This is a genomic window from Pseudomonas sp. MEJ086 (assembly GCF_030209025.1).
GTDB classification, from domain to species: domain Bacteria; phylum Pseudomonadota; class Gammaproteobacteria; order Pseudomonadales; family Pseudomonadaceae; genus Aquipseudomonas; species Aquipseudomonas fulva_A.
Map to the genome: position 1 here is coordinate 57,401 of NZ_JARVSV010000030.1, position 57,671 is coordinate 115,071.

Annotated in this window: 40 protein-coding genes (2 of these 40 running past the window's edge); 13 read left to right on the forward strand and 27 right to left on the reverse strand. The window is 63.8% G+C overall.

All coding sequences use genetic code 11. The annotated features are described in order from the left end of the window. A protein-coding gene (locus tag QRN22_RS19565) for a type II and III secretion system protein family protein (RefSeq protein ID WP_042555859.1) crosses the window boundary here: on the reverse strand, positions 1-626 show its 5' portion. Its footprint begins 622 nt before the window's first position; only the first 626 of its 1,248 coding nucleotides appear in the window; it begins with the start codon at positions 624-626; its stop codon lies beyond the left edge, outside the window. A gap of 18 nt (positions 627-644) precedes the next feature. Beyond that, the gene (gene cpaB, locus QRN22_RS19570; RefSeq protein ID WP_042555858.1) at positions 645-1,595 is read right to left on the reverse strand and encodes a Flp pilus assembly protein CpaB; all 951 of its coding nucleotides are present in this window, start codon (positions 1,593-1,595) and stop codon (positions 645-647) included. 394 nt (positions 1,596-1,989) lie between these two features. Between cpaB and QRN22_RS19575 the strand changes: the two genes are divergently transcribed. Both QRN22_RS19575 and QRN22_RS19580 read left to right on the forward strand, forming a co-directional pair. Next, a complete protein-coding gene (locus QRN22_RS19575) occupies positions 1,990-2,223 on the forward strand; it encodes a Flp family type IVb pilin (RefSeq protein ID WP_042555857.1) in 234 nt (77 codons plus the stop codon). 28 nt (positions 2,224-2,251) lie between these two features. Next, positions 2,252-2,641 carry a response regulator gene (locus tag QRN22_RS19580; RefSeq protein ID WP_042555856.1) on the forward strand — a complete coding sequence of 130 codons (390 nt, stop codon included), beginning with the start codon at positions 2,252-2,254 and terminating at the stop codon, positions 2,639-2,641. Between the two features lie 68 nt (positions 2,642-2,709). Here QRN22_RS19580 and QRN22_RS19585 read toward each other — a convergent pair whose 3' ends face one another. The 3 genes from QRN22_RS19585 to QRN22_RS19595 are packed head-to-tail and all read right to left on the reverse strand — an operon-like array spanning position 2,710 to position 8,290. Then, entirely contained in the window at positions 2,710-4,074 is a 1,365-nt protein-coding gene (locus tag QRN22_RS19585) for a TolC family protein (protein WP_042555855.1), read from the reverse strand. Next, positions 4,071-7,154 carry an efflux RND transporter permease subunit gene (locus QRN22_RS19590; RefSeq protein ID WP_042555854.1) on the reverse strand — a complete coding sequence of 1,028 codons (3,084 nt, stop codon included), beginning with the start codon at positions 7,152-7,154 and terminating at the stop codon, positions 4,071-4,073. The genes QRN22_RS19585 and QRN22_RS19590 overlap by 4 nt, the downstream gene beginning before the upstream one ends. Further along, positions 7,154-8,290: an efflux RND transporter periplasmic adaptor subunit gene (locus tag QRN22_RS19595; protein WP_156152773.1), complete on the reverse strand. Its 1,137-nt coding sequence runs from the start codon at positions 8,288-8,290 to the stop codon at positions 7,154-7,156. Before QRN22_RS19595 ends, QRN22_RS19590 begins: the two co-directional genes overlap by 1 nt. A 211-nt stretch (positions 8,291-8,501) precedes the next feature. Here QRN22_RS19595 and QRN22_RS19600 point away from each other — a divergent pair, with 211 nt between their 5' ends. Beyond that, entirely contained in the window at positions 8,502-11,216 is a 2,715-nt protein-coding gene (locus QRN22_RS19600) for a DEAD/DEAH box helicase (RefSeq protein WP_042555853.1), read from the forward strand. 6 nt (positions 11,217-11,222) lie between these two features. Here the strand turns inward: QRN22_RS19600 and QRN22_RS19605 are convergent, their stop codons facing one another. From QRN22_RS19605 to hexR, 3 genes are all read right to left on the reverse strand, one after another. Then, complete coding sequence (locus QRN22_RS19605; protein WP_042555852.1) at positions 11,223-13,409, reverse strand: patatin-like phospholipase family protein; 2,187 nt, start codon at positions 13,407-13,409, stop codon at positions 11,223-11,225. Between the two features lie 95 nt (positions 13,410-13,504). Further along, a complete protein-coding gene (locus tag QRN22_RS19610; RefSeq protein ID WP_042555851.1) occupies positions 13,505-13,693 on the reverse strand; it encodes a PA3496 family putative envelope integrity protein in 189 nt (62 codons plus the stop codon). Between the two features lie 86 nt (positions 13,694-13,779). Beyond that, positions 13,780-14,652, reverse strand: coding sequence for a transcriptional regulator HexR (gene hexR, locus QRN22_RS19615; protein WP_179539417.1), 873 nt, complete (start codon positions 14,650-14,652; stop codon positions 13,780-13,782). Positions 14,653-14,806: 154 nt separating this feature from the next. Here hexR and zwf point away from each other — a divergent pair, with 154 nt between their 5' ends. From zwf to QRN22_RS19655, 8 genes are all read left to right on the forward strand, one after another. Further along, on the forward strand, positions 14,807-16,252 hold the full coding sequence (zwf, locus tag QRN22_RS19620) for a glucose-6-phosphate dehydrogenase (RefSeq protein ID WP_197077025.1): 1,446 nt from the start codon (positions 14,807-14,809) through the stop codon (positions 16,250-16,252). 501 nt (positions 16,253-16,753) lie between these two features. Then, positions 16,754-28,831: an Ig-like domain-containing protein gene (locus QRN22_RS19625; protein ID WP_042554490.1), complete on the forward strand. Its 12,078-nt coding sequence runs from the start codon at positions 16,754-16,756 to the stop codon at positions 28,829-28,831. Between the two features lie 20 nt (positions 28,832-28,851). Continuing rightward, positions 28,852-30,102 (forward strand): TolC family protein, encoded by a 1,251-nt coding sequence (locus QRN22_RS19630; protein WP_042554489.1) that lies wholly within the window; start codon positions 28,852-28,854, stop codon positions 30,100-30,102. Next, positions 30,092-32,254 carry a type I secretion system permease/ATPase gene (locus QRN22_RS19635; protein ID WP_042554488.1) on the forward strand — a complete coding sequence of 721 codons (2,163 nt, stop codon included), beginning with the start codon at positions 30,092-30,094 and terminating at the stop codon, positions 32,252-32,254. The genes QRN22_RS19630 and QRN22_RS19635 overlap by 11 nt, the downstream gene beginning before the upstream one ends. After that, on the forward strand, positions 32,241-33,419 hold the full coding sequence (locus QRN22_RS19640; RefSeq protein WP_042554487.1) for a beta-barrel domain-containing protein: 1,179 nt from the start codon (positions 32,241-32,243) through the stop codon (positions 33,417-33,419). The genes QRN22_RS19635 and QRN22_RS19640 overlap by 14 nt, the downstream gene beginning before the upstream one ends. Before the next feature lie 292 nt (positions 33,420-33,711). After that, entirely contained in the window at positions 33,712-34,179 is a 468-nt protein-coding gene (locus QRN22_RS19645) for a TadE/TadG family type IV pilus assembly protein (protein ID WP_042554493.1), read from the forward strand. 2 nt (positions 34,180-34,181) lie between these two features. After that, entirely contained in the window at positions 34,182-36,254 is a 2,073-nt protein-coding gene (locus QRN22_RS19650) for a pilus assembly protein TadG-related protein (protein WP_042554486.1), read from the forward strand. 44 nt (positions 36,255-36,298) lie between these two features. Then, positions 36,299-36,811, forward strand: a complete 513-nt coding sequence (locus QRN22_RS19655; RefSeq protein ID WP_231570180.1) for a TadE/TadG family type IV pilus assembly protein — start codon at positions 36,299-36,301, stop codon at positions 36,809-36,811. 27 nt (positions 36,812-36,838) lie between these two features. Here the strand turns inward: QRN22_RS19655 and QRN22_RS19660 are convergent, their stop codons facing one another. The 5 genes from QRN22_RS19660 to QRN22_RS19680 form a co-directional block, all read right to left on the reverse strand. Then, a complete protein-coding gene (locus QRN22_RS19660) occupies positions 36,839-38,731 on the reverse strand; it encodes a PhoX family protein (protein ID WP_042554484.1) in 1,893 nt (630 codons plus the stop codon). 363 nt (positions 38,732-39,094) lie between these two features. Beyond that, positions 39,095-39,940 carry an alpha/beta hydrolase gene (locus QRN22_RS19665; protein ID WP_231570179.1) on the reverse strand — a complete coding sequence of 282 codons (846 nt, stop codon included), beginning with the start codon at positions 39,938-39,940 and terminating at the stop codon, positions 39,095-39,097. Further along, positions 39,937-42,300, reverse strand: a complete 2,364-nt coding sequence (locus QRN22_RS19670; RefSeq protein WP_231570178.1) for a TonB-dependent siderophore receptor — start codon at positions 42,298-42,300, stop codon at positions 39,937-39,939. The genes QRN22_RS19665 and QRN22_RS19670 overlap by 4 nt, the downstream gene beginning before the upstream one ends. Positions 42,301-42,537: 237 nt before the next feature. Continuing rightward, entirely contained in the window at positions 42,538-43,467 is a 930-nt protein-coding gene (locus tag QRN22_RS19675) for a DUF4880 domain-containing protein (protein WP_042554482.1), read from the reverse strand. Then, positions 43,464-43,982 carry a sigma-70 family RNA polymerase sigma factor gene (locus QRN22_RS19680; protein ID WP_042554481.1) on the reverse strand — a complete coding sequence of 173 codons (519 nt, stop codon included), beginning with the start codon at positions 43,980-43,982 and terminating at the stop codon, positions 43,464-43,466. The genes QRN22_RS19675 and QRN22_RS19680 overlap by 4 nt, the downstream gene beginning before the upstream one ends. Positions 43,983-44,188: 206 nt before the next feature. Between QRN22_RS19680 and QRN22_RS19685 the strand changes: the two genes are divergently transcribed. Further along, positions 44,189-44,401, forward strand: coding sequence for a ParD-like family protein (locus tag QRN22_RS19685; protein ID WP_042554480.1), 213 nt, complete (start codon positions 44,189-44,191; stop codon positions 44,399-44,401). After that, on the forward strand, positions 44,398-45,165 hold the full coding sequence (gene map / locus QRN22_RS19690) for a type I methionyl aminopeptidase (protein ID WP_042554479.1): 768 nt from the start codon (positions 44,398-44,400) through the stop codon (positions 45,163-45,165). Before QRN22_RS19685 ends, map begins: the two co-directional genes overlap by 4 nt. A 24-nt stretch (positions 45,166-45,189) precedes the next feature. Here the strand turns inward: map and yczE are convergent, their stop codons facing one another. From yczE to QRN22_RS19760, 14 genes are all read right to left on the reverse strand, one after another. Continuing rightward, a complete protein-coding gene (yczE, locus tag QRN22_RS19695; RefSeq protein WP_042554478.1) occupies positions 45,190-45,843 on the reverse strand; it encodes a membrane protein YczE in 654 nt (217 codons plus the stop codon). Next, positions 45,843-47,681, reverse strand: a complete 1,839-nt coding sequence (gene glmS / locus QRN22_RS19700) for a glutamine--fructose-6-phosphate transaminase (isomerizing) (RefSeq protein ID WP_042554477.1) — start codon at positions 47,679-47,681, stop codon at positions 45,843-45,845. Before glmS ends, yczE begins: the two co-directional genes overlap by 1 nt. A gap of 10 nt (positions 47,682-47,691) precedes the next feature. Then, complete coding sequence (locus tag QRN22_RS19705) at positions 47,692-48,465, reverse strand: DeoR/GlpR family DNA-binding transcription regulator (protein ID WP_042554476.1); 774 nt, start codon at positions 48,463-48,465, stop codon at positions 47,692-47,694. Positions 48,466-48,601: 136 nt separating this feature from the next. Beyond that, on the reverse strand, positions 48,602-49,966 hold the full coding sequence (gene glmU, locus QRN22_RS19710; protein ID WP_042554475.1) for a bifunctional UDP-N-acetylglucosamine diphosphorylase/glucosamine-1-phosphate N-acetyltransferase GlmU: 1,365 nt from the start codon (positions 49,964-49,966) through the stop codon (positions 48,602-48,604). A 118-nt stretch (positions 49,967-50,084) separates the two neighbouring features. Continuing rightward, positions 50,085-50,513 (reverse strand): F0F1 ATP synthase subunit epsilon, encoded by a 429-nt coding sequence (locus QRN22_RS19715; RefSeq protein WP_042554474.1) that lies wholly within the window; start codon positions 50,511-50,513, stop codon positions 50,085-50,087. Positions 50,514-50,555: 42 nt separating this feature from the next. Then, on the reverse strand, positions 50,556-51,932 hold the full coding sequence (gene atpD / locus QRN22_RS19720) for a F0F1 ATP synthase subunit beta (protein WP_073263617.1): 1,377 nt from the start codon (positions 51,930-51,932) through the stop codon (positions 50,556-50,558). Between the two features lie 27 nt (positions 51,933-51,959). Continuing rightward, positions 51,960-52,820, reverse strand: coding sequence for a F0F1 ATP synthase subunit gamma (atpG, locus tag QRN22_RS19725; protein ID WP_042556077.1), 861 nt, complete (start codon positions 52,818-52,820; stop codon positions 51,960-51,962). Between the two features lie 50 nt (positions 52,821-52,870). Then, the gene (atpA, locus tag QRN22_RS19730; protein WP_042556076.1) at positions 52,871-54,415 is read right to left on the reverse strand and encodes a F0F1 ATP synthase subunit alpha; all 1,545 of its coding nucleotides are present in this window, start codon (positions 54,413-54,415) and stop codon (positions 52,871-52,873) included. A gap of 21 nt (positions 54,416-54,436) precedes the next feature. Continuing rightward, positions 54,437-54,973, reverse strand: a complete 537-nt coding sequence (locus QRN22_RS19735; RefSeq protein WP_042556075.1) for a F0F1 ATP synthase subunit delta — start codon at positions 54,971-54,973, stop codon at positions 54,437-54,439. A 14-nt stretch (positions 54,974-54,987) separates the two neighbouring features. Next, positions 54,988-55,458 (reverse strand): F0F1 ATP synthase subunit B, encoded by a 471-nt coding sequence (locus QRN22_RS19740; RefSeq protein WP_042556074.1) that lies wholly within the window; start codon positions 55,456-55,458, stop codon positions 54,988-54,990. Between the two features lie 57 nt (positions 55,459-55,515). Beyond that, positions 55,516-55,773 (reverse strand): F0F1 ATP synthase subunit C, encoded by a 258-nt coding sequence (atpE, locus tag QRN22_RS19745; RefSeq protein ID WP_003097235.1) that lies wholly within the window; start codon positions 55,771-55,773, stop codon positions 55,516-55,518. Between the two features lie 163 nt (positions 55,774-55,936). Next, positions 55,937-56,806 (reverse strand): F0F1 ATP synthase subunit A, encoded by an 870-nt coding sequence (gene atpB / locus QRN22_RS19750; protein ID WP_042556073.1) that lies wholly within the window; start codon positions 56,804-56,806, stop codon positions 55,937-55,939. 31 nt (positions 56,807-56,837) lie between these two features. Then, entirely contained in the window at positions 56,838-57,230 is a 393-nt protein-coding gene (locus QRN22_RS19755) for a F0F1 ATP synthase subunit I (protein ID WP_042556072.1), read from the reverse strand. A gap of 158 nt (positions 57,231-57,388) precedes the next feature. Further along, positions 57,389-57,671, reverse strand: partial view of a ParB/RepB/Spo0J family partition protein gene (locus tag QRN22_RS19760; protein ID WP_042556071.1) — the end only. 590 nt of this gene lie beyond the right edge of the window; only the last 283 of its 873 coding nucleotides appear in the window; its start codon lies beyond the right edge, outside the window; the stop codon is at positions 57,389-57,391.

Consider the following 57,671-nt stretch of genomic DNA (forward strand, 5'->3'; position numbering starts at 1 on the left):
AGCCCCAGCAGAAATTTGCTGCTGCCACCGCCCCAAACGATATTGAAACCATCGCGCGAGAGCGGGAAAGCAGCCCCAGGCCCCACTCCACCAACCCCACCTACGGGCACCGTCGCCGGCCCGGTACCGGGGGCGCCGATCAGAAAGTTGTTCGAGGCCGTGCCGAAGATACGCAGCCCGACTTCACGCAGCTTGCTGCGCCTGACCTCGACGAAGCGGATATCGGTCTGCACCTGGCTCGGCACCATGTCCTCATCGTAACGCACAACCGGCTCGGCGACCGCAGCGGTCGCCGCACCCTGCACGGCCACCATGCTCTGCCTGGGTTCGAGGTCGCAACGTGTCCATACCATCAGGCTGGTAGTGCCGCCACGCTTACCCAGTAGCAGAAAGCTGTCCTTGCCATTGAGGCTCACATCGGCGACCTCCGGATCGGCGATGGCCAGGCGCGTGATCGGGACCGCAAAGCGCAGCTCGCGCTGCATGCCCTGTGTCACCTCGAGCACCGCCGGCACCGGCTCGAGGCCCGCACAGGAAGCGAATGCCCCGGATGGCAGGCCCAGCAGCGCGCCCACCAGGCATAACGCCAGGTGCGAGCGGCACGGACTACGGTTGGCATCGTTCATGGGTCGAGTCCTTGCCCGTCAGGGAGTTTGCCGAGTGGCATCATTGCCGCGATACACCGGAATGCCGGCAGGCGCGGAGGCACGCTGTACCGCCACCCCAGGCTGCGGTTGAGGCGTCGTGCCACGTAGCGCCAGTTTCTCGAACTGGAACAGTTGCCGTTGCGCCTCGGCGATTGCCGCCTTCGGCTCATCACCCGCGTAGTAACCGGCGAGCAGTTTTTCATCCGCGCTGCGCACGGCCAGGCGCAGGCTGCCGACCTGAGTGGCCAGCATGAAGCGTGTCAGCAGCGCCTCGGGCACGGCCAGAACGGCGGTGGTGGGTGAACGACGCCGGCGGCGCTCTTCATCGTCGTCCACCGGCGGTTGCGCCGCCTCCCCCTGATTGGTGGCCCCCAGTACGCCCCCTACGCTAAGCAGCCGCAGCGCCGGGATCAGCACCTGAGCGGTCTGGTCCTGATTGTTCTCGTCCTGGCGCAGATACAGCAGCACGTCCACGTAATCGCCGGGGCTCAGATGCCCACCGCCACCGATGACTTCATCCACCGCCACGGCAATGGCCCGTTCCTGAGGGCGAATCATGCGGGCCAGCGGCCCGCCCATCTCGAACGTGGCCTGATTCAAGACCGTACCGGCCGTGGTGTGTCGCCACAACGTACGCCCCAGCAACGCCTCCGGCTTGGCGAAACTTCCCGGCGGCGCGATGCGCAGACGTTCCACGGCGAGATCGTCGCGGGTGATCGGGGTCATTGGCTGTACATCACGAGCCAGCACCACGACGCTGCTGCGCTGCTGATCGTCGACCTGGGTCTGCAGTTGGCTCCTGACCTCGGTCGGAACGGGCGCGGATGACGCCTCTGGCGCGGGCGCTGGCTGCACGGGGCCTCGGCTCAGGCTCAGCCCCCAATACCCGGTGATTACGGCACCGACCAGCAGCACGCCGGCCAGCACCAGCGTCAATCGGCTATTCATGACAGCACACTCCTTGTAGCCATAGAACTGCAAGACCTCGGCACAACGCGATGTTCATGCTGGATAACGATAGGCGGGGAAATCGAACCGTGTTGAATATCGGCAACTCGGCTTTCCACTTTAATAAGATTTTCCGGAAACTTATAGCGAACCCAACTATCAATAGATCATGCCGTTCGTCGCTGCATAGTAGTCAGAGCACTGACGCTTATACAATAGCGCTTCATGACTATGATCTTAAGCCTTGAATTCATTAGGACTTATACTTGTAATTAATACTTTCTATATAATACCAAGGTGAGTTTGCGAACTGCCGCACGCCATTTCTACACTTCCCCTTGCAAGCCCCATGAACAGGCGTCCCTGCCTGCATGGCTACAGAGGAAGTACCAACATGTTAAAACTCATTATCCTTCGTGAAAGAGTCCGCGAGTTCTTCGCTAACGAAGACGGCGCGTCGGCTATTGAATATTCGATCATTGCGGCCTTGATCGCGGTAGTTATCGTCAGCGGTGCTACAGCGCTGGGCACCGATATAAATGCGGTGTTTACATCGATAGCGAATACCTTGCCGGGTGCAACGGGGACCGGCACGGGTGGCGGTGCCGCTGCTGGTGGTGGCGGCTAATATTCATCATTCATTGTGAGTAGCCGATATGCGCCAACATATTTTACTCGTAGATGATGAGACCGAAGCCCTCGAAGAACTCGGTGAGTTGCTCGAGGGTGAGGGTTTCCACTGTCATTGCGCCAACAGCGTCAGCGCCGCGATGCTGTGCCTGGCCACCTGGCCCGCCATCGCACTGGTGATCACCGATCTGCGCATGCCCGAGGAAAGCGGCCTGCGTCTGATCCAGAATCTGCGTGCCAATCCGCACTATGCGACCTTGCCGGTGATCGTCATGTCGGGCCATGCGGACATGAACGACGTGATTGGGCTGCTGCCTTTGCAGGTGGTCGACTTCCTGCCCAAACCCATCTATCAGGAGCGCCTGATCGAGGTGCTCAATCAGCGTTTCCCGGTCTCCCAGGCAGTCAATTCCTGAGCGCCACAGAAAGATCCTCACCTTTCAGCAGCCATGCCGCGCTCTACGCCTCTTCTCGATGACACCGCTCACTCCCGCGTGCGCAGCGACTCGCCTGACGAATCTGCCGGCCCTGCGGGTGCCAGGCCCAGCGTTCGATAGATCTCCACCCATCGCAACGCCACATCGGTGAAGGCACGCTGCTGTTCGAGCTGGGTGTCGAACTGGGTACGCTCGGCATCCAGCACCTCGGTGAGGGACACGGTACCGGCGTCGTATTGCCGTTGCGCCAGCGCCGTGGCGTTGGCAGCGGAGCGACCGGCATTGTCCAGCAGACGCTGACGATCGAGCCCCTGCACATAGGCACTGATCGCACTGCGGGTTTCTCGCAGCGCCTGAATCAGGCTCGCCTGATAGCCCAGCCAGGCCTGCTCGCGCAGCGCGTCGCCGGCCTCGATACCGGCGGTAACCCGGCCGAAGTCGAACAGCGGTTGCAATGCCTGCCCGCTGAGGGTCCAGGCGGGCACGCCGATCCCCTGCTCGAAACCCACCAGGGCACCCAGGGTCAGCTGTGGATAACGCAGCGCCTTGGCCGCATCCAGACTGCTGTCGGCGGCCAGCAGGCGCAGTTCGGCGGCGCGCACGTCAGCGCGAGCACGCAGGCTGCTGGCGGGTAGTTCGAGCAGCGGCAGCAGGCGCTCGTCACGGGGCGCCTGCGCAGTCGCCTGTTCGGCCAGCAGCGCGTCGATGCGCGGTTGCTCGGCGTTGAGCAGATAGGCCAGCGAGTAGCGCGCCGCGTCAGCACGCTGCCGCGCTTCGGGGATTGCCGCCCGGGTTACCGCGAGCTGGGTATCGAGGCGCTCGACATCGAAACCACTGGCTGTGCCCTGATCGAAGCGTACCCGGGTGATCCGGGCGATCTGCGCCTGGCTGTCGGCGGCACGCCCAGCGATCTCTACCTCACGCTCGGCCAGGCGATAGTTCAAATAAGTACCTGCCACCTCGGCGATCAGGCTGACGCGCAGCGCCTGATAGTCGGCAGCCGCCGCCTGCAGATTGGCATCGGCAGCCCGTTGCAAGGCGCTCAGGCGCCCGAACAGGTCGGCCTCCCAGCTCAGGTCGAGACCGTAGAAATAGTCCTCGTCATGGCCATCGCTGGCACTGCGACCCTTTTCGTGGCTGCCGGTGATGCTCAGGTTCGGATAACGGTTGCCGGTCGCCTGACGACGCAGCGCACGCTGCTCGCGGATACGCTGTGTTGCGGTCGCCAGATCCAGGTTGTCGCGCAGCGCCAGTGCGATCAGTTGATCGAGGGCAGGGTCCTGCAGGCTCTGCCACCAGGCTTGCGGCAGGGCCGCCACGGCCTGCGCTGGCAATTGCGCAGGCGGCAACGGCTCGCGGCTGCTACAGGCCAGCAGTGAGAAACAGACGAGGATCAGCAGCAGCGGCTTCATGGCGCGAGCTCCTGATGTCGGGCAACCGGCTCACGGCGTCTGGCCAGGTGGCGATCCATCATCAGGTAAACCACTGGCGTGGTCAGCAGCGTCAGCACCTGGCTGAACAGCAGGCCACCCACCACGGCAACGCCCAGCGGTTCACGCAGCTCGGCACCGGTGCCGAACGCCAGCATCAGCGGCACCGCTCCGAACATGGCGGCCAGGGTGGTCATCAGGATGGGCCGGAAGCGCGTCATGCAGGCCTGATGGATCGCCTCCCGCGGCGCCATGCCCTGACGCTGGGCCTGCAGTGCGAAGTCGACCAGCAGGATGCCGTTCTTCTTGACGATACCGATCAGCAGAATCAGGCCGATCAGCGCCATGATGGAAAAATCCAGGCCCCACAACCAGAGCAGCAACAAGGCACCGATGCCCGCTGAAGGAATGGTCGACAGGATGGTCAAGGGGTGCACCAGGCTCTCGTAGAGCACCCCGAGGATGATGTACACCGCGACCAGTGCCGCGAGGATCAGCCAGGGCTGCGAGGCCAGGGTCTGCTGGAATGCCTGGGCGGCACCGCTGAAGCGCCCGCCGATGCTGGCCGGCATGCCGATGTCCTGCTCGATCTGACGCAATACCGCCACCGCGTCGCCCAAGGCCACGCCGGGCGCCAGGTTGAACGACAGGTTGGCCGACGGCAGCATGCCGCTGTGGTTGATGCTCACCGGCGCCGGCTTGGCCGGCAATATCCGCACGAAGGTGCTCAGCGGCACCAGTTGCCCGGTTGCCGGCGAACGCAGCTGGAACAGCTCCAGGCTCTGCACCCGCTGGCGCTGGCTGCTGCTCAGCTCAAGCACCACCTGATACTGGTTGGACGCGGTCTGGATCTCGTTGATTCGGCGCTGCCCGAACGCGTCGTACAGCGCTTCATCGACATCCGCTGCCGAGAAGCCATAGCGCGAGGCCGCCTCGCGGTCGATCTGCACGGGCGTTACCGAGGCGTCGAACTGCAGGTCGTTGTTGACGTCGCGAAACAGCGCATGACCCTGCAGCCTTTCGGTCAGGCGTGGCGTCCAGGTGGCCAGCTCTTCCAGCGAGCGGCTGCGCAACACGTACTGATACTGGGCCCGCGATGCCCGCGAACCGAGGTTGATGTCCTGAGCGGCGCGCAGGGTCACGCGCAGATCGGGGATGGCGGCGAACTGCGGACGCAGCCGGTCGATGATCTGTTCGACACTGACGTCACGGTCGTCCGGGTCGCTGAGCACCACGGCGAGGCCGCCGACGCTGTAGCTGCCGTCGTTACCGATATCGGTATTGAAGGCGACGATGTCGGGGTCGTTGCGCAGGATGTCCACCAGTTGCCGGTTCTTGGTACGCATCGCCTCGTAGGAGATGTCCGCCGAAGCCTGCACCGTGCCATTCATGAAGCCGGTGTCCTGCAGCGGAAAGAAGCCCTTGGGCATCAGCGCGAAACCACCCACGCTGATGGCGATGCAGGCGAAGAACACCGTGAGGATGCTGCGCGGGTGATCCAGTGCCCAGACCAGTACGCGCTCGTAACCGCCGAGCACGCGGCGCATGGTCGGCCCCGGGCCGCCATGGTTGGCCAGCGGGCGCATGCACAACGCGGCCAGGGCGGGCGCCAGGGTCAGGCAGATGACCACGGAAATCATGATCGCCGAGGTGGCCGCCAGGGCGAATTCGCGAAACAGCCGGCCCACATAGCCACTCATGAAGAACAGCGGAATGAACACCGCCACCAGCGACAGGCTGATCGACACCACGGTGAAGCCGATCTCGCGCACCCCGTCGAGGGCCGCCTGGACCCGGCCGACGCCGCGCTCCAGATGCCGGTGGATGTTCTCCACGACGACGATGGCGTCATCGACGATGAAACCCACGGCGACGATGATCGCCACCAGCGTCAGGTTGTTCAGCGACAACCCGAACGCCAGCATGGCCGCGCAGGAGCCGATCACCGAGGTCGCCAGCACGGCGAACACCACCAGGGTCGCCGACCACTGGCGCAGGAACAGCGCCATGATGCCGATCACCAGGGCCACGGCGATCAGCAAGGTCAGCTCGGCCTCGTGCAGCGACGCACGGATGGTTCGGGTGCGATCGTTGAGCACCTTGACCTCGAGATCCGCCGGCAGGCCGGCAGTCAGCTCCGGTAGCGCTGCCGTCACCGCATCGGCGGTGGCGACGATGTTGGCACCCGGCTGACGGCGCACGACCACCGCGACACCTGGTTTGCCATCCGGCGAGGCCTGGGTGTAGGCGTTTTCCGCGCCGGCTACCACGCTCGCCACATCGCCCAGGCGCACCGCAGCGCCGTTGCGGTAGGCGACGATCAGCTCGGCGTAATCGCCGGCCTCGAACAACTGGCCATTGCTGTCCAGGGTCGACAACCGATGTTCGCCGACCAGCGCCCCGGTAGGCCGATTGCCGCTGGCGCGCTGCACCGCCGCGCGTATGTCGGCCAGGGTGACGCCGGCCGCCACCAGCCGCTCCGGCCGTGCCTGGATGCGGATCGCCGGACGCTGCAGGCCGTTGAGGCGGATCATCCCCACACCTTCGATCTGGCTCAGTTGGCGTGCGATGGCCGACTCGGCCAGATCGCTGACTTCGTAGGGCGAGAGCGTATCGGAGGTGACCGAAAGGATCAGGATCGGCGTGTCCGCCGGGTTGATCTTGCGCCACACCGGTAATTCCGGCAGCTGGCTGGGCAAGCGTGACGAAGCGGCGTTGATCGCGGCCTGGACCTCCTGGGCAGCGGCGTCGATGTCCTTGTCGAGATTGAACTGCAGGATCAGCTCGACACGGCCCAGCGAACTGGTCGAGGTCATGTCGTCGACGCCAGGGATGGCGCTGAGCTGCACTTCCAGTGGCGTGGCCACCGAGGAAGCCATGGTTTCAGCGCTGGCACCGGGCATCTGCGCGGAGATCTCGATGGTCGGCGCATCCACCTCCGGCAGTGGCGCCAGGGGCAGGCGAACGAAGGCGATGATGCCACCGAGAATCAGCGCCAGGGACAGCAGAATCATGCCGATCGGATGAGCGATGCACAGCGCGTAGAACCCGCGCGGCTGCATCAAGGTACATCTCCAGACGCGACAGGCGCCGGCTCGACGCGCCTGACGGTAACGCCCGGGCGCAGCCGCGACTGGCCATCGGTGACGATCCGATCACCTGCAGCCAGTCCTTCGACCACCGCGCGCTGCTCGTCTTCGTGCAGCACCTTCACCGCTGCCGGTTGCACCTTGTCACCCTGCAAACGCCACACGAAGGTGCCCTCGGTACGCTGACGGATCGCCTCCAGCGGGACCGACAACGCCTGGGCGAGCAGATCGGTCTGCAGGGTGACCACCACAGACTGATCCGGCCACAGCTGCTCACTGGCGTTATCGAAGCGGGCCTTGAAGCGCAGCGTGCCGGTATCCAGCGCGACACGGTTGTCGATCAGCGCCAGTTGGCCGGTACCGAGCAGCGTGCCGCCCTCCTCGCGAAATGCCTGAACCGGGGTTCTGTCCGCCGCGGCGAGCAGGCGCTGCAGCTCCGGCAGGCGCCGCTGCGGCAGGGTCGCCTCGATATCGATGGGGTTGGTCTGCACCACCGAGAACAGGCTGGCTGTGTCATTGGCCCTGAGCAGGCTGCCGACATCCACGTTGCGGATGCCCAGGCGACCATCGATGGGCGACTGGATGCGTGTATAGGAAAGCTGCACCTGAGCGGCAGTCACCGCCGCCTCGCGGGTCGCCAGCGTGGCCTGCAGGCGCGCGACCAGAGCCTTCTGCTGATCCAGGGTCTGCGCTGGCGAGGCACGCTCGCGAACCAGATTCTGGTAGCGCTGCAGATCGAGACGGGCGATATCCAGCTCCGCACGGGTCACCCCGCGCTCGGCCTCCGCCTGCTGCAAGGCGGCGCGCAGGCTGCGATCATCGAGGCGCGCCAGCAGCTCGCCCCTGCGCACCTGCTGCCCTTCGGCAACCGGCAGTTCGACCAGGGTGGCATCGACCTGGGCACGAATTTCCACGCTGTTCAGCGCCCGCACACGGCCCAGCGTTCGCAGCAGCACCGGGATGTCGGCCGGGGTCACTTCGTGGACCACCACCGGCACTGCGCCGGGGGCCTGATCGGTAATGGCCGTGGTCGGGCGCAGCCACCACCCGATCAGGGCGCCCAGCAGCAGGACGGAAACCACGAGCAACGATGTTCGGGACAGGAGCATGCCGTTTCTTCACAGTCAGGGAGCGGGGAGCCGGCGGCACAGGCAGATCCGCTCAGGATCAAACGTTTTAACGGATTTCTCCGGCAATATCCCTATCGCTTGCCGAATTTACATAACCGCGAGTTACAGCGCCTGCATGCGCATCGGTGACACCAGCGCGGCCACGGCTGTAGAGTCGCCGCCTGACCATACCGGCCGCGACGGAAACACGATGCAGGAACACGACGTACGGATCGCCCAACTGCTGACCTTCTATCGCAGCGCCTACCTGGCCGACAGCCGTGACCTGAACCTCGACAATCTGGTCGCTCTGCCCGCCGAGCGCCGTGCCTGGCTGGACGGCCGCGAAGAGCTGGCCAGCGGCGCCCTGCCGCTGCTGGCACTGCCGCCGGGTATCGGCGCCGAGCTGGAGCGTCAGCAGCAGCTTTATCAGCGCGAGCTGCAACTGATCTACGGCGTACTGCCGGTATGCGGTCGGCTGAGCACGGGCACAGGGCCGGCCACCGCGTTCTGCGCTCCGCTGGTGTACTACGAGGCCAACCTGAGCAACGGCAGCGAAGGCGATGCGCACCTGCTGGCCATCGATACCGCGCAGCCTCTGGCGAACTGGCGGCTGCTGCGCCAGCTGCTGGCCGACGACGACAGCGGCTCGCTCGATGACCTGCCACTGGCCGATGCACCACTCGATGCTCACGGGCTCGGCGATCTGCTCGGCTGGATCAGCCGCCGCACCCGGGTTGCCGATGTGCTCGCCGCCAGTGGCTTTCCAGCCCTGGAGGACCAGCAGGCGGTGGACAAGGCGCTGCGTCGTCGCAGCCTGTCACTGCGCTCGGCGGCCATGGTCGCGCTGGTCCCGCGGGGCAGCGGCAGCCGTGGCATCGTCCACGAGTTGCAGCAATTGCAGGAGGGCAAGGACTGGTCTGCGCCATTGCGCCAACTGCTCGGGGCACCGGTGCCCAGCGCAAGCCAGGGCGCCAGCAGCCCTTACGCATTGCCGGCCCAGCTCAGCAACGCACAGAGCCAGGCCCTGGCCAACGCGGCTCGCTATCCGCTGAGCCAGGTATCCGGCCCACCCGGAACCGGCAAGAGTTACACCCTGGCTGCACTGGCCCTGGATCGTTATCTGCACGGTGAAACGGTATTGCTGGTCAGTCGCAGCGAGCAGGCGGTGCGGGTCATCGGGCAGAAGCTGCGTGAAGACTTCGGCCTGCGTGATGCGGTACTCGAGGGCGATGGCCGCAGCCTTCAGCAAAACCTGCGCGAGCGTCTGAGCAGCCTTTTGCAGGGCGAACTGACGCCAATCGATCAGGATGCGGAACGCCAACAGGAGCAGGCGCTGCGGCGCCTGATCGACGAAGAACGCCGTCTGGCAGCGGCGCTCGGCAAGCGTGGTGACCAGGCGCTGCGCTGGAGCCGGCTGATTCTGCGTGCCGATCGCGGCGCCCTGGGGTTCTGGCGTCGCCACCTGCTGTTGCCCTGGGTGCGTCGGCGCGTGCGTGACAGCGTACGGCCCTGGCTACTGCTCGATGAACTGCGCGAATGTCAGCAGCGCCGCGAGCGCCTCAGCCGCGATTACCTCAATACCCGCCGCACCTCGCGCCTGCAGCGTCTGCTGGCAACCGATCGGCAGTTGTTCGTGCAGTACAACCAGGCGATTCGCGCACGCCAGTCGCAACGCCAGCTGGCGCTGTTCGAGGACATCGATCCACAGCGGCTGCTGGCTGCCTTCCCTATCTGGGTGGTGACGCTGGATGAATTGCACCGCCTGCTGCCCCTGAAGGCCGGCCTGTTCGACGTGATGGTCATGGACGAAGCCACCCAGTGCGATATCGCCTCGGCGCTGCCGGCCTTCCAGCGCTGCCGTCGAGCGGTGATCACCGGGGACGCCAGGCAGTTGCGGCACCTGTCGTTCCTCTCGCGCAATCGTGAAACGCAACTGCTGCAGCGCTGCGGGTTGCCGGTCGACCAGCGCGAGCGCTGGAGCTACCGCGACAACAGTGTGCTGGATCTGGTTGGCCTGCACCTCCCCGAGCAGGCCGCGCTGACCTTTCTCGACGAGCACTTCCGCAGTCGCCCGGCACTGATCCGGTTCAGCAACCAGCGCTTCTACGACAGCCGCCTGCGGGTGATGAAGGAGCGCCCGGGGCTGAGCCACTGCGACAGTCTGCAACTGCAGCGCCTGCCTGGCGAACGCGGGCACAACGGCGTCAACGAACAGGAAGTGCAGCGCGTGCTGCAACTGATCGACGAACACATGAGCCGCTACGCCGACAGCCCGGTCAAACCGGCGATTGGCGTACTGTCGCCGTTTCGCGATCAGGTCGAGGCGATCCGTCAGGGTATCGCCGGCCTCGACCTGCAGCGCCTGCGCGACTTTCGCCTGCTGGTGGATACGCCCTACGGTTTTCAGGGCGAGGAACGCGACCTGATGATCATCAGCTTCGCCATCGATGCCAGCTCCAGCCAGGCCGCGGCCTATCTGAACCGCCAGGACATGTTCAACGTCGCCATCACCCGTGCCCGGGAGCGCCAGGTGCTGCTGTTCAGCGGCGACGAGCGTCAGTTACCGAGCGAACACCTGCTGCGCCGCTATCTGGAAAGCCTGGCCGATCAGGCGGTGGCGCCGCATGGCCAGCCCGACCAGGACGACTTCCAACGCGCCCTGTGCACGGCGCTGCAGGCCCAGGGCGTCTCCACCTGGACGCGTTATCCCCTGGCCGGCCTGCTTCTCGACGTATTCTGCCAGCGCGGCGACAAGTGCCTGGCCATCGACCTGATCGGCTTTCCGGGCGAAGGCGAGGGCTTCCTCGAGCTCGAGCGCTACCGCGTGCTGGCGCGCGCAGGCCTGGAAATCGTGCCACTGAGCTATGGCCTGTGGCGCCAGGAACCGGAGCTGGCCCTGCAGGCGCTGTTGCAGCGCCTCTAGGCGGAATCAGAAGCTGCTGCCCAGATTCAGGTACAGCGCCTTTTCGTTCTGGTCATTCAGCCCGTAGCTGAAGTTGAGCGGCCCCAGCGGCGTTTCGTAGCCGAGGAAAACGCTTGCCGCATTGATGTAGCCGCTGTCGAAGGCATTGTCGTTGTTCCACACCCGGCCGCGCTCCAGGGAGGCACCGAGGTAGATCGGGAAGTCCAGCGGCAGGAACGAGCGCGGCGTCATGCGCCGGTAGTACACCGCCCGTGCCAGGCTGATGTTCTGCCCCGCCAAGGCATCCTGACGGAAACCGGACAACTGCTGGGCGCCGCCCAGCTGAAAGCTCGAGGTGACCACCTCGGCGTCGTCCAGCGTGCGCCCGTAGCGGCCACCAAGCAGCAGGCTATGTGGCCCCTGGCTGAAGGCCTTGTCCAGTTTCAACTCCCATTGCCGATAGCGGTCGTCGGCACCGAGGCTGGCATCGTACTGGCGCAGGTGCAGGCCGATCTCTTCGCCGTCGTGGGGGAAGTCGACGTTGTCGAGGGTGTCGAAGGAGTACTGCATTTCGTAGTAGCCCTCGGTGAAGCTGAACTCCGGCTGATCGCGCTCGCCGATACGTACCTCCGCTTCCCCCCAGGCCTGGCCGATACCGAAACGGATCTCGCCGTTGTTGGCGATCTGCCGGCCCACATTGAGCCCGTAGCCGTAGCGTTGCACCCGGTATTCGGCGATCGGGTCATTGTCGAGCACGGCGTCGACGTTCCACGCTTCGGCATACAGGTTGGGCGCCACGAACCAGCGCGAACCGACGTCCAGCGGTTGGTAGAACTCGCTGTAAAGCTCCTGGCGATCGCCCAGTTGCACCCGGGTCAGCCATTCGGCACCCAGCCGGTTGATGCCGTTCTTGCGGAAGCTGGCGCCCAGATTGAAGACGCTGTCGCCATTGAAGTCGTCGGAGAGATTCAGGCCCAGGCGCAGGTAATCGGTGCCAGTGCGTTTCTCCCGCGCATCGATCACCAGGGTGTTTTCTCCCTCGTGGCTGACCACCCGGTACTGCACCCGCTCGAAGTAATCGAGACCGTACAGCGTGCCCATGTCACGCTGCAGCCCGGCCATGTCCAGAGGCTCGCCGAGGGGCTGGCGGATATAGTTGCGGATCACCTCGTCGCCGACCTTGGAATCGTTATCCACCTGGATCGCGTTGATCACCGGGGTGCGCCGCTCGGCACTGCGCGCCAGCGTAAGGGCCGGGTTGCCGCCACTGCGTCGCACCAGCGGTGTCAGGCGTGGCTGCAAGGCCTTTGCAGCCTGGTAGCCGGCTTCGATCAGTTCCTCGCCGCGGCCGAAATCGGTCACCCCGAAGGGCGCCATGTTCGGCTGCACCAGAACGTCGGTGGCCTGCAGCGTCGCCAACTGCTCTTCGGAATTGCGCCGGGTCATCATGGTGATCGACTGGTTGAGCACGTCGACCACGGTGAGCAGCTCTTTACGCGGCTTCAGCGGGGTGCCGATGTCCACCACGATGACCCGATCCACGCCCATGTCGCGGGCCACGTCCACGGGAATGTTGTCGACCATGCCGCCGTCGACCAGCAGGCGACCGTCCAGCTCGACCGGCGCGAATACCGCAGGGATCGACATGCTGGCGCGGATCACCTGGGGCAGGTGACCGCTGCGAAAGACCACCTTCTGGTCGTTGGCGATGTCGGTGGCCACGGCACGAAAGGGAATGGGCAGGCGATCGAAGTCGCGCACGTCGCTGCTGCGCACCAGCAGGCGCTCGAGCAGCAGCGCCAGGTTCTGGCCCTGGATGACGCCCAGCGGCAGGCCCAGGCTGCCGTCGTCACGGAAGCTGAGACGCTGCTTGATGAGAAAGTCGCGGTCATCCTGCTTGCGGCGGAACGGCATATCGGTGCGCGGCGGATCGTCGGACAGCACCTGCCGCCAATCCATGTTCAGCGCCACGTCTTCCAGCTCGGCGATGCTGTAGCCCGACGCGTACAACCCACCGATCACCGCGCCCATGCTGGTGCCGGCGATGGCATCGATCTGCACGCCCTGCTCTTCCAGCGCCTTGAGCACACCGATATGGGCCAGCCCGCGCGCGGCACCACCGGACAGCACCAGGCCGACCTTGGGCTGCGCACTTTGCGCGACGGCGAACAGCGGGAAGAACAGGAGCAGCAGAACGAGCAGACGACGACGCATGGCACATCCCTGGCGGTGGGCGATCAGGACAAGGGCGCCATTATAGGAGCCTGATCACCAAGATGTGCGGCACACGACGCGGCTGTTCAGCTCACTCAGTGCAAGCGGTGCGATTCACCGGAGAACGGGTCGTGGAAACTGGCGATCTCGGACTGCAGCCGACGGTTCTCGCCATACGCCTCGATGGCGCGGCGGTAGCGCATGCGCTGCTCGTCGAGCAGCTTGCGCCGGGCTTTCACCACACTCTGTTCATGCTGTTGCGCTTCATCCACATGGCGAGCCATGGCAGGTCTCCAGGTTGAATAACGGGAGACCAGATTCAGCCAGTGCCATGACAGTTTGAGGGCAATGCGGTGACGCTGAGGTGAACTCAGGCGCCTTCTTCGTGATTCTTTATCGACTTCGCCGATAGCCGCAGACTGCGCAGGCTGCGCTTGACGCTCTTGAGGTGGTTGACCAGGCTCGGGCCACGGGCCATGGCCACGCCCATGGCGAGCACGTCGATCACCACCAGGTGGGCGATGCGCGAGGCCAGCGGCGTGTAGATCTCGGTGTCTTCCTGCACATCGATGGCCAGGTTCACGGTAGCCAGATCAGCCAGCGGCGTCTGCCCCGGGCACAGGGCGATCAGCGAGGCACCGGCTTCACGTACCACGTTGGCCGTGGTCAGCAGATCCTTGGAGCGCCCGGACTGGGAGATGCACACCGCGACGTCCGACGGCTTGAGGGTAATCGCCGACATCGCCTGCATGTGCGGGTCGGAATAGGCCGCGGCATTGAGCAGCAGGCGGAAGAACTTGTGCTGGGCATCGGCCGCCACGGCACCGGACGCGCCAAAACCGTAGAACTCGATGCGCTGCGCCTGGGAGCACAGCCCGATGGCCTTCTCCAGTGCCACCGGATCGAGCTTCTCGCGCACCTCGATCAGGGTATGCAGCGTGGTGTCGAAGATCTTCATGCTGAAGTCGGCGACCGAATCGTCTTCATGGATGGCGAACTGACCGAAACTCGCACCAGCCGCCAGGCTCTGCGCCAGCTTGAGCTTGAGATCCTGAAAACCGCTGCAGCCGATGGCGCGGCAGAAGCGCACGATGGTTGGTTCGCTGATGCCCACGGAATGCGCCAGCTCCGCCATGGAACTGTGCATCACCGCCGCAGGATCGAGTAGCACATGATCGGCCACCTTGAGTTCCGACTTGCGCAGGAGGTGGCGTGACTGGGCAATGTGCTGCAACAAATTCACTGGCAGAGACTCGACTGAAAAGTGATGAAGACGCCGGCTGGACTTTAGAGGTGTCACGACTCGGTTATGATCGAGATGCGCCGGGGGTGTAGTGTGCTTGTAGTTATACTACAAGGCTGACGCCCTCGCACGGACAAACCGATTCGGAGTTCCCATGCTGAGCAATTCCTGTGACATGCTGGTTTTCGGCGGCACTGGCGATCTGGCCCTGCACAAACTGCTGCCTGCGCTTTATTACCTGCATCGCGACGGTCGCCTGCATCGCGACACCCGTATTCTCGCCCTGGCCCGCAGCAATCACGCGCGCGCGGCCTACCAGGCCCTCGCCGAGCGCCACTGCCGCGTACAGGTGGCACGCGCCGACTTCGATGAGCAAACCTGGCAAGCGTTCGCCGAGCGTCTCGACTACTTCGTCATGGACGCCTCGCAAAGCGCCGACTTCGGCCGCCTGGCCAAGTACCTGGGCAATGATCGGGAACGGGTGAGGGTCTACTACCTGGCCACCGCGCCCAATCTGTTCGAAGACATCGCCTCGCACCTCAAGGTTGCAGGCCTGGCCGGCCCCCGCGCACGCATCGTGCTGGAAAAGCCCATCGGCCATTCACTGCAATCGGCCCTGGAGATCAACACGGGAATCGGGGCGGTTTTCGACGAATCCCAGGTGTTTCGCATCGACCACTACCTGGGCAAGGAAACCGTGCAGAACCTGATGGCGCTGCGCTTCGCCAACGCCCTGTTCGAGCCCGTGTGGCGCGCCGGGCACATCGACCACGTGCAGATCAGCGTCTGCGAGACCCTGGGCGTGGAAAACCGCGGCGCCTATTACGACCAGGCCGGGGCGATGCGCGACATGGTACAGAACCATCTGCTGCAGCTGCTTTGCCTGGTGGCCATGGAAGCCCCGGTGCGCTTCGACGCCGAGTCGGTGCGCAACGAGAAGGTGAAGATTCTCGAAGCATTGAAGCCCATCACCGGCCTCGACGTGCGCGACAAGACCGTACGCGGCCAGTACGCCGCCGGCAGGATCGGCGGCCAGGAAGTGCCTGCCTATTACTTCGAGAAGAACGTCGACAACGACAGCGACACCGAAACCTTCGTCGCCGTGCAGGCCGAGATCAACAACTGGCGCTGGGCAGGCGTGCCCTTCTACCTGCGTACCGGCAAGCGGCTGGCGCGCAAGACGTCGGAAATCCTCATCCAGTTCAAGCCGGTCCCCCACCAGTTGTTCGGTAATGGCGAAGCCAACCAGCTGCTGATCCGCCTGCAGCCCGAGGAACGCATCAGCCTGCAGCTGATGGCCAAGAACCCCGGCAAGGGCATGCACCTGAAACCGGTCGAGCTGGACCTCAACCTGGCCGATGCCTTCAACAAACAACGACGCTGGGATGCGTACGAGCGCCTGTTGCTGGATGTCATCGAAGGTGATTCGACGCTGTTCATGCGCCGTGACGAAGTGGAAGCCGCCTGGCAATGGATCGATCCGATCATCAAGGGCTGGAATCAGCATTATCAGAGCCCACGCCCTTATCCTGCCGGCAGTAACGGGCCAGAACAATTGCAGCACTTGCTGGAGCGGCATGGCCGCGAATGGATCGAATGATCGAGAACGGCCAGTTATCGATCATTCATTAACCGTTGGTAAGCAAAGTTGTAACTCCGAATACCGATACCGCCTGTAAGCCATTGGCCATTATATTGCGCCGTCTCAGTCCATCCCCGATCAAAACAATTGAACCTTATATAAATGCCGCTGTTGCAGCGGCATAGTTCAGAAATGACTCTTTTTCAAAAGAAAACTGCATATTCATTTCTCGACTAAAAATTTCGCCAATAGAAATTTAAAAAATAAACAACCAAAACATATACTTGGGATTTTCATTATAAAAATCTGGCATTAATCCGTTGGTATTAAATAGCTTTAGGGCCTAAAAATACCGGAACACTATTCCAAAAAAGTATCACTTCTCTCTACATGCTTGCGATTCGACCGCTAGGTTTAAGTAGCGGTCGTCTTATCTGGTGCAACTGAAGTACGGGTTACTCCCGAAGTGAAGTCAGGAATTCGATGGAAGTCGAAAGTTAAGGATTGGGAGAAATCTTCATGGCTGTACAGGCTAAGGTCGCCCCTATTGACCAGCAAGTCGCTCAAGCAACCGAGCGCACTGTCAGCAACACGTTACCGCTAAGTCAGAGCAGCAACGTCGCACTGAATATCGCTCCGGAATCCGTCGCCAGTTACAGCCGTGAAGGCATGGATCTGGTCGTGCAGATGCAGGATGGGGAAGTACTGCGGATCAGTAATTTCTATTCACCCGTCGAACAGCCAAGCCAGCTGTTCCTGGTGGGTGAGGAAGAGCAACTGATCGCGGTAGACCTCTCGCAAGCCGCCTCCGACGGCATCCTCGCCGCGTCCTATGCATCGGAAACCACCCTGTCCGGATTCACCTCGCTGACGTCCGCGGCGGCAACCACCGGCGGCGCCCTGGGTCTGGGCACCGCTGCGCTCATCGGTGGCGTGGCGATCGCCGGTGGTGTGGTGGTGGCCGATGAGATCAGCAGCAGAGACAGCAACAACGACAACGGCGGCGCAACCCCGGTCGCCCCATCCGCTGCGAGCAGCCTGCAGGTCAGTGCGGACGGCCGCCTGCTGACCGGCAGCGCCGAAGCTGGCACGACCGTGCGAGTGGATGTGAACGGCGATGGCAACGTCGACTACACCGCCACGGTGGATAACGACGGGCGCTTCGTGGTGTCGTTCGTACCGCCGCTGACCAACGGCGAGGCGGTCAGCGTGGTGGTGGTCAATGCGGCGGGCGCTACCAGCCCCGCAGCGCAGGTGGCCGCACCCGACATCAGCGCACCGGACCCGGCCAGCCAGTTGCAGGTGTCTGCCGAAGGGGATGTGCTGACTGGGCTCGCCGAGCCTGGCGCGCGCGTCGAGATCGATCTGAATGGTGACGGCATCGCCGACAGCTTCGCCATCGCCAGGCCCGACGGGCGCTTCACGTTCACCCTGAACCCACCGCTGGTAGCTGGCGAGACCATCGCGGTATGGGTCATCGATGGCGCGGGCAATCAGGGCCAGACGGCGACCATCGCCGCGCCGAACGTGCTGGCACCTGAAGCCCCGACGGTCGAGCCAAGCAATGGTGCTCAACTGACAGGCACCGCGCCGCCGGACGCGACAGTGGAGTTCACCAACCCAGATGGCTCGTTGCTCGGCCAGACCACTGCCGATGCCAATGGCAACTGGACGTTCACTCCGAACGTCCCCTGGGCGGACGGTGCCCTGGTCGACATGTCGGTGATCAACGTGCAGGGCATTCGCTCACCGATCATCCGTATCGTGATCGATCGGAGCCCTCCCGACGCGCCCACCGTAGAGGTCAGCAATGGCACCTTGCTGAGCGGCACGGCGGAAGCCAACAGCACCATCACCCTGACCATCGGCAGCAACCCAGCGGTAACGGTCACCACCGACGCCAGTGGGCTCTGGTACTACAGCCCGGCTGTGGCGCTGGCCGATGGAACGCTAGTCAGCGTGGTCGCAACCGACCGGGCTGGCAACAGCAGCCCGCCCACCGCCCTGACCATCGATGCCAGCCCGCCGCTGGCGCCACAGATCGGCAACAGCAACGGCGTGGTTTTCAGCGGCACGGCCGAGGCCGGCAGCACCCTGATACTGAGCGCCGCTGGCGCCGTGATTGGCCAGACCCTGGTAGACGCCAACGGCAACTGGAGCTTCACCGCCAGCCCACCTGTCGCCAATGGCATCCTGGTCAGCGCTGCGGCACGCGATGCCGCAGGCAATACCGGCCCTGCCGACTCGGTGACCGTCGACGACGCACTGCCCAATGCCCCGGTCATCACCGCGAGCAACGGTACGGTCATTTCCGGCACCGCTGATGCCGGCAGCATCATCATCGTCAGAGACGCCAATGGCGGCCTTATCGGCCAGACCACAGCCAATGGCAGCGGCGCCTGGTCGATCACGCCAGCAGTGCCTCTGGCCAATGGCTCGGTGATCAACGCCATTGCCCAGAACGCCCAGGGCGACAGCGCCAGCACCACCATCGCCGTCGATGCCGCGCCGCCCCAAGCGCCCGTGGTGCAGCCCAGCAACGGCGAAGTGCTGACGGGGACGGCCGAAGCCGGCGCAAAGATCATCCTGATCTACAGCAATGGCCAACTGATCGGGCAGACCTCTGCCGATGCGGACGGTAACTGGAGTTTCATCCCCACCACGCCACTGAGCGACGGGACCAGCATCGAGGTGACGGCGCGTGACGCCGTCGGCAATACCAGCCTTCCAGCCACCGTGGTCATCGACCGCGATCCGCCGACCATTCCGACGCTCGATGCAACCGATGGCATCACTATCAGCGGCTCCGCCGAAGCCGGCAGCACGGTGACCGTCAGCGGCCCGGGCGGGGTGATCATCGGAGCAACCATCGCCGACGCCAACGGCAACTGGAGCATCACGCCAACCCAACCCCTCGGCCATGACACCCCGATCAGCGTGAGCGCCCGTGACCAGGCCGGCAACGTCAGCGTACCGGCCACCGGCGTGGTGGACGCAGAAGCGCCACAAGCGCCCACGCTCGCACCTTCGCGAGGCAACGCACTGAGTGGCACCGCCGAACCCGGCAGTACGGTCATCATCACCATCGGCAACGAGCCCGCCGTGCAGGTGAGCGTGGGCAACGATGGAAACTGGACCTACCTGCCAGGCCAACCCATTGCCAATGGCACCCCGGTCACCGTGGTGGCACAGGACCCCAGCGGCAATAGCAGCGCACCGGTCAATGGCAGTGTCGACAGCCAGCCTCCGGCAGCGCCCGTGGTGCACCCCAGCAACGGCGACATTCTGAGCGGCACCGCCGAGCCGGGCAGCACCGTGACCGTCACCACCCCGGGCAACCCCGAGCAGACGGCGACAACCGATGCCAATGGCAACTGGACGGTCACCCCGACCAGCCCATTGCCCAATGGCGCATCGGTGGCAGTGACCGCCACCGATGCGGCGGGCAATCAGAGCACCGCTGGCGGAACCATCATCGATATCGCGCTGCCGGCACGCCCAACCATCGCCCCCAGCAACGGCAGCGCGCTCAGCGGTACCGCAACGGCCGGGGCGACCGTGGTGCTGACTGGCGCAGGCGGTGTCGCCATCGGCCAGACCAGCGCCGATGCGAACGGGGTCTGGAACTTCAGCCCGGCCGCGCCACTGGCCAACGGCACCAGCGTCAGCGCTACGGTCAACGTCAATGGCGTCAGCAGCGCACCGGCGATCACCGTGATCGACAGCATCGCGCCGGCCACGCCGACCATCCAGCCAAGCGACGGCAGCCTGCTGACCGGCACCGCCGAAGCCGGTAGCACGCTGATTCTGACCGGCCCGGGTGGCACCAGCATCGGCCAGGCCACTGCCAATGATCAGGGCGTCTGGACATTCCAACCGGGTACGGCACTGGCCAACGGCACGCTGGTGAGCGTTGTCGCTCGTGATGCCGCCGGTAACCAGAGCGCAGCAGCCACGACCACCACCGATGGCGTCGCCCCGCAGACGCCCACCCTGTTGCCCAGCAGCGGCACCCTGTTGAGCGGAACCGCAGAAGCAGGCAGTACGCTGATCGTCAGCGACGCCAATGGTCGGGTCATTGGTCGAGCCACCGCCGATGCGAATGGCAACTGGACCCTGGCGCCGTCCCCCGCGTTGGCCGACAACGCGCAGATCAGCGTGGTCGCGCGCGATGCGGCCGGCAATACCAGTCCATCGGCAAGCGTGATCATCGATGCGAGCGCACCCGCCGCTCCGCTTCTCGATCCAAGCAATGGCCGTGTACTGAGCGGTAGCGCAGAGCCAGGCAGCACCCTGACCATCAGGGATCTGGCCGGCAACCTGATAGCCGAAACGGTGGTGGGCGCAAATGGCACCTGGAGCATCCCCCTCGCCACGCCGATACCCAACGCCGCGCAGATCCGGGTCATCGCCACGGACGCCAGCGGCAACGCCAGCCCGGCCGCGTCGCTGACGATCGATAGCGTCGCCCCCGCAGCCCCCACCGTCGCCCTGAGCAATGGCAGTGAAATCAGCGGCAGCGCCGAGCCGGGAAGTACCGTGATCCTCACCGGAGCTGGCGGCGCCAGCATCGGCCAGGTCACTGCAGACGCCAATGGCAACTGGACCTTCATACCCACCGGCGCAATCGGCAATGGCACCCAGGTCAGCGTGGTCGCCCGCGATGCCGCCGGCAACACCAGTGCGGCCAGCAGCGTCACCATCGACAGCCAGGCACCGAATGCACCGAGCGTGGGGCCCAGCAACGGCACACTGCTCAGCGGCACCGGCGAAGCGGGGACCCTTCTGATCATCAGCGTCGGCGGCGCCGTCATCGGTCAGACCCTGGTCGCCGCTGACGGCACCTGGAGCTTCACGCCGCCCGCTGCATTGCCCGATGGCACCGCGATCAGCATCGTCGCGCGGGATGCCACCGGCAACCAGAGCGCCTCGGTGGGTGTCACAATCGATGCTCTGGCCCCCGCCACCCCGGTGATTCAACCCAGCAACGGCAGCATCCTCAGCGGCAGCGCTGAAGCGGGCAGTACCGTCCTCATCACCGGGCCGGGTGGCGTCGTCATCGGCCAGACCATCGCAGACGGCAACAATACCTGGGCATTCACGCCAACCAACCCGTTGCTCGACGGCACTCAGGTCACCGTGGTCGCCCGTGACAGTGCCGGCAACACCAGCGCTCCTGCTGCCGTGATCGTCGATGCGGTCGGCCCGGCAACACCCACCCTGGCCCCGAGCGATGGCAAGACCCTGCTCAGCGGTACTGCCGAACCCGGAACCACGCTGTTGCTCACCATCGGCACCGCGCCAGCGATTGAAGTCGGTGTCGACTCGAACGGCGTCTGGACCCATCCCCTGAGCGCCCCGCTGGCAGACCTGACCCCCGTTAGCGCGGTGGCTCGCGATGCTTCCGGCAATTTCAGCCCTGTAGCAACCATCGAGATCGATGCCGCGGCACCCGGTTCACCGGTGATCGTGGTGGGTACCAGCACGTTGCTGAGCGGCACTGCCGAAGCCGGCAGCACGGTCAGCATCAAGCTGCTGGTCAACGGCCAGCAGACCGAAATCGGCAGCGTGGTGGCCGATGCCCAAGGCAACTGGTCGTTCTCGCCCACACCGCCCGACACCCTGATCGATGGAAACCAGATTCAGGTCACGGCGACCGATGCAGCAGGCAACATCAGCCAGCCCTCCGCCATCGTCACCATCGATACCAATGCGCCCCTGCAACCCAGCATCGACGCCAGCAATGGCAGTAGCTTCAGTGGTATCGCCGAAGCCGGCAGCATCGTCATCATCACCGGCCCCGGCGGTGTGCTCATCGGCCAGGCCACCGCGGACGTCGACGGCGGCTGGACGTTCAGCCCGGCCAATCCGCTTCTCGATGGCACGCCAGTCACCGTGGTCGCCCGTGATGCCAGCGGTAACACCAGCCCATCGGCATCCGTCACCGTCGATGCCATCGCGCCGGCCGCACCGACGATTTCTCCCAGCGACGGCAGGACCACCCTCAGCGGCACCGCCGAGCCGGGCAGCACGCTGCTGCTCGGCATCGGAGGGGCTGCCGCGATTGAAATACCCGTAGACCAAGGCGGCAACTGGTCCTATGCACTGAATCCTGCGCTGGGTAATGGCATCACCATCACCGTGAGCGCTCGCGATGCAGCCGGCAATACCGGTCCGGCAGCATCCACCACCATCGACAACCTGGCGCCCGATGCTCCTGATCTGTATCCAAGCAACGGGCTGGAATTGAGCGGTACGGGCGAACCCGGCACCACGATCACCGTAACCAGCCCGGCGGATCTCAATCTGCAAGCGACGGTCGACGCCAATGGCAACTGGACGATCCCGCTGGGCACGCCACTGCCCGACAACACCTCGGTTTCGGTCATCGCCACCGATGCGGCAGGCAACCAGAGCGGTCCTGCAACGATCAGCGTGGAAGCCGACCTGCCAGCACGGCCTACCATCGATCCGAGTAACGGCCTGCAACTGAGCGGAACGGCCCCACTGGGCACCACGGTAATACTCACCGCTGCCGATGGCACCTCCATCGGCCAGGCCAGCGTGAACGCTCAAGGTGAATGGAGCTTCACTCCCCCCGCGGCGCTGCCCAACGGCGCCGTGGTCACCGCAGTCGCCAACGATGGCGTGAACGACAGCGCGCCTGCCACGAGCATCATCGATAGCATCGCCCCGGCAGCGCCGACGATCGACCCGAGCAATGGCAGCCTGCTCAGCGGCACCGCCGAAGCCGGCAGTACCGTGATCCTCAGCGGCAGTGGCGGTATCGGCATTGGCCAGGTCATCGCCGATGCGAATGGAAACTGGACATTCACGCCGGGCGCGGCGCTGAGCAACGGCACCCTGGTGACCGCCGTAGCCCGCGACGCCGCTGGCAACACCAGCGCTTCGGCCAGCACCACCATCGACAACGTCGCCCCCGATGCGCCTACCCTCGATCCGAGCAATGGAACCCTGCTCTCGGGTACCGCGCAGGCCGGTATCAGCCTGATTGTCACCGATGCCAACGGTCGGGTGATCGGCCAGACCATCGCCGATGCGAATGGCAACTGGTCCCTGAGCCCTTCCCCGGCGCTGGCCAATGCCAGCGTGGTCACGGTGGTGGCCCGTGACGTCGCCGGCAACATCAGCGCCCCGGCCAGCACGGCCGTGGATGCCGTGGCACCCGGCGTCCCAACCCTGCAATCGAGCAATGGCATTACGTTCAGTGGCAGCGCCGAGGCTGGCAGCACGGTCATCATCACCGGTGCCGCTGGTGCCGTCATCGGCCAGGTCGTTGCCGACGCCCAGGGCAACTGGACATTCACGCCGCCCACGGCAATCGCCAACGGCACCGTGGTGACCGTGGTCGCCCGGGACGCCGCCGGCAATACCAGCGGGGCGATCACCAGCACCATCGACGCGGTCGCGCCCAATCCCCCCACCATCAGCGCCAGCAACGGCACGCAGCTGAGTGGCACCGCCGAAGCGGGAGCCACGGTGATTCTCACTGGCTCGGGTGGCGTCGCCATTGGCCAAGTCATTGCCGACGCCAACGGCAACTGGGTGTTCACGCCGGGCAGTGCATTGGCCAACGGCACCGTGGTCACGGCAGTGGCTCGCGATGCCGCCGGCAATACCAGCGGTCAGGCAGCCACCATCATCGATGCGCTGGCACCGGCCACACCGACGATCGATGCCAGCAATGGCACGCAGCTTGGCGGTAGCGCCGAAGCAGGCAGCACGGTGGTGGTCACGGATGCCAACGGGCGCATCATCGGCCAGGCCACCGCCACGGCCGATGGAACCTGGACACTCACGCCCTCGCCTGCACTGCCCAATGGCGCGCTGATCAGCGCAGTCGCCCGGGATGCCGTGGGCAATACCAGCGCCGCAGTCAGCACCACCATCGACAGTGTCGCCCCGGTTGCACCTACCATTTCGCCCAGCAACGGCATCGAGCTCAGTGGCACCGCGGAAGCCGGCAGCACGGTGATCATCACCGGCCCGGGCGGCAGCATCATCGGCCAGACCTCGGCGAACGCGGGCGGCACCTGGAGTTTCACACCCACGACGGCGGTGCCGAACGGCACTCAGGTCAGCGTGGTGTCCCGGGATGCGGCGGGCAATACCAGCCCATCGGCGAGTACGGTCATCGACTCGCAGGTGCCGGATCACCCCACCGTGAATCCGAGCAATGGCGTGCTGCTGAGCGGTACTGCCGAAGCCAACAGCACGGTGATCATCACCGGCCCGGGCGGCGCCGCAATCGGCACCACCACGGCCAATGCCAGTGGCAACTGGAGCTTCACGCCCGCCTCGGCGCTGGCCAACGGCACGTTGGTCACGGTGGTGGCCCGCGACGCACTGGGCAACCAGAGCGCCCCAGCCAGCACGCTGATCGACAGCATCGCGCCCTCCGCGCCACTGATCAGTCCAAGCAATGGTCTGGTCATCAGCGGCAGCGCCGAAGCCGGCAGCACGGTGACCGTACGGGTGGCCGGCAACAGCATCGGTACCGCTCTGGCGGACGCCAACGGCAACTGGTCACTGACCCCGGGCACGGCGCTGAGCAATGCCACGCAGTTCAGTGCCACGGCCACCGACGTGGCAGGCAACGTCAGCACCGCCGCCACTGCGGCGGTCGATGCACAGGCACCCGGAGCGCCAACCATCGGTGCCAGCAACGGCGTCATCCTGAGCGGGACGGCAGAGGCCGGCAGTACGGTGATCATCACCGGCGCTGGCGGCGTCGCCATTGGTCAGGCGCAGGTCGACGGTGCGGGCAACTGGTCGTTCATCCTCCCCGTGGCACTCACCAACACCACCCAGGTCACCGTGGTGGCGCGCGATGCGGCGGGCAACACCGGGCCATCCGCGAGCCTGGTGATCGATACCGTGGCGCCCGTCGTGCCGACCGTGCAACCGAGCAATGGCGTGTCGCTGACCGGTACTGCCGAGGCCGGCAGTACCGTGATCCTCACCGGCCCAGGTGGGGTGGTCATCGGTCAGACCATAGCGGGGCCGGGCGGGGCCTGGAGCTTCAGCCCACAAACGCCGCTGCAGCACGGCGCCCAGATCAGCGTCAGCGCCCGGGATGCGGCAGGCAACACGGGAGCGTCCGCCAGCGTCAGCATCGACGCCGTGGCACCTGTTGCACCAACCATCGATGCCACCAATGGCGTCTTGCTGCGGGGTACCGCAGAGGCTGGCAGTACCGTCATCCTCACCACCGCCAATGGCAGCCCCCTCGCGACGCTCACCGCCGATGCCAATGGCGCCTGGAGCCTGACGCCGGGCACGGCACTGGGCCACGGCACCCTGATAACCGTGGTGTCGCGGGATGCGGCAGGCAACCTCAGCGCCTCGGCCAGCACCAGTGTCGACGCCATCGCGCCTCAGCCGCCCTTCATCGCCGCCAGCAATGGTGTCGATCTGAGTGGTACCGCAGAGGCGGGCAGCACGGTGCGGTTGAGCGTAGGGGGCGTACAGATCGCCCAGGTCATCGCCGATGCCAACGGCAACTGGCATTTCACCCCGACCCTGGCGCTGCCGGACAACACGCTGGTCACCGCGATCGCCGTAGACGCCGCAGGTAACACGAGCGGCTCGGCTAGCGTGACGGTGGACGACTCCGGACCGGACCTGCCCGTCGTCGCGCCCAGCAACGGCAGCCTGCTCAGCGGTAGCGCTGAACCGGGCAGCACCATCACCGTCAGTGTCGGCGGCCAGCAACTCGGCCAGACCATCGCCGATCCGATCACCGGAAACTGGGTGCTGCCGGTTTCACCGGCCATCGCCAATGGCACCTCGGTCAGCGTCACCGCCACCGATGCCACCAACAATGTCAGCGCGCCGGCGATCATCGTCATCGACAGCGTGCCGCCAGCGGTGCCAACCATCCAGGCCAGCAATGGCACCCTGCTCACCGGCACGGCCGAAGCGGGCAGCACGGTGATCCTCACCGGTCCCGGGGGTGCGCCAATCGGTATCACCACCGCCACTGCCAGCGGCAGTTGGAGCCTCAACCCCGGTACACCGCTGGCCAATGGCACCCAGGTCACCGTGGTCGCCCGGGATGCAGCCAACAACACCAGCCCATCGGCCAGCGTCACCGTCGATGCGGTAGCGCCTGCGGCCCCGACCATCCTGGCTAGCAACGGCACGCTGCTGAGCGGTAGCGCAGAGGTGAACAGCACGGTCATTCTCACCGGCCCGGGCGGCGTGCAGATCGGCACTACCACTGCCAATGGCAGCGGCGCCTGGTCGTTCTCGCCCAGCCCGGCGCTGGCCAACGGCGTGGTGGTAACGGCGATAGCCAGAGATGCCGCCGGCAACAACAGCGGCTCGGTCAGTACCACCATCGATGCCGTGGCACCGGTAGCGCCGACCATTCAGCCGAGCAACGGTGCCCTGCTCAGCGGCACGGCGGAAGCCGGCAGCACGGTGCTACTGACTGGCGCAGGAGGTGCACCGATCGGCACGGCACTCACCAACGCCAGCGGCAACTGGAGCTTCGCGCCGGGTAGTGCGCTGAGCAATGGCACCGTGGTCAACGCGGTGGCCCGCGACGCCGCTGGCAATACCAGCGGCTCGATCAGCACCACCATCGATGGCGTCGCACCCGCAGCGCCAACCATTCAACCCAGCAAGGGCACCCTGCTGACCGGCACTGCAGAAGCAGGCAGTACCGTGATCCTCACCGGCCCGGGCGGCGCCGCGCTCGGTCAAACCACCGCCAATGCCGGCGGCGCCTGGAGCTTCACACCCGCAGCGCCGCTGGCCAACGGCACCACGGTGACCGCGGTTGCGAGGGATGCAGCGGGCAATACCAGCACTGCAGCGACCACCAACATCGACAGCCAGGCACCCAACGCGCCAAGCAACCTGTTCGTTACCGCGGACGGCACGCTGCTCACCGGCAACGCCGAGGCCGGCAGCCAGGTGCGTATCGTGGTCAATGGCAACGTCGCCAATCCGATCACGGTGACGGCCACCGCAGCGGGTACCTTCGCCGCCGTACTGATCCCGGCACTGGTGGCCGGCCAGCCCATCGGCGTGGCGGCCATCGACGCGGCGGGTAACGTCAGCGCATCGGCGGGCACCAACGCGCCCAACCTGTCAGCGCCGACCATCAGCGTTGCCGAGGCAGCCGATACTTACATCAATGCTGCCGAAGCGGCGGATGGCATCCAGGTGCGCGTTGGCCTGGCCACCGGCGTGCGCGCCGGTGACGTGGTCACCGTCACCTACACCGGCACGGGTGGTTACCAGTTCAATCAGGCCCATACCGTGACCGCCGCCGAGGCTCTGGCAGGCAGCGCCGTGGTGTCGGTAGTGCCACCCGCTGGCAGCTTCCCCCAAGGGGCGGCTTCGGTGACGGCGCATATCAACAATGGCGCCAACTCCCAGGCGGCGAACTTCACCGTCGATACCATCGCGCCGTCCTCTCCAGTGCTCGGTCTGGTCGGTAACCTGCTGACCATTTCCGGTGAGCCGAACAGTGAACTGACGATCCGCATCGACCTGGGCGGTACGGTGGCCACCGCCACGGTCACCGCCAACAACGCGGGCCTGGCCTCGGTGAATCTGCTCACCGGGCTGAACATCGGCCTGAGCTACGACCAACTGCTCAGCGCCCAGGTTTCGGTGTCCGCCAGGGATCAGGCGGGCAACCAGAGCAACGTCGCGACCCTGGGCCTGGGTACCAGCCTGCAGCAGCAACCCATCACCCTGGGCAACCTGGCCGTGGACGCCAATCTCAATCTGCTCAATCTTCCCGCTGCCCGGCTGGGCATCAGCGGCAAGACCGTGGCGGGTGCCGCACTGGCCGTCGAAGTGCTGACCCCGGTCGGCTACATCGGCGTCGCCCCGCTGGCTGCCGACGCCAATGGCAATTTCTCGCTCAACCTGCTCAGCCCCACGGTGCTCAGCCAGCTCGGTCTGTCGCTCACCAACATCCTCAACCTCGGCGGCGATCTGGCGCTGCGCATCACCGCCACTTCCGCGGGCAAGACCAGCGGCGTGTACACCGTCGACCTCGACCCACTGGGCCTGCTCGGCCTGACCATCGGTAGCGTGCGGGTCGATGGCACGGCAGCGGACGACATCCTCTCCGGTAACGCGACCATCGCCGGCGAGCGGATCTTCGCCGGGCTCGGCAATGACCTGATCCTCAATGTCGGCTCCGGCGACCGGGTGGATGCAGGCGCAGGCAACGACACCATTCAGATCAAGGCCACCAACTTCGGCAACGTCGATGGCGGGACCGGTTTCGACACGGTGGTCTTCGATGGCGGGATCGACATCAACTACGGGGCCGCGGGAATCGGCACCTTCAGCAACATCGAGCGCATCGATCTCGGTACCGGTGATTCGGGCAGCACGCTGACCCTCACCGCAGCCGCCGTCGACGCCATGACCGATTCGAGAAACACCCTGCAGATCACCGGCGAAAGCAATGACGTGCTCAACCTCACGGCCAGCGCGCTGAAAACCGGGGCGCAGCAGATCGACGGCATCACCTACGACGTCTATACCTACGGAAGCACCACGCTGCTGGTGGAAGAGAATACGGTACAGGTCGTGGTCAGTTGATAGGGAAGCCGCTGCGCAGTATGGATACGCGTCGTCGTGACTGGGTCATTCGCGTTGCAATCGCCCTGTGCCTGCCCGTGTCCGTGCAGGCCATGCCACTGGACCAGGCGGTACGCAACGGCCTGGCGATTCATCCACAGGTGCGTGCGGCGCTCTCCGAGGCCGCACGGGCGGAAACCGAGGTGAAGATCGCCAAGGGTGGCTACTACCCGTCGCTGTCGCTGTCCGGCGGCCCGCAGGAGTTCGATATCGGCGAGGCCGTCTACGACGTCACCGTCTCGCAGATGCTTTACGACTGGGGCCGCGTGGACAGCCAGGTGGATACCGCCAAGGCGACCCAGCGCCAGCTTTCGGCCAGCGCAGAAGTCACCCGCGAAGATGCTGCCCTGGATATCGTCGAGACGTACCTGGACGTGCTGGTCGCGCAGCGCCGCATCGATGCCGTACGCCGCCATATTCGTCTGCTCGACGACATCCGGGCAATGACCGAGGCGCGCGGTGCGGATGGTTATTCGGACCGTAGCGAGCAGGATCGCGCCGGCCTGGAAATCTCCCGCGCCCAGGAGCAGCTGGCGCTGGAAAAAGGCGCCCTGCTCGATGCCAGCAACCAGCTCGCCCTGCTCACCGGAGCGCCCCCCGAGGGCCTGGCCGAACCACGGCCGCCCTCCATGCAGCGCTACCTGGCGACTCGCGACCTGCCGCGCATCATCAGCAGCTCGCCGCTGTACCTGCGTGCCATGGAAGACACCAGCCTGGCCGAGGCGGAGCTCAGAGGCACCAAGGCAGCGTTGCTGCCACAACTGAATCTGGAGGCTTCGGCGACACGCCGGGAAATCGGCGGGCGCCTGCAGAACGATTCGATGGTCAACCTGCGCCTGCGCATGGACACCCTCCAGGGGCTTTCCAACTTCCAGCGCCCCACTGCCGCCGCGCAACGCCTGGAATCGGCCAGCTGGGGCCAGGACGCCATCCTGCGCGACATCCGCCGCCAGTTGCAGAGCCTGTTCGATATCGGCGATTCCCTGCTCTGGCGCGAACATGCCCTCGCCGTGCAGGTGAGGGATTCGGAACAGGTCGGCGGTCTTTACCGTGAACAGTTCGAGGTCGGTCGCCGCGATGTGATCGACCTGCTTACCGTACAACGCGAACGTTTCGAGGCCGAGCGCCAGTTGATCGTGCTGCAGGTCGAACGCTTGCGCCTCGAGTACCGTGCCGCCGCGCAGATCGGTCTGCTCGGCCCCCTGTTGGAGAACAGCCTGAATGGATCCTGACAACCTGGCAGCAGCCGGCAAGGGAGGCGATCAGGACCCACTGCGTCAGGGCCTGGTGCTGCTCTGCCGCCAGCTCGGCAGACCGCTGACGGGGGCCGAACTGGCCGATGGCATCGCCCTGGAGCAGGGCCGCCTGCCCCTGCGCATGGTCGCCCGGGCCCTGCGCCGTGCGGATATCGTCGCACGGGTCGCCGAGGAGCCGCTCAAGCGGATCGACGATTACCTGCTGCCCGCCTTGCTGCTGCTCGAAGACGGACGCTGTGTGGTGCTGGTCAGCCAACACGACGAACAGGCCGATATTCTCGTGCCCCACAGCGATGGCGGCGTACAGCGTCTGGCCATCGCCGACCTGCAAAGCCTCTACAGCGGCATGGCGGTGTTCGCCAAATGCCGCTACCGCCCCGATGGGCGTGCCGAAGAGTTCGCCAGCCCGACTCGCGAGCACTGGTTCTACGGAGCCCTCAAGCGCCTGCGCCGCTCCTATGTCGAGGTCGCCGTGGCGGCCTTCATCGCCAACCTGCTGGCCATTGCCGCTGCGCTCTTCGCCATGCAGGTCTATGACCGCGTGGTGCCCAACGCCGCCTTCGACACCCTGTGGGTACTGGCCAGTGGCGTGGCCCTGGCCATCGTCCTGGAAAGCCTGTTGCGCGGGCTGCGCGCGCACCTGCTGACGACCCTGGGCAAACGCCTGGACCTGCAGCTGTCGTCGTTGCTGTTCGAGCGGGTGCTCAATACCCGGCTGGGCGCCAAGCCCGCCTCGGTCGGCGCCTTCAGCACGCAGATCCGCGAGTTCGAGTCGGTGCGCGAGTTCTTCACCTCGTCGAGCGCGGCGGTGATCAGCGACCTGCCCTTCGTGCTCATCTTCCTGCTGATCATCGCCCTGATCGGTGGCCATGTGGTCTGGGTGCCTGCGGTCGCGGCGGTGCTGATGGTGTTGCCCGGGCTGCTCGCCCAGGGGCGCCTGGCGCGGCTGTCACGGCAGAATCTGCGCGAGGGGGCGGTGAAGAACGGCATCCTGCTCGAATCCATCGAGCACCTGGAAACGGTCAAGGCCAGCCGTGCCGAGGGCCGCTGCATGCACCTGTGGGAAACCCTCACGGCGCAGCTCGCCGGCAGCGCGATGAAGACCCAGAGCCTGACCTCGGCACTCAGCTACGGGGTGAGCACGGTGCAGCAGCTCTGCTACGTCGGCGTGGTGGTGTTCGGCGTGTACCGCATCAGCGATGGCTACCTGAGCATGGGGGCGCTGGTGGCCTGCTCGATTCTTTCCGCGCGGACCATCGCGCCGCTGTCGCAGATAGCCGGCATTCTCGGCCGCTGGCAGCACACCAAGGTCGCCCTCGAAGGCCTCGACCAACTGATGACCGGCCCGGTGGAGCGCCCCGCCGGCCAGCGCTTCGTACGCAAGGAAAACCTGGCAGGTGATTATCGACTCGAGCAGCTGCGCCTCAGCCACGATGATGCGCCGCCCATCGTCGACGTCAACGCCTTGAGCATTCGTGCCGGTGAGCGAATCGCCCTGCTGGGCGGCAACGGCGCCGGCAAATCCACCCTGTTGCGCCTGCTCGCCGGGCTTCTCGACCCGAGCGCCGGGCGGGTGATGGTCGACGACATCAGCCTGACCCAGATCGATCCAGCGGATCGCCGCCGGCATATCGGTTACCTGCCTCAGGACATCGCCCTGTTCTACGGCACGCTGCGCGACAACCTCAATCTGGAGGGTGCCGCGGTCAGCGACGAGGAACTGTTCGAGGCACTCGACGGCGTCGGTCTGGGCGGCTGGGTGCGCAGCCATCCGCTGGGTCTGGACATGCCCATTCAGGGCAATGCCAGCCTGTCCGGCGGCCAGCGCCAGGCGGTCGGGCTGGTGCGCGTGCTGGTGCAGGATCCGCCCATCGTACTGCTCGACGAACCGACGTCCTCGTTCGACCAGACCAGCGAAAGGCAGGTGGTCGAGTACCTGCAGCAGTGGATCAGCGGGCGCACCCTGATTCTGGTTACCCACAAGAAGGTCATGCTCTCGCTGGTGGAGCGCGCCGTGGTGATGCGCCAGGGCCGGGTGATCATGGATGGCGCGCTGGATCAGGTGGTGCAGGACAACGTGGTGAACGCGCCAGCGGAAAGCCGAGGAGGCAATCATGCCGTCCAATGACCGGCTGCGCCGACAGCTCGAAGACCCCTTGCTCAGCGCCACCCACCCGCTGTTCCGGCCCCTGCTGTGGACGATTCTGGCTACCGTACTGCTGGCCATCGCGTGGGCTGCCTGGGCCGAGCTCGATGAAGTGACGCGCGGTGATGGCCGCGTGGTGCCGTTCACCCGTATTCAGAAGATCCAGAGCCTGGAGGGTGGCATTCTCGATCGTCTGCTGGTCGGCGAAGGCGATCTGGTGGAGGTCGGGCAACCCCTGGTGCGGTTGGACGAAACGCGCTTTCGTACCTCGTTCCAGGAATCGGCCAACCAGTCGGCGGCCATGCGCGCCACCATCGCCCGCCTGGATGCCGAAGTGCTCGGCAAGGACCGCATCGCATTTCCCGAGGACATCGACCCCGCCAGCCCCCTGGCCCGCTCCGAGCAGGAGTTGTTCAAGTCGCGGCGCGACAAACTGCAGGATGGTGTCAGTGCCATCAACCGGCAGATCCGCCTCTCGCAACAGCAACTCGACTTGGTCGAGCCGTTGGTGGCCAAACGTGCCGTGAGCCAGATGGAAGCACTCAAGCTGAGCCAGGAGATCGCGACGCTCAACGGCAAACTCACCGAACTGCGCAGCAGCTACTTCCAGGATGCCTACACCGAGCGGCAAAGCAAGAAGGCCGAACTCAGCGCCCTGGAGCCCATCGTCCAGCAGCGCGAGGATCAGTTGCGCCGCACCGAAATCCTTTCACCCGTACGCGGCCGGGTGAACACCGTGCTGATCAATACCCGCGGCGGGGTGATCCAGCCTGGCGAGCCGATCATGGAGGTGATCCCGGTGGAGGATCGGCTGCTGATCGAAGCGAGGATCAAACCCCGCGACGTGGCCTTCCTGGTGCCCGGCATGCCCACCAAGGTGAAGATCACCGCCTATGACTACAGCATCTACGGTTACCTGACCGGCACCCTGGAACAGATCAGCGCCGACACCATCGAGGAGGAGACGGCACAGGGCAAGGAGTTCTACTACGAGGTGCTGATCAAGACCGACGGCAGCCAGCTCAAGCGGCGCGACGAAATCCTGCCGATCATTCCGGGCATGGTGGCCGAGGTGGATATCCTCAGCGGCAAGCGCACGGTGCTCAACTACCTGCTCAGGCCGCTGCTGAAGGCGCAGTTGTACTGAAACCCGACAGGGCGCAGCAGGCATCTTCGCTGTTCGAGACGCCCAGTCGTCGACTGCCGCGGGCGACACGCCGACAGGCCGGTGTTCCCGCCTGGTGTTAGTCACAAAGTGCTATGGCGTGGCGCATGGCCGCTTGCTATTAAGTATCTACTGGCAAGACCTCTGTGCGTCATCGGCATCATCCCTGCCGACGCCATGTACAGGTGGCCGTGCCCTGCGCAACCAGCCGCTCGACGAAGGCTGCTGCGCGTTCGCCGCATCGAGCGACTGCAACGGCATGGGGATCAGGGAAGTGCCTCACTCTTCAGAAATGCCTTCGGCTCACAAGCAGCGCGGTGCCGTCGCCGTCGAATTTTCCATCGCCTTCATCATTTTCTTCCTGATCTTCTACGGCCTGGTGGGTTACAGCATTCCGTTCCTGCTCAGCGCCACCTATCAGGAGCTGGCCACCGAAGCCCTGCGCGATGCCATTCGCTCGCCCGATACCCGCGCGCCCACGCCGGAACAGCAAGCGCTCTATCAGCAGCGCGTGTTGCAGACGATGCGTAATTCCTGGTTGCCGGAAGCCTGGATGCAACCCTGCGCGGGCTACGACGGCTTCCTGAAAACCGGTGCGCAGTGGAGCGTCTGCGTACGCCACGACAACCCCGAAAGCATCATGCCGCCATTCTCCATCTTCGGTTGGAAGGTGCCACAGTTGCCCAGCGAGATACGCGGTGAGGCGACCATTCGCTTGTACAACGCCGGGTCGGGGAGCTGAGCATGGAGCGCATTCGATCCGACCTGCAGCGCCAGCGCGGTGCGTTCAGCATTCTCAGCGCCGCGACCCTGGTCATGGCCATCCTGTTTCTCTCTCTGGTGGTGGACACCGGGCGCCTGTATCTGGAACAGCGCAAGCTGCAGAAACTCGCCGACACCGCAGCCCTGGAATCGATCTCCCGACTCGCGGCCGGAAACTGCGCGCTGGACACCGTCAACGCACAGCTCTACGCCCTGGAAAACGCTACCTCTTACGGTTTCCCCGGCAGCGACCTGCAGTCGCTGGCCTCCTCCTGCGCAAGCATCACGATCGTCGATGGCCTCCGGGTACCGACCATCGATGCCGGTGGCAGGGCCGTCAGGGTGGTCACCAGCAGCCGGGTGCCCGCCAGCATCATCGTGCGTACCGGCGGCCTGTTCGGCCTTCCCGGCAATGCCACCGTGAGCCTGCAAGCCGTTGCGGTGGCCGAGAAAGACAGCGACCCGCTGACGGTATTCAGCGTCGGCTCGCAACTGCTCGACCTCAACGGCAACGGCGTGGTGCCGAGGCTGCTCAAGGCCGCCGGAGTGAACCTCAGCGGCCTGACCCTGCTCGACGCCGACGGGCTGGCGAATGCTCAGGTGACCCCAGCCAGCTTGCTGCAGGCACTTGGCGTGAACCTGGGGATAAACCAACTGAGGGCACTGACCTCCGAGGGGCTGGTAGACCTGGTGGATACCCAGATCGGGGTGATCGGTATTCAGAAACTGGTCGATGTATCGGCGAAGCTGGTCGACCACAACCAGGCGCTGGCCGCCGATATCAGAGCCCTGGGCAGCACCCTGGCGAACTCGCAGTTGCAGAACGCCACGGTAAACCTGCTGGCGACCGACGACCGCCCCGGCCTGTTGAAGCTCGTCAGCGGCCCGGGCCAGGCCGTCGGCTCGGCACTGGATGCCAAGCTGGCGCTTGGCGACGTGTTATCCACAGGCCTGATGACTGCCGTTCAGGGACGCGGCCTGCTGGTGGATCAACTGAACCTTCTCGGCCTGGTGAAGGTGCAGCTTGGCGTCGTGGAGCCGCCAGCCATCGGTATCGGCCCCGTTGGAACGACAGCGTTCAACGCCCAGACTCGCATGCACATCGATATCGACAGCTCCGGTGTGCCTCTGGCCAACTCGTTGCTCAATATATTGGGCACCTCGATCAAGCTGCCCATCATCATCGATCTGGTGAGTGCCAAAGGCGAAGTGACGGATATCGACTGTTCTCGGGCAGAACCGGAGGCGACCATCGACGTCGAGTCCACGGTCGGCAATATCTGTATTGGCGATATGCCCAACGGCACGCTGTGGTCGACCCGTGCCAGTTGCACCGAATCCAACCTGCAGGACGCCAGCATTCTCCGGCTGCTGAACGTCGACCTGATCAAGGGCAAGGCTGCAGTGCCGCTGATTGGCACCGGTACCAATCCAGTTCGCGATGAGGTGACGCTCGCCGAGGACGAATCGGAGATCACCCAGGTCAATCAGTTGAAGATTGGCGACTCGATCGCCAACCTGCTCTCGCAGGTCACCAGAATGCTAGGGCTCGGGGTGCCGAAGGGAGCGGACGGTTCTCCGGGCTTCACCCCCGCCCAGGCTGCGCAGATCGCCGATAAATACCTCGCGGCTCACAGCAGCAAGGATGCCATTCGAGACGCCATGAAAAAGGATGGCCTCACCTGGCCCAGACCCGTGCTGTTGTTGCTGGATACGACCATGCCCGATGAATGGCACAGCAAGCTGAGTCTGGTGAATTGCTCCACCAACAAGGCGCGCTGCCGCGATGAGCTGATCACTTCATTGCAGACAAAACCCCAGGGCGGGCTGCTGAACAGCGTGCTGACCGGCCTGGCCAGCTCGCTTGGCCTGGGTAGCAACGCCCAGCCCTTGCTGCTCACCATCCTCAATCCGGTAATCGATCTGATCAAACCGCTGCTCAACTCCGTGGGCACGGCCGTGAGTAGCCTGCTCACCAGCCTCGGTCTGGAACTGGGCAAAAGCGAAATCAAGGTCCACAGCATCAGCTGCGGCATCCCCCAGCTGATTCGATGAGGTGTGATGTGAAGCGCGCGGCGAAAGATTCACAGCGAGGTGCGGTGGCCATCGAATTCGCCGTGCTGTTCGGCGTGTTCTTCGTGGTGGTGTACGCAATCATCGCCTACAGCATTCCCATGCTGCTGATGCTGACCTTCAAGCAGGTCAGCGCCGACGCGGCCCGCGCCACCCTGCAGGTCGACCCCGGCAACGCCGCCTACACCCAGTTGCTCAGCCGGGAAATCACCCGCGTGGTGGAGCGCAGTTGGCTGCCGGACAGCTGGCTGGGCGGCAACTGCCCACCACCGGAGCAGGATGCCGCCGGCTTCAGCTGGACCAGCCTGCCCGGCCAGAATGGCCACCCCTCCTACGGCAACATCGCCCTCGATGCCCGTGACCCCGATGCCCCGCGCTACGTGCTGCACGTGTGCCTGCAACGCCTCTACAACCGCGAGGGCGCCAGCGACCAGAGGGCCATCGTGCCGACCCTGAGGCTGCTCGGCATCAGCATTCCGAGCCTTCCGGAGGAAGGCGGCAATGTGGTCATACGGGGGGCAACCACGGTGACCCTCTAACAACCACCTCCGTTTTTAGAGGCGCCCTCAGGCGCCGATCACACCGCCATCGTCACGGCTGATGACCATCACCGAAGAGCGTGGATGGACACCGGGGCGGTGATCCGGGAAGGTCGAACCGCCCTCTTCACCGGGATGCTGAATGCCCACGAACAGGGTTTTGAAGTCCGGCGAAAAGGCCAGCCCGGTCACTTCGCAGCCCACCGGGCCAACCATGAAACGGCGAATTTCACCGGTTTTCGGGTCGGCACAGAGCATCTGGTTGTTGCCCATGCCGGCGTAGTCGCCCTTGTTGCTGTACTTGCCGTCTGTCTGGATCCACAGGCGGCCGCCACCGTCGAAGCCGACACCATCCGGGCTGTTGAACATGTTGTCGGCATTGATCGCGTGGCTGCCGGCCTGAGGCGTACCGGCATGCACAACGGGGTTGCCGGCGACCACGAACAGATCCCATTCGAAATCCTCCGCAGCCGCGTCATCGCCGCCTTCGCGCCAACGCAGGATCTGCCCGTACAGGTTGTTGGCACGTGGGTTCGGCCCGCCCACCGGCTGACCTTCCTCACCCCGCTTGCTGTTGTTGGTGAGGGTGCAGTAGACCTGACCGTCCTGCGGGCTGACGGTGATCCACTCGGGGCGATCCATCCGCGTGGCGCCGACCTGAGTGCCCGCCTGACGCGCCCGAATCACCACGTCGCCCTGGCTGGCGAAACCCTTCTCGGCATCGAGACCGTTCTTGCCTGCGGTCAGCTCGATCCAGCGGCCACGCCCCTTGGGATGATCGGCATTGCCGTCACCCTCGTCGAAACGCGCCACATACAGGGTGCCATGGTCGAGCAGATGACGATTGGCCTTGGCATCACCGCGATCGAGGCGGTCACGGGTGATGAACTTGTAGATGAACTCGCCGCGTTCGTCATCGCCCATGTAGACCACCACGCGGCCATCGCGGGTCGTGGTCAGGGCGGCGTTCTCGTGCTTGAACCGCCCGAGGGCGGTGCGCTTGATTGGCTTGGCCTGAGGATCGAACGGATCGATTTCGACGATCCAGCCGTGACGATTCAGTTCGTTGGGTGTTTTCGCCAGATCGAAACGCGGATCGAAGTGGTGCCACTCGTTTTCCGCGCTGGCGTGCAACACGCTGAAGCGCTTCTGATCGGCGCTGAACGGCAGGCTGGCATCGCTGCTGCCGAAGCAGTCGCTGAAGTTCTCTTCACAGGTCAGGTAGGTGCCCCAGGGCGTCTGGCCGCTGGAACAGTTCTGGAAGGTACCGAGCACCTCGATGCCAGCCGGGTCGGCGGCAGTCTTGAGCAACTCGTGGCCACGTGCCGGGCCACTGACGTCCATCGGCAGGTTGCCATGTACACGGCGGTTGTAGGGCGAGCCCTGCACGAACGCCCAGCCGCTGGCGCCACGACGCACTTCGATCACCGTCACACCCTCGGCATTCTGCGCTTTGCGCACGTCCTCGGCGGATTTCGGCAAACCACCGTGAGCCAACAGATAGCGGTAATTGACGTATTCATTGTTGATGGCCATCAGCGCACGATCCGCGTCACCCGGCCAGGGGAAGAAACTCATGCCATCGGTATTGTCACCGAACTGCTGCAGCTGTTCGGCGGCCGTGTTGCTGCCATCGCCCTTGAACGCCGGGCCACCAGCGTGCAGCGGCTGACCCCAACTGATCAAGGTACTGAACGAATAGCCGGGCGGCAGGGTGATGGTGTCGGCCGTTGCAGCAGCGATGTTGGCGAAGCCAAGCAGAGAGCTGCCGGCAGCGGCACTGATCGAATCGGCCAATACGCTGCGCCCCAGCAGGCCACCGCCGAGAAACAGTGCCGCACCGGTCAGCGCACCTGCGCCGATGAAGCGACGGCGGGAAAGGGTCAGGCGTTCGAGGTCAGTCAATTGATCGTCATGCATCACGGCGCTCCTGCTTTGTTCTGATTGGCAGGGACGCTATGTCAATGACATGACGGTTGGATGACAGTTGTTTGCAGCGCGTGTCAGGCCGTAGCGACGTTATCGACAGGCTGTGTACTGTTCACAAATACGGTGGCCCACTCTGTGGATAACCTGGTAGCTCTCTGCTACAGGCCATACGCCACGGGCGCTACAGGAGAGTGTACAGAATCTGATCAGCAAGCATGATTTACTCACAGGGACTCTGGATAAAATCCATGAGTACCTGTGGATAAAGCTTCAGGTGCCACGTATTTCGGGGCCTTCAGCACTCTGGATATTTTTTGAACACTGCACAGACAGCGCGAACCGGCATGTTTCGGGTCAAAAACGCCGCGTACTCGTCAGCTCTTCCAGTACCCGGGAAGCCACTCTGAACACCACCGACGTGTGGTCTTCGCCTGTTTCTATCTGGAAATCACTGCGCAGCCCGTACTGCGACAGATCCTCCAGGCGCAGTTGCAGAGCGCGGGCGTCCTGAATTCCCTGCGGGGCCTCACGGTCACCTATCAACAGCGTGAGGCTGCTGTGGATAAGATCCAGCTGACCGGCGTGGGCACGCTCGAAGAAAGCCCGTTCATGCTCCAGCAGGTAGCGATCACGCCACCACAGGCTCGGGCTGATCGCCACCACATGCTGGAACAGCGCAGGGCGAGTGAACAGCGTGTAGATGCCGAACATCCCACCAAAGGAATGGCCGACCAGGCTGCGCTGATCCTGATCGACCTGGAAGCGTTCGGCGACCCTCGGCATCAGGCGTTTCTCGATGAAGTCGAGAAACAGATCCTGCCCACCCTGGGGTGGTGTATTGCGCTCGGCGGGTTGCGGCGGCGAGAGATCGAACGCACGGCGCTCGAAGTCCAGGGGCGTGTCGCTCGGGTAACCGATGGCCACCAGAATCGCCCCGCGCAGCCGCTCCTGAGCACGCTTGGCAGCGTGGAAGGCCGGGAAGTAGGCATTGCCGTCGAGCAGGTAGATCACCGGGTAGCCGCCGGTGTAGGGCACGTCGCCCTCCGGCAGGCTGATCATGATGCGGTACTCGCGCCCTTCGGCGCTCTTCATCATCCATTGCTCGGTACCGTCCAGCACCACCGGCTCGGCCTGGGCAACCGCCAGGCTGCCCAGCAGCAGCGCGCTCAGCAACCCACGCCACCAGCCAATCGCGATCACCAGTTATAACTCAGGCTGGTGACCATGCTGCGCGCTTCGCCGCGGTAACAGAAGCCGTCCTGGCAATTGACGTACTGCTTGTCGGTCAGGTTGCGGGCATTGAGGGCCAGGCGTACGCCATCCAGGCCACCGCCGAAGTCGTAGTGCACACCGGCATCGATCAGGGTGTAGTCGTCATTCTTGACCGTGTTCAGGTTGTCGCCGTAGACGCTACCGGTGTAGCGGGCGCCAGCCCCGAAGCCCAGGCCGAACGGCAGTTTGTAGTCCAGCCACAGGGAAGCCAGGTGGCGCGGTACGTCTTTGGGATCCTTGCCTTCGTTACCGTCGTTGCTCTTGGTCACCTCGGGGTCGTTGTAGCTGTAGCTGGCGGTCAGGTGCAGGCGATCGCTGAGATCGGTGACGGCCTCCAGTTCCAGGCCGCGAGAAACCTGTTCGCCGGTCTGTACGCTATTGAGTGGATCGAGCAGATCGCGGGTCACGACATTTTCTTGCGTAAGGTGGTAGAGCGAGGCAGTCAGCAAGGTATTGGTGCCTGGCGGCTGGTACTTGAGGCCCACCTCATACTGCCTGCCCTCGGTCGGCTTCAGTGGCCCATTGGCGTTGCTTCCGCTTTGCGGCTGGAACGACTCGGCATAGCTGGCATACGGCGCCACGCCATTGTCGAACAGGTACAGAGCGCCGAGCTGAAAGGTCGTGGCCGCATCGGTACGCGTGCTGTTGCCACCCGTGAGGTTGTCGCTGACGCGCATGCGCGCGCGGTCACGGCGCACGCCAGCCGACAGGCGCCAGCGGTCGATCTCCAACTGGTCCTGAAGGTACAGGCCGGTGCGCTGGCTCATGTTGTCCTGATCGGTGAGCACATTGCCTGGCTTGCTGACGGGCTGATGGTAGTCAGGGGCATTCATGTCGATGGACGGCCCGGGGCCACTGGCATACAACACCGAGCCGTCGAACCAGGCGTAATCCACCCCGCTGAGCAGGGTGTGTTGCACGGGCCCAGTGGCGAAACGGCTGACCAGACGGGTATCGGTGGTCACCGACTGCATATCTTCGTACACCCCGACAGCGCCGCGTTCCATCACACCGTTGGTAATGGTGCCGGTGGGCTGCAGGTACTGGTTGGTGGTATCCAGTTCGCCGTAACGCAGGTTCTGCTGCAGGCTGAAGGTGTCGTTGAAGGCGTGTTCGAACTCATACCCTAGCGTCCACTGGCGCTGCTGGAGCTTGTCGAAGTACTCGTCGCCCTGCCAGAAGTCGCTCAGGCGACCTCCGTCCTGATAGAGCATCGGCGACGCCGCGGTTTCGCGTTCCTGATACTGGGCCAGGACGGTCAGGCTGGTGTCGGGGTCGATCTGCCAACTCAGCGAAGGTGCAATCATGCGTACATCGTTGTTCAGCTGTTCGATGTAGTTTTCCGCATCGCGGTAGAGGCCGACGGTGCGAAACAGCACGTCGCCCTCTTCGTCCAGCTGACCACCCACGTCGAATTGCGCCTGTTGGTGATTGTGGTTGCCGGCCTGTATTTCCACCTGGTTCCTGGCCAGCAGGCTCGGACGCTTGCTCACCCGGTTGACCATACCGCCCGGGCTGATCTGCCCGTAGAGCACCGAAGCCGGCCCCTTGAGCACCTCGATGCGTTCCAGGGCGTAAGCCTCGGTGCCATAGATGGAGAGCCAGCTGTTGTAGGGCTGACGCAGGCCGTCGAGAAAGTCTGCGGTCATGGTGGTATCGAAGCCGCGCACGCTGATGGTGTCGAAGCGCGGATCCAGCCCCGAACCGCCGGTGCGCACACCAGCGGTGTAAGCGACCGCATCCTCGACCGCGTTGACCTTGCGATCGGCGATCTGCTCGGCCGTTACCACGCTGATGCTCTGGGCAGTTTCCAGGATCGGCCGGTCGCTCTTGGTCGCACTGCTGGCATTGCTGGCGAAGTAACCGCCCGCCGGTGCGAAGGCACTCTGCGTCGCCGTGGCCTCGATGCTGGTGGCGTCGAGCTGCACACTGGCCTCGGCCTTGCCCGGCAGCACCACGTAACCCGATGTGGTCTTGCGGGCGACCAGCCCACTGCCGCGGAGCAGCGTCGCCACCCCTTCCTCCAGCGAGCCGCCACCGGCCAGGCCCGGGCTACTCAGGCCGCGGACCACATCGGGGGAATACGACAGGGTAATGCCCGCACGTTCGGCGAAGGCGCTCAGCGCCTGCTCCAGCGACCCGGCGGCGATGCGCGGGGCAGCGGCATCGGCCGGGGCCGCCTGCACCGTCAGGCCCGCCGTGCCACCGAGCAAGGCCAGCGCCAGACAGATGGCACCTGACAACGTACGAGGCTGAAGCTGAAACGGCAGGGGGCTGGCAGAACGCATGAGGGTATCCATTGAGAGAGTGATCCCCTCTAACCGGATGAATCGAAAAAGTCCGACAGACGATTGGAAAGACGGGCCTGCATCGAATGCTCGAGGCGCAAGCGGCTGTTGCTTTGGGGAAAACCCTATTGGTGGGCTGAAGCCCACCCTACAGCCGAGGGCCCGCGAGATACCGTCCGATTACTTCAGGGCACTGGGCGTAGGGTGGGCTTCAGCCCACCACATCGAACGCCCGCCTCAGGCCAACGGCATCACCCGTACCCACCAGCGCGTACGCTCGACGATCCTCACCGGCAGCAGGTGGGTGATGTTGCTCACCATCACCTCCGGCTCGTCCAGGCGGAAAACCCCGGAAAGGCGCAGGTCGGCAACGGCGGCATCGCAGCCCAGCCAGCCCTTGCGATAACGCCCTGCTTCGGCCAGGAAGTCGGTCAGGCGAATGTCGCTGACCACCAGCAGGCCACGTGCCCAGGCGAAAGGATCGATAGGCCCCTTGCCGAGGGTGGTCGTGCCGACTGCCGACACACCGATCCCCTCGCCGCCCCGTAGCCGCAATTGGCCGGCTGCAGTGGACACCAGCGCTTCGCCACGCTGAACGCGGATCTCGCTGTAATCGTCATGCTCGCGCAGCAGCACGCTGGCGTTGCGGCCCTGGCAGGTGGCGAAACGGCAGCGTGCCTGCCACTGCGCGCCCTCCACCAGCGCCTCACCAGCACGCAGGATCACCTGATGCCCCTCGACATCCAGGGCGCTGCCGGTGTTGAGCATCACCTCGGCAGCCGCATCCAGGCTGATGCGGCGGCGCTCACCCGTCGCAGTGGCGAAGTCGGCCCGCCAGGTGGGCGAGGTCTGCGTCACCACCAGCGTGGTGCCGCCCGCCACGAGGCCGAAACCGAGCAACTTCAGTGTGCGTCGCCGGCCCAGATCGGCTTCGGCGCGGCGCAACACGGGGATGGTTTGTGCGGCATCCGGCAACTGACTGGCCTGGAAAAGACCACCCATCTGCTGCAGGCGCTGCCAGGCCAGTCGATGACGCGCATCGCGCTCCAGCCAGTCCTGTAACTGCTCCGGCACATGGGCACCGGCGCTATCGTCGCGCAGACGCATCTGCCACTCGATGGCCGCGCAAACGATGGCCTCCGGCAAACGCTCCGCGGCTGCACTCACAGCGCTGCCTCGAAGCAGCCGCGGTAACAGTGCAACAGCGCACTCGCCACATGCCGCTCGACGGTACGGCTGGAAATACCCAGTTGCTCGGCAATCTGCTGATGGGTCAGGCCGCCGAGCTGATAGAGCAGGAAGGCCTCGCGTATGGCTGGCTTGAGGCCGTCGAGCAAGCAGGCGATTCGCTCCAGGCACTCCAGCGCCTCGTGGCGCACGTCCGGCGACGGGTGACTGGCTTCGGGCAACTGTGCCAATGCGTCGAGGTAGGCACGCTCCAGCGCGTCACGGCGCCAGTGATCGATCACCAGGCCGCGGGCGATACGAACCAGCAAGGCACGCGGTGCACGATCGCTGATCGGCTTGTTACGCATCAGCAGCCGCACGAAGGTGTCCTGAGCCAGATCCGCCGCCTGCTGCGAACAGCCGAGCGAACGCCGCAGCCAGCCATTCAGCCAGCCGTGGTGCGTGCCGTAGAGCACATCGAGCGGAACGATGGAATCCGTTTCAGGTAGCGACATGGACGCCCTCCGAGGCCGACAAGCGCGAAGAACAGCGTGGATAAGCTGGCGACCGCGCACATTATTCGCGAATCGTTCTTATTACAACCACTGGCGTGGTTCAGCCGACGGGCAGGGTCGAGAAATGGCATCACCTGCACCCCGTAATGACAGAAATGCAAATGCCGATATATGATTCATATATATTTCGTATATCAGGAGCCACCATGGGCATCGTCAATATCGAAGATGAACTGCACGACCAGATTCGCAAGGCCAGCAGCGTGTCGTGTCGCTCGATCAACGCCCAGGCCAGCTTCTGGATCCGCATCGGCATGCTGTGCGAGATGAACCCGAACCTGAGCTTCAACGAGGTGATCGCCGAGGAAATGCGCGCTGCCGGTGTAGTCCCCCCGCGCCGTTTAGAGGCAGCGGTATGATCAAGAAGCCGGAAGAGATCGCCCTGATGGCGGAATCCGGCAGGCTGCTGGCATCGGTATTCAGCCATCTCGATGGGCTCAGCCTGCAGGGCATGTCGACCCTGCAGGTCAACGACCTTGTGGATAACTTTATCGTCCAGCAGCTCCAGGCCCGCCCTGCCAGCAAGGGGCAGTACGGTTATGCCTATGCGCTGAATGCCTCCCGCAACGAGGTGGTGTGCCACGGCGTGCCCAGCGCCGGCGAGATTCTGCAAAGCGGTGACCTGGTGAACTTCGACATCACCCTGGAGAAGAACGGCTACATCGCCGACTCCAGCAAGACCTACCTGATTGGCGAGGTTTCTCCACAGGCCCGGCAACTCGCCGCAGTGACCTATGAGGCGATGTGGAAAGGCATCGGAGCCGTGCGCCCCGGCGGCCGCCTGGGCGATATCGGTCACGCCATAGAAAAGCACGCCCGGGCCCACGGCTACTCGGTGGTTCGCGAATATTGCGGCCACGGTATTGGCAAGGAAATGCATGAGGCACCGGAAGTGCTGCACTGGGGCAAGGCGAAGACTGGCCTGACGCTGCGCGAAGGAATGACCTTTACCATCGAGCCGATGATCAATCAGGGCCAGCCTGGCGTACGCACCCTGCGTGACGGCTGGACGGTGGTGACCCGCGACGGCGCCCTGTCGGCGCAGTTCGAACACACGGTGGCGGTCACTAGAGATGGTGTACAGGTGCTCACGCTAAGGCCAGACGAGACGCCGCAACACTGACGCTCGAGCACAGCCCTGCTGTTGTTATCCAGCCGTCTCGAGCGTGATCATCACCCAGGGCAGCATCAACTGTGTCAGCGGCCCGATGCCCAACGCGAACAACAGGGTGCCTACGCCCAGGACAGTCGAACCGGCGAGCAGGAACCCAACCAGGAGCACGCTCAATTCTATGGCGGTGCGCATGGAACGCAGCGAGTAGCCGGTGACCCGGTTGAGCCCGGTCATCAGCCCGTCCCGCGGGCCACGACCGAGCTGGGCACCGATGTAAAGGGCCGAACCCAGCCCGCACAGCAGTACCCCGCCAATGGTGAACAGCAGGCGCCAGACGAACGCGTCCGGTGCAGCCAGTAATCGCAAGCTGATGTCAGCCACAACGCCAATGACCACTGCGTTGGCAATGGTACCGATGCCAGGTATCTCCCGCAGTGGGATCCACAACAGCAGCACCAGGAACGAAACACCAACCACGATCCAGCCAAAACTGACAGGCAGCAGTTTGGCCAGGCCGACATGCAGCGAATCCCATGGCGACAGGCCGAGATTGCCGCGAATCATCAGCGCCATGGAAATTCCGAAGAAGGTCAGGCCGACCATCAGTTGCACGAGGCGGCGCATCAGCTTGCCTGCGCGCAACTGCTCGATTGGGCCAAGCTGGGCGAGCGTAGCTCTGTTGCCCATTACTCCACCGTTACGCTTTTGGCCAAGTTACGCGGCTGGTCGACGTCGGTGCCGCGCAGCACGGCCACGTGGTAGGACAGCAACTGCAGCGGCAGGGTGTAGAGGATCGGCGCCAGGGCGTCGTGGATGTGCGGCATGTTCACCACGTGGGTGCCCTCGCCATTGCTCATGCCGGCCTGCTCGTCGGCGAACACCAGCAGCTCGCCGCCACGGGCGCGTACCACCTGCAGGTTGGACTTGAGCTTGTCGAGCAGCTCGTTGTTCGGTGCGACGGTGACCACCGGCATGTCAGCATCCACCAGGGCCAGGGGGCCATGTTTCAGCTCACCGGCCGGGTAGGCTTCGGCGTGGATGTAGGAGATCTCCTTGAGTTTGAGCGCGCCCTCCATCGCCACCGGGTACTGAGCGCCGCGCCCCAGGAACAGGGTGTGGTGCTTCTCGGCGAACAGCTCGGAGACCTTCTCGACGATCTTGTCCATGGCCAGCGCTTCGTCCAGGCGGGCCGGCAGGCGACGCAGCTCTTCGACGAGTTCGGCAGCCACACCGGCTTGCAGGGAGCCCTTGACCTGGCCGACGGCCAGGGTCAGCAGCATCAGGCCGACCAGTTGAGTGGTGAAGGCCTTGGTCGAGGCGACGCCGATCTCGGGGCCGGCGTGGGTCAGCAGGGTCAGGTCGGATTCACGCACCAGCGAGCTGATGCCGACGTTGCAGATGGCCAGGCTGGCCAGGTAGCCGCCATCGGCCTTGGCGTTGCGCAGGGCGGCCAGGGTGTCGGCCGTCTCGCCGGACTGGGAGATGCTGACGAACAGGGTGTCCGGCTGCACCGCCACGCGGCGATAACGGAACTCGCTGGCCACTTCGACCTGGCAGGGAATGCCCGCCAGCCCTTCGAGCCAGTAACGGGCGACCATGCCGGCATGGTAGCTGGTGCCGCAGGCGACGATCTGCACGTTGCGCACCTTGGCGAACAGTTCGGCAGCCTGAGGGCCGAAAGCCTGCACCAGTACATGATCGCTGCCCAGACGGCCTTCCAGCGTACGCTGCACGACGGTGGGCTGTTCGTGGATTTCCTTGAGCATGAAGTGGCGGAACGCGCCCTTGTCGGCCGCATCGGCGCCTTCGTGGTACTGCACCACCTCACGCTGCACGACAGTGCCGTTGGTGTCCCAGATCTGCACGCTGTCGCGCTGGATCTCGGCGATGTCGCCTTCTTCGAGATACATGAAGCGATCGGTGACCTGACGCAGGGCGAGCTGGTCGGAGGCGAGGAAATTCTCACCCAGGCCCAGGCCAACGACCAGCGGGCTGCCACTGCGCGCAGCGAGCAGACGATCAGGGCGAGCGGCGCTGATCACGGCCAGACCGTAAGCACCCTGGAGCTGCTTGACCACCGCCTTCAGGGCGTCAGCGAGGTCGCTCTGCGTTTTCAGGGTGTGATCGAGCAGGTGCACGATGACTTCGGTATCGGTATCGGAGCTGAAGGTATAACCCAGGCCTTGGAGGCGCTCGCGCAGCGGACCGTGGTTTTCGATGATGCCGTTGTGCACGACGGCCAGCTGATCACCGGAGAAATGCGGGTGGGCATTGTGCTCGGTCGGCACACCGTGGGTAGCCCAGCGGGTGTGGGCGATACCCAGACGGCCCGGCAGCGGCTCGCTGCTCAGCGCGCTTTCCAGTTCGCTGACCTTGCCAACGCGACGACGACGCTGCAAGGCGCCCAGATCATCGACCAGTGCCACACCGGCGCTGTCGTAGCCACGGTACTCGAGGCGCTTGAGGCCCTCGACCAGCACAGCGGTGATGTTACGTTCGGCGATGGCGCCTACGATGCCACACATAGCGTTCTCCTCAGGAAGCGTCAGCTACCGCGCAGATCAACTGGATCCCGCGGGCCGAGAGTTGTTCACGCGCCTCATCAGCGAGACGCTCGTCGGTAATCAGGGTGTGCACGCTGCTCCAGGGCAGCTCGAGGTTGGGGATGCGGCGGCCGATCTTGTCGCTCTCGACCATCACGATCACTTCACGGGCCACCTCGGCCATCACCCGTGAAAGACCCAGCAGTTCGTTGAAGGTGGTGGTACCGCGCTGCAGATCGATGCCGTCGGCACCGATGAACAACTGGTCGAAATCATAGGAGCGCAGCACCTGCTCGGCGACCTGCCCCTGGAAGGAGTCCGAGTGCGGATCCCAGGTTCCGCCGGTCATCAACAGCACCGGCTCGTGCTCGATGTCGCTCAGGGCGTTGGCCACGCTCAGTGAATTGGTCATGACCACCAGGCCGGGCTTGTGGCCCAGTTCGGGAATCATCGCCGCCGTGGTGGTACCGCTGTCGATGATGATCCGCGCATGCTCGCGAATCCGCGCCACGCCGGCACGGGCGATGGCCTGCTTGTAGCGGGAAACCGGCTGACTGCTCTCGACGATCAGTTCCTGGGGCAACGGCACGGCACCGCCATAGCGGCGTAGCAGCAGGCCGTTGGTTTCCAGAGCGGCGAGGTCCTTGCGGATGGTCACTTCGGACGTCGCGAAACGCTTGGCCAAGGCATCCACGCTCACCTCACCCTGCTCGGCGAGCAAGGTGAGAATGGTGTGGCGGCGCTGCGGTGTGTTGCGCTTCGACATGCTTAAGTTTCGATTCGAAAGATAATGGAGCGAATCAAAACCTAACGAAGCTTCTCTGTCAAGACGCTCAAGCCCTGTGGATAAGCTGACTCGTCCCGGACTGCAGCCGGAAGATCAAGTTATCCACAGAAGGAGCTTACTTCTGCTTTTTGGTCGGGCGCTGCCAGCCTTCGATATTGCGCTGGCGGCCACGGGCCACGGCCAGGTTCTTGGGTGGCACGTCGTTGGTAATGGTCGAGCCAGCGGCGGTGTTGGAGCCATCGCCGATATCCACAGGTGCAATCAGCGCGTTGTTGGAGCCGATGAATACATCCTCTCCGATCACCGTCTGATGCTTGTTGGCGCCGTCATAGTTGACGGTGATGGTGCCAGCGCCAATGTTGGTGCGCGCACCAATGACCGTGTCACCCAGATACGTCAGGTGACCCGCCTTCACGCCCTCCCCCAGCACGGCATTCTTCAGTTCCACGAAGTTACCCACATGGGCCTTGGCACCCAGCACGCTGCCCGGGCGCAGACGGGCGAACGGGCCGCAATCGGCACCTTCACCCACTTCGGCACCTTCCAGATGGCTGTTGGCCTTGACGATGGCGCCCTTGCGCAGGGTGCTGTCCTTGATCACGCAGTTGGGGCCGATCTGCACGTCGTCTTCGATGACTACCCGGCCTTCGAGGATCACGTTGATGTCGATGGTCACATCGCGGCCCACGGTGACATCGCCGCGCACATCGAAACGATGCGGGTCACGCAGGGTGACGCCCTGCGCCATCAGGCGGCGGGCGATGCGCTGCTGGTAATGACACTCCAGCTGCGAGAGCTGGATGCGGTCGTTGGCACCGAGCACTTCCATCTCGTCGGCGGCCCTTTCGGTGGCTACCACCAGGCCGTCGGCCACTGCCATGGCGATCACGTCGGTCAGGTAGTACTCGCCCTGGGCATTGCTGTTCGACAGCCGCCCCAGCCAGTCGGCCAGGCGCTTGCCCGGCACCGCGAGAATGCCGGTATTGCCTTCACGGATCTGCCGCTGCGCTGCGCTGGCATCCTTGTGCTCGACGATGGCCTGCACCACGCCCTGATCGTCGCGCACGATGCGGCCGTAGCCGGTCGGATCGGCGAGCTCGACGGTGAGCAGGCCAAGCTGGTCGTCATTGACCAGAGCCAGCAGGCGCTGCAGGGTCGCGGTCTCGATCAGCGGCACGTCACCGTAGAGGATCAATACGGTATCGGCACTGAGCTGCGGCAGCGCCTGAGCCACGGCGTGGCCGGTACCGAGCTGCTCGGCCTGGATGACGAAATTCAGGTCGTCCGCTGCCAGCCGCTCACGCACCTTCTCGGCGCCATGCCCGATCACCACCTGAATGCTCTGTGGCTGCAGGCTGCGGGCGGTGTCGACGACGTGGGCGAGCATGGGCTTGTGGGCCACCGGGTGCAGGACCTTGGGCAGAGCGGAGCGCATGCGGGTGCCTTGGCCGGCGGCGAGGATGACGATATCGAGGGACATGGCGAGCGGTTCCTTGGCAATCGCAGCCGCACGGGTCGGCTGCGAAACAAAAACGATAGAAAAGCAAAAGGGTAGCCAAGGCTACCCTTTTACCAAGCAACGATGAAGCCCGCAGGTATCAGCTACCGCCGAACTTCTTGCGCAGTTGCTGGACGGTGCGCAGCTGGGCTGCGGCCTCGGCCAGACGCGTAGCGGCAGAACCGTAGTCGAACTCGGCACCCTGCTCGCTCAGCGCTTTCTCGGCAGCCTTGACGGCTTCCTGAGCAGAGGCTTCGTCCAGGTCGGCAGCACGTTGCACGGTATCGGCAAGTACCTTGACCATGCTCGGCTGCACTTCGAGGAAGCCACCGGAGATGTAGAACACCTCGGTTTCGCCACCCTGCTTGACCAGACGAATCGGGCCCGGCTTGAGGTCGGTGATCAGCGGTGCGTGGCCCGGGGAAATCCCCAGATCACCCAGGTTGCCGTGGGCGATCACCATTTCGACCAGACCGGAGAAGATCTCGCCTTCTGCGCTGACGATGTCGCAATGGACTGTCATAGCCATATCTAGCCTCACGTAAGCGCCCGTTGCCGGGCGCACGGGTGATTACAGTTTTTTCGCTTTCTCGATGGCTTCTTCGATGCCGCCGACCATGTAGAACGCCTGCTCCGGCAGGTGATCGTACTCACCTTTGAGGATGCCGCTGAAACCAGCGATGGTGTCCTTCAGGGAAACGTACTTGCCTGGCGAACCGGTGAAGACTTCGGCCACGAAGAACGGCTGGGACAGGAAGCGCTGGATCTTACGAGCACGGGATACCAGCTGCTTGTCTTCTTCCGACAGTTCGTCCATGCCGAGGATCGCGATGATGTCCTTCAGCTCTTTGTAGCGCTGCAGCACGTACTGAACGCCGCGAGCGGTGTCGTAGTGCTCCTGGCCGATCACGTTCGGGTCCAGCTGGCGCGAAGTCGAGTCGAGTGGATCGACCGCTGGGTAGATACCCAAGGAAGCGATGTCACGGGACAGTACGACGGTGGCGTCCAAGTGGGCGAAGGTGGTCGCCGGGCTCGGGTCGGTCAAGTCGTCCGCAGGGACGTATACGGCCTGGATCGAGGTGATCGAACCGGTCTTGGTCGACGTGATGCGCTCTTGCAGAACACCCATCTCTTCAGCCAGGGTCGGCTGATAACCTACTGCAGACGGCATACGGCCGAGCAGTGCGGATACTTCGGTACCGGCCAGGGTGTAGCGGTAGATGTTGTCCACGAAGAACAGAACATCACGGCCTTCGTCACGGAACTTCTCGGCCATGGTCAGGCCGGTCAGTGCTACGCGCAGACGGTTGCCTGGTGGCTCGTTCATCTGACCGTAGACCAGGGCTACCTTGTCGAGAACGTTGGAGTCCTTCATCTCGTGGTAGAAGTCGTTACCCTCACGAGTACGCTCACCCACACCGGCGAACACGGAATAACCGCTGTGCTCGATGGCGATGTTACGGATCAGTTCCATCATGTTCACGGTCTTGCCGACACCGGCACCACCGAACAGACCGACTTTACCGCCCTTGGCGAACGGGCAGACCAGGTCGATGACCTTGATGCCGGTTTCCAGCAGCTCGTTGGAGCCAGCTTGCTCGGCGTAGGTCGGCGCAGGACGGTGAATGCCCCAACGCTCTTCTTCGCCAATCGGGCCAGCTTCGTCGATCGGGTTGCCCAGTACGTCCATGATACGGCCCAGGGTTTTCACCCCGACCGGTACCTGGATGCCTGCGCCAGTGCTGTCGACGTCCAGGCCACGTTTCAGGCCTTCGGTCGAACCCATCGCAATGGTACGCACCACGCCGTCGCCCAGCTGCTGCTGAACTTCCAGAGTGGTTTCGGCGCCGACTACTTTCAGCGCTTCATAAACACTCGGCACCTTGTCACGCGGGAATTCCACGTCGATGACGGCGCCGATGATTTGAACGATACGTCCGCTACTCATCTTTGGTTCCTCTGAATATTTGAACCGTTAAACCGCGGCAGCGCCGCCGACGATTTCCGAAATTTCCTGGGTGATCGCTGCCTGACGTGCCTTGTTGTAAACCAACTGCAGGTCTTTGATGATGTCGCCAGCGTTGTCGGTGGCATTCTTCATCGCAATCATCCGCGCGGCCTGTTCGGCTGCGTTGTTCTCGACCACTGCCTGATACACCTGCGACTCCACGTAGCGCACCATCAGCCCGTCAAGCAGTTGCTTGGCGTCGGGTTCGTACAGGTAGTCCCAGTGGTGCTTCAGTTCCTGATCCGGATCGGCCACCAGTGGAATCAACTGCTCCACGGTCGGCTTCTGGGTCATGGTATTGATGAACTTGTTGGAAACCACGGACAAACGGTCGATGCGCCCTTCCAGGTAAGCATCGAGCATCACCTTGACGCTGCCGATCAGATCATTGATCGACGGCTCTTCGCCGAGGTGGCTGATCGCAGCTACGACGTTGCCACCAAAGTTGCGGAAGAATGCCGCGCCCTTGCTGCCAACCACGCAGAGATCGATCTCCACGCCGCGCTCGCGGTTTGCCGACATGTCCTTAACCAGGGCCTTGAACAGGTTGGTATTCAAGCCACCGCACAGACCACGGTCCGAACTCACCACCACGTAACCGACGCGCTTTACTTCGCGTTCGATCATGAAGGGATGACGGTATTCCGGGTTGGCGTTGGCCAAATGACCAATTACCTGGCGGATACGCTCCGCGTAGGGACGGCTAGCTGCCATGCGCTGTTGTGCCTTGCGCATCTTGCTGACCGCCACCTTTTCCATGGCGCTGGTGATCTTCTGCGTGCTTTTGATGCTCGCAATCTTGCTGCGAATCTCTTTTGCGCCTGCCATTTCACACCTATCGGGTTAGCAGGCGGGCGCCGTTGGGCGCCCGCTGCGGCTTACCAGGTTTGGGTGGCTTTGAACTTCTCGATACCGGCTTTCAGCTGGCCATCGATGTCGTCATTGAAGTCACCCTTCTCGTTGATCTTCGCCATCAGAGCGGCGTAATCACGGTTGAAGAAGGCGATCAGAGCCTGCTCGAAGCTGATGATCTTGGCGACTTCGATGTCGGTCAGGAAACCACGCTCTGCGGCATACAGCGACAGCGCCATGTCCGCGATGGACATCGGAGCGTATTGCTTCTGCTTCATCAGCTCGGTAACGCGCTGGCCGTGCTCAAGCTGCTTGCGGGTGGCTTCGTCCAGGTCAGAAGCGAACTGGGCGAATGCCGCCAGTTCACGGTACTGAGCCAGAGCGGTACGGATACCACCGGAGAGCTTCTTGATGATCTTGGTCTGCGCAGCACCACCCACACGGGATACCGAGATACCGGCGTTGACGGCCGGACGGATACCCGAGTTGAACATGGCCGATTCCAGGAAGATCTGACCGTCGGTGATGGAAATCACGTTGGTCGGAACGAACGCGGAAACGTCGCCAGCCTGGGTTTCGATGATCGGCAGAGCGGTCAGGGAGCCGGTCTTGCCAGTCACGGCGCCATTGGTGAACTTCTCGACGTACTCTTCGGAAACGCGCGATGCACGCTCCAGCAGACGGCTGTGGAGATAGAACACGTCGCCCGGGTAGGCTTCACGGCCTGGCGGACGGCGCAGCAGCAGGGAGATCTGACGGTAAGCGACGGCCTGCTTGGAGAGGTCGTCGTACACGATCAGGGCATCTTCACCGCGGTCACGGAAGTATTCGCCCATGGTGCAGCCGGCGTAAGGAGCCAGGAACTGCAGCGCAGCGGATTCGGAAGCCGAGGCAGCCACCACGATGGTGTTGGCCAGAGCACCGGACTCTTCGAGTTTGCGAACCACGTTGGCTATGGTCGATTGCTTCTGACCGATGGCTACGTAGACACAGAATATGCCGCTGTTCTTCTGGTTGATGATGGCGTCGACGGCCAGAGCAGTCTTGCCGATCTGACGGTCACCGATGATCAGCTCACGCTGGCCACGGCCTACCGGGATCATGGCATCGACCGACTTGTAACCGGTCTGCACCGGCTGGTCGACCGACTTACGCCAGATCACGCCAGGTGCGACTTTCTCGACGGCGTCGGTGGCTTGAGCATTGACCGGGCCTTTGCCATCGATCGGGTTGCCCAGTGCGTCGACAACGCGGCCCAGCAGTTCCGGACCAACCGGAACTTCCAGGATGCGGCCCGTGCACTTGGCGCTCATGCCTTCGGCCAGGGTGGTGTACGCACCCAGGATTACGGCACCTACGGAGTCTTGCTCCAGGTTCAGTGCCATACCGTAGACGCTGCCCGGGAACTCGATCATTTCGCCGTACATGACGTCGGCGAGACCGTGAATGCGCACGATACCGTCAGACACGCTGACGACAGTGCCTTCGTTACGGGCTTGGGAAGAGACGTCGAGTTTCTCGATACGTCCCTTGATGATTTCACTAATTTCGGAAGGATTGAGTTGCTGCATAGCTCTGCTGCCCCTTCAAACTCAAGATTTCAATGCTTCGGCCAGCTTCGCGATTTTGCCGCGAACTGAGCCATCGATAACCAGGTCGCCGGCGCGGATTACGACACCACCAATCAAGGCGGCATCCTCCGCAGCATGCAGGCGCACTTCCCGGCCGAGCCGTGCACTGAGAACCTTGGCGAGTTTGTCTTGCTGTTCATCGCTCAATGCGAAGGCACTGGTGACATCCACGTCGATCGACTTCTCCTGTTCGGCCTTGTAGAGCTCGAACAGCGAGTAGATTTCCGGCAACAGGGCCAGACGATCGTTCTCTGCGACAACGTGGATGAAATTGCGTACCTGGGCGTCGAACTTGTCACCACACACCTCGACGAAGGTGGTGGCCTTGTCTGTACTCGTCAAACGCGGGGCCTTGAACACGCGCTGCAGGGTGGCGTCTTGCGACACCGCCGCTGCCAGGCCGAGCATGGCTGACCAAGAGGCCAGCTGCTGGTGAGCCTGGGCGTATTCGAAGGCCGCCTTGGCGTAAGGTCGGGCCAACGTGGTCAGTTCTGCCATGATCGCGCCCTCGCTTAAATTTCGGCGGCCAGTTTGGAAACCAGCTCCGCATGCGCGTTTTGGTCGATAGATGCGCCCAGGATCTTCTCGGCACCGCCAACGGCCAGAGCACCCACTTGGGCACGCAGCACGTCTTTGATGCTGTTGATTTCCTGTTCGATCTCGGCCTGAGCCTGTGCCTTCACGCGATCCGCCTCGACACGAGCCTGTTCACGGGCTTCATCGACGATTTGGGTACCGCGTTTCTTGGCTTGCTCAATGATCTCAGCAGCCTGTGTCTTGGCTTCGCGCAGTTGTTGACCCGCTTTCTCTTGGGCCAACTCCAGATCACGAGCCGCACGACTGGCTGCATCCAGACCTTCTGCAATCTTCTTCTGACGTTCTTGCAAAGCCGCAATGACCGGAGGCCACACGAACTTCATGCAGAACAGCACGAAGATAAAGAAGGCAACGGACTGGCCAATCAGGGTTGCATTAATGTTCACGCCAACACCTCGCTCGTTCGTTGTCCATCACACCAATCAGCTCGAAAATTCGAGTGATTAGCCAGCGATTTGACCAACGAAGGGGTTCGCGAAGGTGAAGAACAGTGCGATACCAACACCGATCATGGTCACGGCGTCGAGCAGGCCGGCGACGATGAACATTTTCACTTGCAGCATTGGGACCATTTCCGGCTGACGCGCAGCGCCTTCCAGGAACTTGCCGCCCAGCAGGCCGAAGCCGATGGCGGTACCCAGAGCGCCCAGGCCAATCAGCAGAGCAACAGCGATCGCGGTCAGACCAACTACAGTTTCCATCTTTCCTCCCGACTTTTTACGTCGTATTGGTTAAGGTTTTTCTAAGGGTAAAGCGGTAAAGCAAAATCGTTGCTTCCAGTGCCCTTGCGGGCGATCCAGCCGAAACTGGAATCCATCGAAAACGCCGCGCATCCCGCCAGGGCAGTGGATGCGCGTCACGCCATCAATGGCTGTCTTCGTGCGCCATCGACAGGTAGACGATGGTCAGCATCATGAAGATGAATGCCTGCAGCGTGATGATGATCAGGTGGAACACTGCCCAGGCCCACTGCAGTACGCCTGCCAGTGCTGCCAACAGAATGCCGCCGCCGAACATGACCGCGATGAGGATGAAGATCAGCTCGCCGGCATACAGGTTGCCGAACAGACGCAGCGCCAGGGAAATCGGCTTGGCGATCAGGGTCACGAACTCCAGCAGGAGGTTGACCGGGATCAGCAGGATTTTCACGAAGATGTTCTTGGCGCTGAACGGGTGCAGGGTCAGTTCGCCGAGGAAGCCGCCGATGCCCTTGACCTTGATGCTGTAGAAAATGATCAGCGCGAACACCGACAGGGCCATGCCCAGGGTCGCGTTCGGGTCAGTGGTCGGAACGGCGCGGAAGAACAGGTGCTCGTCGCCGGCGATCTTGGCAGCAGCGACTGGAATCCAGTCCACCGGCACCAAGTCCATCAGGTTCATCAGGAAGATCCAGACGAAGATGGTCAGGGCCAACGGGGCGATCAGTGCGTTACGACCGTGGAAGGTGTCCTTGACGCTGCCGTCGACGAACTCGACCAGCACTTCGACGAAGTTCTGCAGACCGCCAGGCTGGCCCGAGGTTGCGCGGCTTGCGGCAGCCTTGAACAGCAGAATGAAGATCAGGCCCAGCACCACGGAGATACCCAGGGTGTCGAGGTGGAATGCCCAGAAGCCCATTTCTTTGGCTTCTTCAGCGGAGTGGGCGAAACCCCAGCCATTCACCGGATGCTGACCATAGGTCAGGTTCTGCAAGTGATGCTGGATATAACCCGAAGCGGTTTCTGCAGCTGCCATAAATCCCTCAAACGCTCTAAGGCTTTAAAAGTTATCTCTTCATCAGCAAGGGTGCGAACCAGTTGACCAATTGGGTCAGCAGGAACACGCCGAACAACGCCAGCGCATCCAAAGGCTTCACACCTGCAAACACCAGCGCAAAAAGCACCGCTGTCAGAACCAGTTTCCCAGCTTCGCCGGCGTAGAACGACCGAACGATGGCCTGGGCTGCCCGCGCTCCGGAAAACCGGAATGCCTTGTGGGCGAAGTACACATTCGGCAGCAAGGCAATCAGCCCGCCACACAAGCCTGAATATCCGCCGATCGAGCCCCGCCAGTGCCAGCAGGCAGCGGCAAGAACCAATGCCACGATCAGTTGAGCTACCAGAACAGGAAACACCGGCAGTCGATGGAATGGCAGGCGTTTTGGCGTGCGTATATCCATCATTTTTCCCGGTAAATCGTACTCAGACTTCGTTACCAAGCTAATCAATAACTTGGCACATTTTGTGCCGTCGAAATGCGCGCAGAGTATAGGGGTGGTTCCCACCCCGTTCAACTGCCCGAAAGTCTTTTCGCACTAGTGCTGCGCGGGCAATTGTTTCAGCGGATGTGGGCTAGGACGCCCTGGAGCTCATCGAGGGAATTGTAGCGAATGACCAGTTGGCCTTTACCCTTCTGACCGTGCTTGATCTGCACTGGAGAGCCCAGGCGCTCAGCCAGGCGCTGTTCGAGCCGACTGATATCCGGATCGGTCTTGGTGGCGGCTACGGGCTTCTCCTGGGTGTTCAGCCATTGCCGCACCAGCGCCTCGGTCTGACGGACGGTCAGGCCCCGTGCGACAACGTGTCGCGCTCCTTCGGTCTGCTGTTCGGCAGGCAGGCCC

Excerpts from the sequence above, each read along its gene's own strand:
- cpaB (WP_042555858.1), bottom strand. The coding sequence starts at position 1,595 with ATGAATAGCCGATTGACGCTGGTGCTGGCCGGCGTGCTGCTGGTCGGT.
- QRN22_RS19575 (WP_042555857.1), top strand. The coding sequence starts at position 1,990 with ATGTTAAAACTCATTATCCTTCGTGAAAGAGTCCGCGAGTTCTTCGCT.
- QRN22_RS19580 (WP_042555856.1), top strand. The coding sequence starts at position 2,252 with ATGCGCCAACATATTTTACTCGTAGATGATGAGACCGAAGCCCTCGAA.
- QRN22_RS19585 (WP_042555855.1), bottom strand. The coding sequence starts at position 4,074 with ATGAAGCCGCTGCTGCTGATCCTCGTCTGTTTCTCACTGCTGGCCTGT.
- QRN22_RS19590 (WP_042555854.1), bottom strand. The coding sequence starts at position 7,154 with ATGCAGCCGCGCGGGTTCTACGCGCTGTGCATCGCTCATCCGATCGGC.
- QRN22_RS19595 (WP_156152773.1), bottom strand. The coding sequence starts at position 8,290 with ATGCTCCTGTCCCGAACATCGTTGCTCGTGGTTTCCGTCCTGCTGCTG.
- QRN22_RS19600 (WP_042555853.1), top strand. The coding sequence starts at position 8,502 with ATGCAGGAACACGACGTACGGATCGCCCAACTGCTGACCTTCTATCGC.
- QRN22_RS19605 (WP_042555852.1), bottom strand. The coding sequence starts at position 13,409 with ATGCGTCGTCGTCTGCTCGTTCTGCTGCTCCTGTTCTTCCCGCTGTTC.
- QRN22_RS19610 (WP_042555851.1), bottom strand. The coding sequence starts at position 13,693 with ATGGCTCGCCATGTGGATGAAGCGCAACAGCATGAACAGAGTGTGGTG.
- zwf (WP_197077025.1), top strand. The coding sequence starts at position 14,807 with ATGCTGAGCAATTCCTGTGACATGCTGGTTTTCGGCGGCACTGGCGAT.
- QRN22_RS19625 (WP_042554490.1), top strand. The coding sequence starts at position 16,754 with ATGGCTGTACAGGCTAAGGTCGCCCCTATTGACCAGCAAGTCGCTCAA.
- QRN22_RS19630 (WP_042554489.1), top strand. The coding sequence starts at position 28,852 with ATGGATACGCGTCGTCGTGACTGGGTCATTCGCGTTGCAATCGCCCTG.
- QRN22_RS19635 (WP_042554488.1), top strand. The coding sequence starts at position 30,092 with ATGGATCCTGACAACCTGGCAGCAGCCGGCAAGGGAGGCGATCAGGAC.
- QRN22_RS19640 (WP_042554487.1), top strand. The coding sequence starts at position 32,241 with ATGCCGTCCAATGACCGGCTGCGCCGACAGCTCGAAGACCCCTTGCTC.
- QRN22_RS19650 (WP_042554486.1), top strand. The coding sequence starts at position 34,182 with ATGGAGCGCATTCGATCCGACCTGCAGCGCCAGCGCGGTGCGTTCAGC.
- QRN22_RS19660 (WP_042554484.1), bottom strand. The coding sequence starts at position 38,731 with ATGCATGACGATCAATTGACTGACCTCGAACGCCTGACCCTTTCCCGC.
- QRN22_RS19670 (WP_231570178.1), bottom strand. The coding sequence starts at position 42,300 with ATGCGTTCTGCCAGCCCCCTGCCGTTTCAGCTTCAGCCTCGTACGTTG.
- QRN22_RS19680 (WP_042554481.1), bottom strand. The coding sequence starts at position 43,982 with ATGTCGCTACCTGAAACGGATTCCATCGTTCCGCTCGATGTGCTCTAC.
- QRN22_RS19685 (WP_042554480.1), top strand. The coding sequence starts at position 44,189 with ATGGGCATCGTCAATATCGAAGATGAACTGCACGACCAGATTCGCAAG.
- map (WP_042554479.1), top strand. The coding sequence starts at position 44,398 with ATGATCAAGAAGCCGGAAGAGATCGCCCTGATGGCGGAATCCGGCAGG.
- yczE (WP_042554478.1), bottom strand. The coding sequence starts at position 45,843 with ATGGGCAACAGAGCTACGCTCGCCCAGCTTGGCCCAATCGAGCAGTTG.
- glmS (WP_042554477.1), bottom strand. The coding sequence starts at position 47,681 with ATGTGTGGCATCGTAGGCGCCATCGCCGAACGTAACATCACCGCTGTG.
- QRN22_RS19705 (WP_042554476.1), bottom strand. The coding sequence starts at position 48,465 with ATGTCGAAGCGCAACACACCGCAGCGCCGCCACACCATTCTCACCTTG.
- glmU (WP_042554475.1), bottom strand. The coding sequence starts at position 49,966 with ATGTCCCTCGATATCGTCATCCTCGCCGCCGGCCAAGGCACCCGCATG.
- QRN22_RS19715 (WP_042554474.1), bottom strand. The coding sequence starts at position 50,513 with ATGGCTATGACAGTCCATTGCGACATCGTCAGCGCAGAAGGCGAGATC.
- atpD (WP_073263617.1), bottom strand. The coding sequence starts at position 51,932 with ATGAGTAGCGGACGTATCGTTCAAATCATCGGCGCCGTCATCGACGTG.
- atpG (WP_042556077.1), bottom strand. The coding sequence starts at position 52,820 with ATGGCAGGCGCAAAAGAGATTCGCAGCAAGATTGCGAGCATCAAAAGC.
- atpA (WP_042556076.1), bottom strand. The coding sequence starts at position 54,415 with ATGCAGCAACTCAATCCTTCCGAAATTAGTGAAATCATCAAGGGACGT.
- QRN22_RS19735 (WP_042556075.1), bottom strand. The coding sequence starts at position 54,973 with ATGGCAGAACTGACCACGTTGGCCCGACCTTACGCCAAGGCGGCCTTC.
- atpE (WP_003097235.1), bottom strand. The coding sequence starts at position 55,773 with ATGGAAACTGTAGTTGGTCTGACCGCGATCGCTGTTGCTCTGCTGATT.
- atpB (WP_042556073.1), bottom strand. The coding sequence starts at position 56,806 with ATGGCAGCTGCAGAAACCGCTTCGGGTTATATCCAGCATCACTTGCAG.
- QRN22_RS19755 (WP_042556072.1), bottom strand. The coding sequence starts at position 57,230 with ATGGATATACGCACGCCAAAACGCCTGCCATTCCATCGACTGCCGGTG.